At 48.6% G+C, this 43,328-nt stretch carries 41 protein-coding genes, 1 tRNA gene, 1 rRNA gene, 1 other RNA gene and 2 riboswitches; of the genes, 30 read left to right on the forward strand and 14 right to left on the reverse strand.

Annotated elements, in window-relative coordinates:
• From rrf to ACFORK_RS28585, 9 genes are all read left to right on the forward strand, one after another.
• Positions 1-95: ribosomal RNA gene (gene rrf, locus ACFORK_RS28545) — 5S ribosomal RNA — on the forward strand; the annotation flags it as partial.
• 434 nt (positions 96-529) lie between these two features.
• Entirely contained in the window at positions 530-1,987 is a 1,458-nt protein-coding gene (guaB, locus tag ACFORK_RS28550; RefSeq protein WP_379205497.1) for an IMP dehydrogenase, read from the forward strand.
• Positions 1,988-2,112: 125 nt separating this feature from the next.
• Positions 2,113-3,513 (forward strand): D-alanyl-D-alanine carboxypeptidase family protein, encoded by a 1,401-nt coding sequence (locus ACFORK_RS28555; protein ID WP_379205463.1) that lies wholly within the window; start codon positions 2,113-2,115, stop codon positions 3,511-3,513.
• 219 nt (positions 3,514-3,732) lie between these two features.
• On the forward strand, positions 3,733-4,317 hold the full coding sequence (gene pdxT, locus ACFORK_RS28560; protein ID WP_379205464.1) for a pyridoxal 5'-phosphate synthase glutaminase subunit PdxT: 585 nt from the start codon (positions 3,733-3,735) through the stop codon (positions 4,315-4,317).
• 84 nt (positions 4,318-4,401) lie between these two features.
• Positions 4,402-5,691: a serine--tRNA ligase gene (gene serS / locus ACFORK_RS28565; RefSeq protein WP_379205465.1), complete on the forward strand. Its 1,290-nt coding sequence runs from the start codon at positions 4,402-4,404 to the stop codon at positions 5,689-5,691.
• A gap of 66 nt (positions 5,692-5,757) precedes the next feature.
• A tRNA-Ser gene (locus ACFORK_RS28570) sits at positions 5,758-5,846 on the forward strand.
• 136 nt (positions 5,847-5,982) lie between these two features.
• Positions 5,983-6,324, forward strand: a complete 342-nt coding sequence (locus ACFORK_RS28575; protein ID WP_379205466.1) for a hypothetical protein — start codon at positions 5,983-5,985, stop codon at positions 6,322-6,324.
• 11 nt (positions 6,325-6,335) lie between these two features.
• The gene (locus tag ACFORK_RS28580; protein ID WP_379205467.1) at positions 6,336-6,488 is read left to right on the forward strand and encodes a small acid-soluble spore protein P; all 153 of its coding nucleotides are present in this window, start codon (positions 6,336-6,338) and stop codon (positions 6,486-6,488) included.
• A gap of 103 nt (positions 6,489-6,591) precedes the next feature.
• A complete protein-coding gene (locus ACFORK_RS28585) occupies positions 6,592-7,689 on the forward strand; it encodes a hypothetical protein (RefSeq protein WP_379205468.1) in 1,098 nt (365 codons plus the stop codon).
• A gap of 157 nt (positions 7,690-7,846) precedes the next feature.
• On the opposite strand, the gene ACFORK_RS28590 is transcribed toward ACFORK_RS28585, so the two are convergent.
• Both ACFORK_RS28590 and tadA read right to left on the reverse strand, forming a co-directional pair.
• Positions 7,847-8,401 (reverse strand): GNAT family N-acetyltransferase, encoded by a 555-nt coding sequence (locus tag ACFORK_RS28590; protein ID WP_379205469.1) that lies wholly within the window; start codon positions 8,399-8,401, stop codon positions 7,847-7,849.
• A 4-nt stretch (positions 8,402-8,405) separates the two neighbouring features.
• Positions 8,406-8,945 carry a tRNA adenosine(34) deaminase TadA gene (gene tadA / locus ACFORK_RS28595; RefSeq protein ID WP_379205498.1) on the reverse strand — a complete coding sequence of 180 codons (540 nt, stop codon included), beginning with the start codon at positions 8,943-8,945 and terminating at the stop codon, positions 8,406-8,408.
• Between the two features lie 319 nt (positions 8,946-9,264).
• On the opposite strand from tadA, the gene ACFORK_RS28600 reads away from it, so the two are divergent.
• Positions 9,265-11,577: an ATP-binding protein gene (locus tag ACFORK_RS28600; RefSeq protein WP_379205470.1), complete on the forward strand. Its 2,313-nt coding sequence runs from the start codon at positions 9,265-9,267 to the stop codon at positions 11,575-11,577.
• Positions 11,578-11,581: 4 nt separating this feature from the next.
• Complete coding sequence (rluF, locus tag ACFORK_RS28605) at positions 11,582-12,283, forward strand: 23S rRNA pseudouridine(2604) synthase RluF (RefSeq protein WP_379205499.1); 702 nt, start codon at positions 11,582-11,584, stop codon at positions 12,281-12,283.
• Between the two features lie 91 nt (positions 12,284-12,374).
• Here the strand turns inward: rluF and motB are convergent, their stop codons facing one another.
• Together motB and motA are read right to left on the reverse strand one after the other, a co-directional pair.
• Positions 12,375-13,190 carry a flagellar motor protein MotB gene (gene motB / locus ACFORK_RS28610; RefSeq protein ID WP_379205471.1) on the reverse strand — a complete coding sequence of 272 codons (816 nt, stop codon included), beginning with the start codon at positions 13,188-13,190 and terminating at the stop codon, positions 12,375-12,377.
• Positions 13,174-13,974, reverse strand: a complete 801-nt coding sequence (gene motA / locus ACFORK_RS28615) for a flagellar motor stator protein MotA (protein WP_379205472.1) — start codon at positions 13,972-13,974, stop codon at positions 13,174-13,176. Before motA ends, motB begins: the two co-directional genes overlap by 17 nt.
• A 204-nt stretch (positions 13,975-14,178) precedes the next feature.
• Between motA and ACFORK_RS28620 the strand changes: the two genes are divergently transcribed.
• On the forward strand, positions 14,179-14,472 hold the full coding sequence (locus ACFORK_RS28620) for a hypothetical protein (protein WP_379205473.1): 294 nt from the start codon (positions 14,179-14,181) through the stop codon (positions 14,470-14,472).
• 221 nt (positions 14,473-14,693) lie between these two features.
• Positions 14,694-14,981, forward strand: a complete 288-nt coding sequence (locus ACFORK_RS28625; RefSeq protein WP_379205474.1) for a 4a-hydroxytetrahydrobiopterin dehydratase — start codon at positions 14,694-14,696, stop codon at positions 14,979-14,981.
• Positions 14,982-15,100: 119 nt separating this feature from the next.
• Here the strand turns inward: ACFORK_RS28625 and ACFORK_RS28630 are convergent, their stop codons facing one another.
• The 6 genes from ACFORK_RS28630 to ACFORK_RS28655 form a co-directional block, all read right to left on the reverse strand.
• Entirely contained in the window at positions 15,101-15,457 is a 357-nt protein-coding gene (locus tag ACFORK_RS28630; RefSeq protein ID WP_066368099.1) for a c-type cytochrome, read from the reverse strand.
• 126 nt (positions 15,458-15,583) lie between these two features.
• A complete protein-coding gene (locus ACFORK_RS28635; protein ID WP_379205475.1) occupies positions 15,584-16,069 on the reverse strand; it encodes a GNAT family N-acetyltransferase in 486 nt (161 codons plus the stop codon).
• Between the two features lie 200 nt (positions 16,070-16,269).
• Entirely contained in the window at positions 16,270-16,764 is a 495-nt protein-coding gene (locus tag ACFORK_RS28640) for a C40 family peptidase (protein WP_379205476.1), read from the reverse strand.
• 4 nt (positions 16,765-16,768) lie between these two features.
• Positions 16,769-16,910, reverse strand: a riboswitch (cyclic di-AMP (ydaO/yuaA leader).
• A gap of 380 nt (positions 16,911-17,290) precedes the next feature.
• Positions 17,291-17,773: a C40 family peptidase gene (locus ACFORK_RS28645; protein ID WP_379205477.1), complete on the reverse strand. Its 483-nt coding sequence runs from the start codon at positions 17,771-17,773 to the stop codon at positions 17,291-17,293.
• 3 nt (positions 17,774-17,776) lie between these two features.
• Positions 17,777-17,914, reverse strand: a riboswitch (cyclic di-AMP (ydaO/yuaA leader).
• Positions 17,915-18,122: 208 nt separating this feature from the next.
• On the reverse strand, positions 18,123-18,950 hold the full coding sequence (locus ACFORK_RS28650) for a hypothetical protein (RefSeq protein WP_379205478.1): 828 nt from the start codon (positions 18,948-18,950) through the stop codon (positions 18,123-18,125).
• An 11-nt stretch (positions 18,951-18,961) separates the two neighbouring features.
• Positions 18,962-20,977: a M1 family metallopeptidase gene (locus tag ACFORK_RS28655; RefSeq protein WP_379205479.1), complete on the reverse strand. Its 2,016-nt coding sequence runs from the start codon at positions 20,975-20,977 to the stop codon at positions 18,962-18,964.
• 105 nt (positions 20,978-21,082) lie between these two features.
• Between ACFORK_RS28655 and ACFORK_RS28660 the strand changes: the two genes are divergently transcribed.
• Positions 21,083-21,586: a YwhD family protein gene (locus tag ACFORK_RS28660; protein WP_379205480.1), complete on the forward strand. Its 504-nt coding sequence runs from the start codon at positions 21,083-21,085 to the stop codon at positions 21,584-21,586.
• A 173-nt stretch (positions 21,587-21,759) separates the two neighbouring features.
• Here the strand turns inward: ACFORK_RS28660 and ACFORK_RS28665 are convergent, their stop codons facing one another.
• From ACFORK_RS28665 to ACFORK_RS28675, 3 genes are all read right to left on the reverse strand, one after another.
• Complete coding sequence (locus tag ACFORK_RS28665; protein ID WP_379205481.1) at positions 21,760-22,242, reverse strand: AbrB/MazE/SpoVT family DNA-binding domain-containing protein; 483 nt, start codon at positions 22,240-22,242, stop codon at positions 21,760-21,762.
• A 64-nt stretch (positions 22,243-22,306) separates the two neighbouring features.
• Complete coding sequence (locus ACFORK_RS28670; protein WP_379205482.1) at positions 22,307-23,485, reverse strand: copper amine oxidase N-terminal domain-containing protein; 1,179 nt, start codon at positions 23,483-23,485, stop codon at positions 22,307-22,309.
• Positions 23,486-23,735: 250 nt separating this feature from the next.
• On the reverse strand, positions 23,736-25,805 hold the full coding sequence (locus tag ACFORK_RS28675; protein ID WP_379205483.1) for a transglycosylase domain-containing protein: 2,070 nt from the start codon (positions 25,803-25,805) through the stop codon (positions 23,736-23,738).
• Positions 25,806-26,085: 280 nt separating this feature from the next.
• On the opposite strand from ACFORK_RS28675, the gene ACFORK_RS28680 reads away from it, so the two are divergent.
• Together ACFORK_RS28680 and argS are read left to right on the forward strand one after the other, a co-directional pair.
• A complete protein-coding gene (locus ACFORK_RS28680; RefSeq protein ID WP_379205484.1) occupies positions 26,086-26,550 on the forward strand; it encodes a YwiB family protein in 465 nt (154 codons plus the stop codon).
• Entirely contained in the window at positions 26,547-28,232 is a 1,686-nt protein-coding gene (argS, locus tag ACFORK_RS28685) for an arginine--tRNA ligase (RefSeq protein ID WP_379205485.1), read from the forward strand. The genes ACFORK_RS28680 and argS overlap by 4 nt, the downstream gene beginning before the upstream one ends.
• 171 nt (positions 28,233-28,403) lie before the next feature.
• Here argS and ACFORK_RS28690 read toward each other — a convergent pair whose 3' ends face one another.
• Positions 28,404-29,591: a S8 family peptidase gene (locus ACFORK_RS28690; protein WP_379205500.1), complete on the reverse strand. Its 1,188-nt coding sequence runs from the start codon at positions 29,589-29,591 to the stop codon at positions 28,404-28,406.
• A 467-nt stretch (positions 29,592-30,058) separates the two neighbouring features.
• Here ACFORK_RS28690 and rpoE point away from each other — a divergent pair, with 467 nt between their 5' ends.
• The 14 genes from rpoE (at position 30,059) to ACFORK_RS28760 (ending at position 43,011) form a co-directional block, all read left to right on the forward strand.
• Positions 30,059-30,622 carry a DNA-directed RNA polymerase subunit delta gene (gene rpoE, locus ACFORK_RS28695; RefSeq protein WP_379205486.1) on the forward strand — a complete coding sequence of 188 codons (564 nt, stop codon included), beginning with the start codon at positions 30,059-30,061 and terminating at the stop codon, positions 30,620-30,622.
• A gap of 278 nt (positions 30,623-30,900) precedes the next feature.
• Positions 30,901-32,508, forward strand: a complete 1,608-nt coding sequence (locus tag ACFORK_RS28700; protein WP_379205487.1) for a CTP synthase — start codon at positions 30,901-30,903, stop codon at positions 32,506-32,508.
• Positions 32,509-32,828: 320 nt separating this feature from the next.
• The gene (locus ACFORK_RS28705) at positions 32,829-33,215 is read left to right on the forward strand and encodes a response regulator (protein ID WP_066368165.1); all 387 of its coding nucleotides are present in this window, start codon (positions 32,829-32,831) and stop codon (positions 33,213-33,215) included.
• 209 nt (positions 33,216-33,424) lie between these two features.
• A complete protein-coding gene (fba, locus tag ACFORK_RS28710) occupies positions 33,425-34,279 on the forward strand; it encodes a class II fructose-1,6-bisphosphate aldolase (protein WP_379205488.1) in 855 nt (284 codons plus the stop codon).
• Between the two features lie 213 nt (positions 34,280-34,492).
• Positions 34,493-35,746: a UDP-N-acetylglucosamine 1-carboxyvinyltransferase gene (locus ACFORK_RS28715; protein WP_379205489.1), complete on the forward strand. Its 1,254-nt coding sequence runs from the start codon at positions 34,493-34,495 to the stop codon at positions 35,744-35,746.
• A gap of 189 nt (positions 35,747-35,935) precedes the next feature.
• Entirely contained in the window at positions 35,936-37,285 is a 1,350-nt protein-coding gene (gene rho / locus ACFORK_RS28720; RefSeq protein WP_175369902.1) for a transcription termination factor Rho, read from the forward strand.
• 23 nt (positions 37,286-37,308) lie between these two features.
• Entirely contained in the window at positions 37,309-38,586 is a 1,278-nt protein-coding gene (locus ACFORK_RS28725; protein ID WP_379205490.1) for a radical SAM family protein, read from the forward strand.
• A gap of 119 nt (positions 38,587-38,705) precedes the next feature.
• Positions 38,706-38,903, forward strand: coding sequence for a 50S ribosomal protein L31 (gene rpmE, locus ACFORK_RS28730; RefSeq protein WP_379205491.1), 198 nt, complete (start codon positions 38,706-38,708; stop codon positions 38,901-38,903).
• Positions 38,904-39,078: 175 nt separating this feature from the next.
• An RNA gene (ffs, locus tag ACFORK_RS28735) (signal recognition particle sRNA large type) lies at positions 39,079-39,346 on the forward strand.
• Between the two features lie 134 nt (positions 39,347-39,480).
• On the forward strand, positions 39,481-41,253 hold the full coding sequence (gene dnaX, locus ACFORK_RS28740; RefSeq protein ID WP_379205492.1) for a DNA polymerase III subunit gamma/tau: 1,773 nt from the start codon (positions 39,481-39,483) through the stop codon (positions 41,251-41,253).
• 51 nt (positions 41,254-41,304) lie between these two features.
• A complete protein-coding gene (locus tag ACFORK_RS28745) occupies positions 41,305-41,616 on the forward strand; it encodes a YbaB/EbfC family nucleoid-associated protein (RefSeq protein WP_379205493.1) in 312 nt (103 codons plus the stop codon).
• A gap of 37 nt (positions 41,617-41,653) precedes the next feature.
• Positions 41,654-42,253: a recombination mediator RecR gene (recR, locus tag ACFORK_RS28750; protein WP_379205494.1), complete on the forward strand. Its 600-nt coding sequence runs from the start codon at positions 41,654-41,656 to the stop codon at positions 42,251-42,253.
• Positions 42,254-42,463: 210 nt separating this feature from the next.
• On the forward strand, positions 42,464-42,709 hold the full coding sequence (locus tag ACFORK_RS28755) for a DUF2508 family protein (RefSeq protein ID WP_379205495.1): 246 nt from the start codon (positions 42,464-42,466) through the stop codon (positions 42,707-42,709).
• A 35-nt stretch (positions 42,710-42,744) separates the two neighbouring features.
• Positions 42,745-43,011, forward strand: a complete 267-nt coding sequence (locus ACFORK_RS28760; RefSeq protein WP_379205496.1) for a pro-sigmaK processing inhibitor BofA family protein — start codon at positions 42,745-42,747, stop codon at positions 43,009-43,011.
• Positions 43,012-43,328 lie beyond the last annotated feature (317 nt).

The raw sequence follows: 43,328 nt of genomic DNA on the forward strand, positions 1-43,328 counted from the left end.
TTCCACGCGTACCCATCCCGAACACGACCGTTAAGCCCTCCAGCGCCGATGGTACTTGGACCGAAGGGTCCTGGGAGAGTAGGACGCCGCCAAGCATACGAGTCCTTGTTGAGTTAATCAGCAAGGGCTTTTTTGTATTTTCTATGAGCATAATAAATGGAAATTAATTGGGTTATTTTTGTAAAATAAAGACTTAAATGCCTTATAAAATGTATCTAGATGGTGGATAGAAACAATATTTTTGTCCATGTACCATGGACCTTTGTCCAAGAATTCGCTTACCCGAGAAGGCAAATTTTAATCCAGTAATTGATGATGTAATATTCTTGACAGTGCAAATGCCCTTTGCTAAGATGGACAATAATATATTTTTGGACATGCATCTCAAACCTACACTGAAGATACGATTTCGTACAACTTTTGCCGCTGTACTTTTGTCTATCGTGAATGGACTTGATCGAGCCTTTCTTCATTTATAAAGTTTGTGGGCGGTTAGAATAAATACAACTATCGAGGAGGAATGACCCAGGTGTGGGAAGATAAGTTTGGTAAAGAGGGCTTGACGTTTGATGATGTGCTGCTGGTTCCGCGTAAATCCGAGGTGCTGCCGAAGGAAGTAGACTTGACGACTGTTCTGAGTAAGAATGTAAAGCTAAATATTCCGCTTATTAGTGCAGGAATGGATACAGTTACTGAAGCGGCTATGGCGATCGCTATCGCTCGTGAGGGCGGTATCGGTATCATTCACAAGAATATGTCTGTAGAGCAACAAGCGGAAGAAGTAGACCGTGTGAAGCGCTCTGAGAGTGGGGTTATTACTAACCCGTTCTCGCTTACTCCGGATCACTGGGTCTCTGATGCAGAGCATCTGATGGGTAAATACCGGATTTCCGGTGTACCTATCGTCGATGAGAACAAAAAACTGGTAGGTATCCTTACCAACCGGGATCTGCGCTTCATTCACGATTTTAACATTCAGATTAAAGAAGTAATGACTCGTGAGAATCTTGTGACCGCACCTGTGGGCACAACACTTCAGGAAGCTGAAGGCATTCTCCAGCGTCATAAGATCGAGAAGTTGCCGCTTGTCGATGAGAATAACATCCTTAAAGGTCTGATCACCATCAAGGACATTGAGAAAGCGATCCAGTTCCCTAACGGTGCGAAAGATGCACAAGGCCGGTTATTGGTAGGCGCGGCTATCGGAATCTCCAAAGATACTTTCGAGCGTGCAGAAGCACTGGTTAATGTAGGCGTCGATCTGATTACAGTCGATTCTGCGCATGGCCATCATATCAACATCATTGATGCAGTCCGTAAATTGCGTGAATTGTACCCTGATCTGACTATTGTTGCAGGCAACGTGGCTACAGGCGAAGCAACACGTGAGTTGATCGAAGCTGGGGCTTCTGTGGTTAAAGTTGGTATTGGTCCAGGCTCGATCTGTACAACGCGGGTTATCGCCGGTATCGGCGTTCCGCAAATTACAGCAATTTATGACTGTGCGACAGTTGCCCGTGAGTATGGCATTCCAATCATTGCTGATGGGGGTATCAAGTACTCCGGTGAGATTACCAAGGCTATTGCCTCTGGCGCCCACGCTGTTATGATGGGCAGTCTATTCGCAGGAACAGAAGAAAGTCCTGGTGAATCCGAGATTTACCAAGGACGTAAGTTCAAAGTATATCGTGGCATGGGTAGTATGAGCGCTATGAAGCAAGGCAGCAAGGATCGTTACTTCCAGGATGATGACAAGAAGCTCGTTCCTGAGGGTATCGAAGGCCGAGTAGCTTTCAAGGGACCTCTTTCTGACACCATTCACCAGTTGATCGGCGGTCTCCGCTCTGGTATGGGTTATTGCGGAACGAAGAATCTTAATGAACTTCGCAATGACACAGCATTTATCCGAATCACAGGTGCTGGTTTGCGGGAAAGTCATCCACATGATGTACAGATTACAAAAGAAGCGCCGAACTATTCCTTATAATGGAATGGAACGACTAAATAATGGACAGACCGGGCGATTTTCGCCGGGTCTGTCTTTTTTTGCAGATACCCCTGTGTTAGAATAGAACAAGCACTGAAATGAGTTTCAAAGGAGAGTAGTAATCATTGAAGTATAAGAAAAAACAATTCAGCGGTAAACAATTTGTGATTAAGACAGCAACGGTAGGTTTGCTTTTAAATATGCTTTTGTCACCATCAATTCCGGCTGCTTTGGCCGAAGCGGCGAAGACCCCAGCTACCACAGATGCGGGTAAAACACCGACCACGAAGGCTGCGACAGTTACAGTATCCAAAATCCCTTCTGTAGATTCACTGGGTCTCAATGTGCGGTCGGCTGTGCTGATGGAGCCTACTACAGGTCAAATCCTAATGTCTTTGAATGCGGATGTGCCGCTTCCTCCGGCAAGTATGACCAAGATGATGACTGAATATTTGGTAGCTGATGCCGTGAAGAACGGACAGCTGTCTTGGGATCAAAAGGTTATCATACAGGAGAACGCTTCCAAGCAAGTGGGTTCCCGTATATTCCTCGCTCCAGGTGACGAGCATACGGTTGAAGAGCTGTATATCGCGATGGCGGTAGGTTCGGCTAATGATGCTACTGTTGCTTTGGCTGAGCTGGTATCCGGTTCGGAGCAGCAATTTGTAGAGCTAATGAACCAGACGGCACAGAAGATGGGTATGAAGACGGCGTACTTTATCAACTCTACCGGTCTTAGCCGGGCCGATATGCCAGCTAAGTTCCGTCCAGAAAGTAATCGTGAGACCGTAATGTCTGCCATGGATGCTGCCATTCTTGCTAGATATATTGTTACCGATCACCCGGACTTTAATAAGTACACCACCATTCAATCTTATAAATTCCGTGAGCGTGATAAGAAGCCGATCGTTAACTACAACTGGATGCTAGAATCGAATAAGGATATCGCTAACTTCAAGGCTTATGCTTATCCTGGTCTTGATGGTCTAAAGACTGGTCATACCTCCAGTGCTGGGAACTGCTTTACAGGTACGGCTGTCCGTGATGGCATGCGTTTGATTAGTGTGGTTATGGGAGCCAATAGCGAGGCGCATCGTTTCACCGAAACGAAGAAGGTGCTTGATTATGGATTTAACAATTTTGAGATTAAGCAGGTTGTTGCACCAAAAACCGTGATTGAAGGTACTGAAACAGTGCCAGTGTTAAAAGGAAAAAATAAAGAAGTACCGGTAGTTACGGATCAAGGCGTAACATTTATCGTCCCTAAAGGCACGACTTCTCCGAAGATTGAATCTGCTGTTCAGACCAATGATCCAGCGACTCTGGTTGCACCTATAGCGACCTCCTCCAAAGTCGGCAAGGTGACGTATACTTACAAGGTAGACGGCATGGATCTCGTTCAACAAAAGACGGTCAATCTGATTACGGCAGAGGAAGCGGAAAAAGCAGGCTGGTTCAAGCTATTTCTTAGAGCAATAGGCGAATTTTTCGGTGATCTGTTTAAGGGGATCAAGAATTTGTTCTAACGAATTTTTTGTCTATTGAAGTAGATAATCCGAGTTAGCGGGTTGTATATTTGCGCTTCATGCAGTAAAATTACATGTTAGATTAATGGTAGTCAATCTGGTAATGAATTGCTGAAGTGTCCAAGAACCTTGGTGCACCGATGAAGGGTATCGATATTGCGACGCTGACACCGGCGAACGTGTGTCGGAGTGTGGCCGTTAATAGAGAGAGGGTTCAGGATGAAAATAGGAGTACTGGCGCTTCAGGGCGCAGTAACAGAACATATTGTCAGTATTGAGAAGACTGGTGCTGTAGGCTTGCCGATTAAGCGGGTAGAACAGCTGGAAGAGGTTCAGGGGCTTATCATTCCTGGCGGAGAGAGTACTACGATCGGTAAGCTGATGCGCAAGTACGGCTTCATCGAAGCGATACGTGACTTTTCCAGTCAAGGCAAACCGGTATTTGGAACCTGCGCCGGTCTGATCGTACTTGCAAAACGAATTGCCAGTGGTGAGCCCGGACATTTGGAGCTGATGGACATTACCGTAGCTCGGAATGCATTTGGACGCCAGCGGGAAAGCTTTGAATGTGATCTGGAGGTCAAAGGGATTGATGAAGCAGTTCGTGCTGTATTCATCCGTGCTCCGCTCATTACTGAGGTGGGACCTGAGGTGGAGGTTCTTTCTGTCTATAACAACGAGATTGTAACTGCACGCCAGGGTAATCTGCTGGTCTCCTCTTTTCACCCGGAATTAACTGACGATTATAGCCTGCATCAATACTTTGCAGATATGGTTCAGGTTGTCGGTGCAGCTATTGAATAGAACTATATATAAGAACATCCTCACTCTTTCAATGCTGTAACAGGCTATTGAAAGAGTTAAGGCTATTTTCAGGAGGGAAACTTTGTGTTGGATGTAAAAATATTGCGCAGTGATTATGCGCGCGTAGAGCAAGCGCTTGAGAAACGTGGCAAATCGCTGGATTTGATTGCAGAATTCCCGGCGCTTGATTTGCGTCGTCGCGAGGTGCTGCAAGAGACGGAAGGTCTTAAAAACCGTCGGAATACTGTATCTGCAGAGGTGGCCAAGAAGAAGAAGAATGGTGAGCCTGCGGAGGATCTGATTACTGAAATGCGTACGGTATCTGACCGTATTAAAGAACTGGATGATGAGGTTCGGGAGCTTGAAGTCAAAATCTCTGAGCTGACGATGAGTATTCCGAATATTCCCCATGAATCGGTTCCGGTTGGAACGTCTGAGGAAGAGAATGTTGAGATTCGCCGGTGGTCACAGCCGAGAGAATTCGGGTTCACGCCAAAATCCCACTGGGAGCTGGCACAGCAGCTGGATATTATTGATTTTGAAGCGGCTGCGAAGGTTACAGGCTCACGTTTTGTTTTCTACAAAGGCCTTGGGGCTCGCCTGGAGCGTGCTTTGATCAACTTTATGATGGATCTGCACAGCGGCGAGCATCAATATGAAGAAATGCTGCCACCGCACATTGTTAATAAGGACAGCCTTTATGGAACAGGACAACTGCCTAAGTTCGAGGAGGATCTCTTCAAACTGCGTGACACAGAGTACTACCTTATTCCGACAGCAGAGGTTCCAGTTACGAACTATTACCGCGAAGAAATCCTGACGGCTGCCGATCTCCCTAAATATCATGTGGCTTACAGCTCTTGCTTCCGTTCTGAAGCTGGTTCTGCTGGTCGTGATACGCGTGGCTTGATTCGTCAGCATCAATTCAATAAGGTAGAATTGGTCAAAATCACTTCTGCTGAGACCTCCTATGAGGAGCTTGAGAAAATGACGGCTGACGCTGAGCGTGTGCTGCAACTGCTGGGCCTCCCTTATCGTGTGCTGGGGCTCTGCACAGGCGATATGGGCTTCACTGCGGCCAAAACGTACGATTTGGAGGTATGGCTGCCTGAAAGCGGATTGTACCGCGAAATCTCTTCCTGTTCCAATACGGAAGACTTCCAGGCCCGCCGTGCTAATATTCGTTACCGTAAAGATCCTAAAGCTAAGCCGGAATTCGTACATACACTGAACGGATCGGCACTGGCTGTCGGTCGGACTGTAGCCGCTATTCTGGAGAACTATCAGCAGGAAGATGGCAGCGTACAAATTCCAGAATGCCTGCAGCCGTACATGCGGAATGTGAAATCCATCACCCCAAAATCGGCTCGATAATAATATAGTTGCGTAACCTTTGGGTTGTGTGATATAATTCTTATTGCATGTGACTTAAGATTTATTGGAGAGGTACCGAAGCGGTCATAACGGGGCGGTCTTGAAAACCGTTAGGGTGCAAGCCCACATGGGTTCGAATCCCATCCTCTCCGCCATTTATTTTCAAGAACATCATATATATAACGAATCGAAGCTGTCTCCTCTGGAGGCGGCTTTTTTTGTTCGTCTTCATTCGGGAATAAAAAGATGGATTTCTCGGCAATGTATTAGAGAAGGAGGGTGATTATAACAATGAACCGAGATATGCAATTGGATCAACAGCAGTTGGTCTCTGCTTGGCAGGAACGTTTGCCCGCGCTTATGGAGGATGGCGATAGCTTCACCGTGCAGGGAGACGCAGCAGACTGCAGCAGCCTGCTTATTCATTTTAATGCAGCAGGACATCAGCATTACTCACTCGATTTTCGCTGCACATATGTGGACAGCAGGGAGGTAGCTGTAAATTTGATTGATGTGGAACAAGCAGGACGGCATATAGATGAACATACGGATGCCGTACAGGGTCTGGCACAGCAGTATACGCGGCAGATACATGAATGTGCACAAGCCCTAAAAGACCTAACAAACCCCTAGGAGGAGAGCGTATGAGCAAACCTAAAACGATTCAGGTTCCAGGAACGCAGAGTTCCGGAAGAAGTCGCAAGGAGGAGCCTAAAGCTAATGGACAGGAGCCACTTTCCGGTTCGAAAAAGGTGAAGCAGGCCAATCATGTGGATCATCATAATCCACAAGGATAAAAAATAAACTACTTTAGTTCTTGAGTAATGTTTCTCAAAATTGTCAAATGGTTTATCATTAGGGGGAGGGAAACATTTCTTTGCATGGGAGAGGAGATATATAATGTTTAAAAAATGGGGGCTATCCGCGGCAGCGTTGTTGGTTGCAACAGCTGTAATTCTGCCAGGATGTGCAAGTAAACAAGAACCACCGAAAGAAGCACTAAAGAATGCCGCAGCTAAAGCGGTAACACTGAGCTCTTATGAGCTGAATACCAAATTTGTGGTCAATGATTTGACTATTGATGCACCTACGGATGATCCATCGAGTGCGATGGCTACGCAGGTACTCAGCATGCTGAAGAACGCAGAGATTTCCGTGGATAGTGTATATCAAGCAGATCCGATGCAAACTGAAGCCACGCTGGTTCTTAACCTGAAGGGCGATATGGCTATGAGCTTTACGATTCCTATCGTTGCCACTAAAGAAAAAGTGTATATTAAGGTTCCATCTATACCGTTCTTCCCGATTCCTGAGAACATTGTTGGCAAATTTGTAGAGCTGGATCTCAAAGAACTAGCTGAAAAATCAGGTCAAGAGTTCAACGCTGCAACACTGGATACTGAGAAAGCGCGCAAGCTTCAGAGCGAAGTTCTGGACGCTGTTCTGGCTCAGTACGATGAATCGAAATACTTCAAAGACATCAAACCTAAGGATGCTGGACTTCCTGAAGGCGTAGATGCGAAGCAGGTCATTCAGTTTGGGTTGAACAATGACAACATTAAAGAAGCGATCACAATCTTCATCAATAACGCACTTCCTAAACTCTTTGACGTAATCAGCAAGGATGAATATAAGGACTTGTTGCAAGTAGATCCTGCCGATCTTGCTAAAGCTAAGGAAGAGATACTGGCTGGAAAGAATAAAGCAGAGATTGACAAAGATCTGGCCGATCTCGAGAAATACTTAACCATCAACCAGTTCCAGTTCAATACCGCGATCAACAAGGATGATTTCCCGGTGTATCAGAATCTCCTGATGGACTTTAAAGTGAACATTCCAGAAGATAACACAAACATCGGATTGTCGGTCACTGGCAGCAATCAATATAGCAAAATCAATGAAAAAGCCGATTTCAAAATCGGAATTCCGCAAGGCGATGCTGTTGTGACTTTGGATGAGTTGCAGAAGCAGTTTGGTGGTAGCTCTGATACATTTTAATCGGTAAAAAATAAAAATCCCGCATGTGTCTCTTAGGCACGTGCGGGATTTTTTAAAATATAATGATTTATATGTTTTATGCTATAAAACATCCTTATATTTCTCGCTGAACTGGATACCGTCCCATAGAGGACGGCAAAGCCGTTTCTACTTGGCTCTACTTAAATTCATCGACCAGGATGGAGAAGGTCTGGTGATCCTGGTATTCTCCGTTGATCTTGAGGTATTTACGGGCTACGCCCTCAGCCTGAAAGCCGTTTTTCTCAAGTACCCGGCGGGAACCTTCATTGTGCAACAGGATCCCTGCTTGCACTCTGTGCAGACCCAGTGCGCGGAAGGCATATTCCAGCACAAGTCTGACTGCTGCAGTCATATATCCTTTACCCTCAGTCTCTTTATCAATGAAATAGCCGAGGTCAGCATATTGAGCTACACCGCGAACCACATTGGACAAAGTAATCTGGCCAATGAGCTTGCCATCCAGCGAATAAATTCCGAACATATAAGCCCGATCCTGATCTGCATCGGCAATCCGCTGACTGATATGCTGGCGCTGGGTTTCAAGTGTGAAGAAATCATCATCCCGCTTTGGCTCAACCGGTTGATGTGCGATTCGGTTCCGTAGGCGTAGATCAAGTAACTCTCCGGCATCTTTAAGCGTTAGAGGGGAGAGATAAATTCCTTTGGATGTATTAGACAAAGTCATTGTCATTGTTCTATTCCTTTCTCGTATCATGGCTGGCAAAAGGAATGCCTACTTTGTCAGCTGCGGCCGGCTTGCGGCGCAAACGACGGAAGAAGGAGGTCAATAGTTCGGCGCATTCCTCCTGCAGTATGCCTTGGATGACCTCTGTACGGTGATTAAATCGTGGTTCCTCCAGCAGATTCATCAGGGTCCCCGCACAGCCCGCCTTAGGGTCCGTTGTGCCATATACAGTCAGTGGTACTCTGGACTGTACCATCGCACCTGCACACATGGGACAGGGCTCGAGCGTAACGTAAAGCTTGCAATCCAGGAGTCGCCAGGAATTCAGGGCCTGACTCGCTTCCCGTATAGCTACCATTTCGGCGTGAGCAGTTGAATCCAGTGTCGTCTCGCGGAGATTGTAGCCACGTCCGATAATTTTATCATCATGCACAATAATTGCACCAATGGGGACTTCACCGAGCGCCTCGGCCTTGCGTGCTTCTTCAATCGCGTACCTCATCCAATACTCATGGGCGGCTTGTGCGTCGACAGGCGGTTCATATTCCATCTTACTCAAAAGTACATCTTCCCTTCGGATTTTGTTTCTATTGTTCAACGAACAAATATTCGTTCTGAACAAAATGTGTGTAACTCTGTGGATAACCGCCGACTTGTGCACAAATTTGTGCACAACGCTTTCTGATAATCTGTTTATATGTGCATAAGATGTGGATGGTTTCATACCCATTGTAGTGAAAGTGTATCTGTATTTCAATCCTAGTAAGGATTCCTACATTATAATGTCCTTTTCAAATGGAGGGGCAAAAGGTATGATAATGATGAACACTCCGCTAGGATTTACCAGCGGTAAGAGGTGAAAAGGGAGCTTGTCCATAAAAACGAAATTATCAGCCATTTTATTTGGCTCAGTGCTGCTTGTTCTGGTGCTGAACCTAACATTTAACCTCTATGATGTGCGAAATAATTTGCGAAATGAAACGGAAAGAAACATGAGAATGACCGCCATGCAGATTGCCGTTTCAGTAGAACAGAGCAGCTATAGCTCGGCTTATGTTGAAGGCCAGATTGCCAACAATTTGCGGATGGCTGCGATCCTGGCTTCACACGAGCTGGACCCTGACATTAAGAATGTGGACAATCGCCAGCTGAGAGAGTTATCCCTCAAACTGGGTGTGTCTAATATTTCGCTGCTTGTCAAAACTAATGATGATATAGTGATTGCCAAATCATCTGACCCCAAAGAGGTGGGTTTATCCACCAGGGGTTGGGGTTATTGGTATGTTGCTTTCCTGGAGCTGTTCCTCAGTCAGCAGGTTACCGTCGACCAAGGACAGGTGCTAGACCACTTCTGGTCGGGGCCCTTCGAATACTCTACTTCCAATCCCGAATCTATCGAGAAGTGGGGATACTACTATGATGGGACAAGCAATTATATCATTGATCCCTATGTTCGCAGTACTTCCGTCAATGATTATGTTAAGATTATGAGCCCGGACGAAATTGTGAAGCAGACACAAGCGGTCAATCCAGGGATCCTGGAGATCACAGGTATTAATCCGGAGACCTTCGCTCTGACAAGCATGTTATCAGACGGAAGCGATAAATTGAATCTGAAGCTGCGTAATCGTCCCATTAAGTATGGCAGCTATACTTATGGCAACGTACAGCAGGATAAGGCGGCAGTGGCTGCAGCCATAAGCCGACAACAGCCGGTGCTGCTGGATACGAAGGCTCTGGGCAAAAGAGTGCTGAAAAGCTTCATCCCTATTATGCAGCCGGGGAGAGGCTCCTATGTTGTAAGTGTGGTTATGGATTACTCGGTCATTTCCTCGGTGATCCATAAACAGCTTGTTAACAACAGCTTAACTAGTCTTCTATTGCTGGTAATTTTCTTTTTGGGCAGTTATATTCTGTCCGGCTATGTTACACGTCCAATCAAAGCGATTCTGGCCAAAGTGAATGACGTCGCCAGAGGGAAATTTGAGCCGACGCTCAAGGTCAGCAGCCGGGATGAACTGGGACAGCTGGCGCAGCGGATTAATGCAATGTCTGATCATCTCATGCAGCATACAAGTCGTCTCGGCCAGACACTGGAAGAGAATCGTGCGGTCAAGGAACACTTGGAGTCGGTAATTAACGGAACTTCCGATGCCATACACACGATGGATATGAATGGACAGATTCTTAGCACGAATCGTGCCTTTGAGGAGCTGTATGGGTGGAGCGTCCATGAGTCGACAGGGAATACTCCATATCTCGTTCCAGCAACCGCCCTTAAGCTGGAGGCGGAGCGGCTGGAGGAACTGAAGAAAGGGAAGGTACTTCCGCCTGTTGAGACCTTAAGATTGAAGAAGGACGGTTCTATCATTGAGGTCAGCGTCAGTACCTCGGTGATCCGGGATGAGGAAGGCAAGCCGTTGTCCTTCGTCCACGTCTCGCGTGATATGACTGAGCGGAACCGGATGGAAGAGCTACTGAGACGCTCAGAGAAGCTGACTACGGTTGGTCAGCTGGCGGCAGGGGTAGCGCATGAGATCCGCAACCCGTTGACCACGCTGAGAGGCTTTCTGCAGCTGCAGCAGGAGAAGCAGGTCCTAATTCCGCTGCATATTGAGCTGATGCTGTCCGAGCTGGAGCGGATCAATCTTATTGTCAGTGAGTTTCTAATTCTGGCCAAGCCGCAAGCCGTTCACTTCCAGCAGAAGGATATCCGTTTTATCCTCAGTGATGTTATTTCTCTGCTGGACAGCCAGGCCCATTTGTTCGATATTGAATTCGCAGCCAAATTCTCCGATGAGCCTGCAACGGTCCATTGTGAAGAGAATCAGTTGAAGCAGGTCTTTATCAATATTGTTAAAAATGCTATCGAGGCTATGCCGAACGGCGGTACAATCACATTGGAACAGTATACCACCGATCATTGTGTGGTCATTGTGATTGCCGACGAGGGTGAAGGAATTCCGGAAGAGATGCTGCCCAAGCTGGGCGAGCCATTTTTCACTAATAAAGAAACCGGTACAGGACTGGGGCTTATGGTTAGCCAGCGTATTATACAGGCACATAAGGGCAGTATGGAGATAACAAGTGAGGTAGGCAGAGGCGCGATGGTTACGATTACGATGCCTGCCGCGGAGGCTGTTGTCCCCCGTAAGAGCATGAATGAAGAACGGAGTGAATAGTAAGGTGAGAATCAATAAATTCATCAGTGAGACAGGCTACTGCTCACGCCGTGAAGCCGACAAGCTGGTTGAAAGCGGCAGAGTAACGATCAATGGAGAACAAGCAATGCTTGGCAGTCAGGCCGAGCAGGGCGATGAAGTAAGGATTGACGGGAATTTACTGGAGACAGGCAATACTATCGTTTACATCGCATTGAACAAGCCTGTAGGTATCACCTCTACTACAGAGGAACATATTAAAGGCAACATTGTTAATTTTGTAGGTCATTCAGAGCGAATCTTTCCGATCGGGCGACTCGACAAGGATTCAGAAGGTCTGATTCTATTGACCAATGACGGAGATATCGTCAACAAGATCTTGCGATCAGAGGGGCGTCATGAGAAGGAATATATAGTAACTGTTGATCGGCCGATCACCCCATCCTTTATTACAGGGATGTCCAGTGGGGTCAAGATTCTGGGCGAGAAGACGTTGCCTTGCACCGTTACACGCATCACAGAGCGGGTCTTCCGGATTATTCTAACTGAAGGCAAGAACAGGCAGATTCGCCGTATGTGCAGCGCCTTCGGTTATGAGGTCAGACGTCTTCAGCGCATCCGGATCATGAACATCAACCTAGGCAGCTTGCCGGTCGGACAATGGCGTGATCTGTCGCCTAATGAAAGAGCAGAGCTAGGGGCCATGTTGAATTATGAACTGCTGTAGGCTCATCAGCTCCGTATAAAAGGGTAATAAATAGAGCGGCTCCTAAGGTTAGACCTTTAGGAGCCGCTCTATGCTTGTCCACGACGGATAATTAATTATCGGATGGTGGAATCCCTGTGAATTTCTTGAACTCTTGATACTTTCGGATGATGGAGACTTCAACCCGGCGGTTCTTCGCACGTCCTGCAGCAGTAGAGTTATCCGCGATAGGATGGTATTCTCCGTAACCGATCGGACTGAATTTCTTCGGATCGAGATTAGGGTTAAGCAACAGAATCTTCATAAAGTGCAAGGCCCGATCCACACTGAGATCCCAGTTGGAGGAATAGCTGGTGTTGGAAATCGGGATATTGTCCGTGTGTCCCTGAACAACTACATCGTAGTCGGGGAATTGCTGCAGCATCGTTGAGATGGACTTGGCCAGCTGCCTCGATTCATCCTTGACTACGGCCTGTCCGGAAGCGAACAGGGCATTGTCACTGATGGTAATCATCAGCTGGGACTGGTTCAGCTTGGTGCTGAGCAGATCGGTCAGTCCATTGTTCTTGATATATTGATCGAACTGCTTCTTGAGCTTCTCGAGGTCTTCCTGTTCCTTCTGGCGCAGCTTGGCCATTTCTGCTTCTCCCGTGTTCTTGGAGACGACATTGTTCATCTTCTCGCTCTTTCCCTGGTCCAGATTACTCTCGGAAGGTGTTGCTGCCCGTTCTGTCAGCACGCCGGTTCCGCCGTTCAGAACGGAACTAAAGGCTTGGGCCATTTCTTCGAACTTTCTGGCATCGGTAGCGCTCATGGCATACATAACGAGGAACAAGGCGACAAGCAGGGTCATGAGGTCAGAATACGGCAGCAGCCAAGATTCGTCGGCATGCTCCTCATGTTCCTCGTGTCTAGTCTTTTTGCTCACTCGAACCTTCCTCCTTATCCAGCAGCTTGGCGCGTTCCGTAGGCGTCAGGAAGACTGCCAGTTTTTGATTTATCGCAATCGTGGAGACCCCGGATTGAATGGACAGTAGACCTTCTACCATCATTAGGCGGACATCCATCTCTTGCTTGGAGAGCCGCTTGAGCTTGTTGGCAATCGGGTGCCACAGCACGTATCCTGTGAAAATACCCAATACGGTAGCGATAAATGCTCCGCCGATAGCGTGGGCGAGCTTTTCCATCTCAGTCATGTCCGCAAGTGCAGCGATAAGTCCGATTACGGCTCCGAGTACCCCCAGCGTAGGCGCGTACATACCAGCCTGGGAGAAGATCAGTGCACCGGCTTTATGACGATCTTCAGTAGCACGGATATCCTCCATAAGTACATCGCGAACGAATTCCTGATCGTTACCATCGATAATCATCCGCATGCCGTTCCGGAGGAAACCATCCTCTATTTCATCAACCTTGGACTCCAGAGCCAGCAGGCCTTCACGGCGTGTGATGGATGCCCAGTCCATAAATGTAGTAATTAGTTCCGCTTTGCTGACCAGTTTCTTTTTAACAAAGATCATTTTAAACAAGCTTGGTACCTTTTTGATTTCTGAAAATGGAAAAGCCATAAAGATTGAAGCGGCGGTACCCAATAAAATAATTAAGTAAGCAGCGGGAGTGGCCAAACTCTGGATGGGAGCGCCCTTCAGCACCATCCCGAAAAGAACAGAGACCAGACCAAAGACTAGACCGATTATTGTTGAGATTTCCATTATGCACCTCGTCCATGAGATTTAAGAAGTGATCCGACGTAGCCGCGTTAATCATCCTTGAAGCGCGGCGGGGCATCTTAACCCAAACGGAATAACTTATATTCTTATTTATCGACATCATTCCCTTTTTTGTGAAGTCATTTTTTCGGCTATAATGGAGAAGGTAAGTTATTATTCATCAGTGAAGAAAACGGAGTGATACACATGGGCGTTAAACATGGCAGAGATTATGCAGAAATCCTGAACGATTTGACCGAAGCAGTCGGGCGTATTACCGACGGATTTTTATTTTTTGAAATGGACCCGGAGGAATGGCAGGAGCTGCCACAGGAGTCGAAGCTTGAGGTATGGGAAGCGCTTGCTGAGGATCTGTTCTATGCACTTGGCAATGAACCGGTCATTGAGGTGGGAAGCGGGGTTGTGATCTACGACAAGGATACACACCGGATCAACGTTTTGCTCGGCGAAGAGGACTTGGCTTCTGTTGTCCTCGTTTAATAGGAATCTAGCAGAGCGGAATTTGCCGCAGTCTGCCGCCCGTGGTAAAATTGACGGAGCGAAGTACTATTTACCGGGATTGAAGAATACAATTAAACCGAAAATTGTCTTTATCCTGGCACATCCCTTGGACCTCAGAAGCTAAGGGATGTTTTATTTAAACAAGCAAAGAGACAAGGCGATCGGAACTTTGCTACTAATTAAGTAAGGGAGGTAACAATGTGCTGCTTACAGAGGAAGAATTGATCGAGCAGATCGGCAAGCTGGAAGGCTGGAAGCTGGTGAAAAACACGATTACGCGCAAATATATGTTCAGCGATTATATGAAGGGCATAGCCTTTGTCGATGCGGTGGCTGCCATTGCTGAGGCTTTTGACCACCATCCACATATTACAATTGATTATAAAGCGGTCACGCTTCGCCTGACGACACATGATGAGGGCGGAATTACGCCACTGGACATTCGTGGTGCACAGGAGTTTAACGAGGCCTTTGAGAAGGCGCGCTAGCCTGTCGTGTAGTCTTTTGAGATAACATTGTATAAGAAGGCTCATAAATGCGAAAAAAGCCCGTGCAGCAGGATGTAAATCCCGGCACGGGCGTATTTGTGTAGTCTCTCAAGGGAGTTTTACTTCTTCTCAGCCAGCCATGTGGCCACGTTCGCAATCTCCTCCGGCGCCAGCTTTTCCTTGAAGGAAGGCATTTGGCCCCGTCCTTTGGTCACTATACTGTAAATCCCGGCAGCGTCATGCTGGCCACCTTCATTCTTCAAGCTGGGTCCTACCCCGCCTTGAAGCTGATCGCCATGGCAGGTGATACAATTGGCTTTCACAGTCGCTTCTGCCTTGGCGGCATCAAGCTGAATTTCAGGCATAGTAGGTTTGTTCTGTTCCGCGACCTCTTCTTTACCTGGAAGTGTGAACATTAGAACTACCGCAAAGGCACAGGCGGCAAAAAACAATCCGCTCATGATCCATTTTTGCATCCCCAATCGTCCCTTCTATGTAAGCTGCTTCCTACATTATAGCGGAAGGTGAAGCGTTATCATAGCATTTGTGGCAAAAAAATGAACGACTAAGCGATACTTGCCTAAAGTTCCTGTAACAGAGCATCATTTCTCATAGACCATACAATAAAATGGTTTACTTCCAGTAGGTGTCATTCGTTCATAAGTGTCTGTAATGGTAAAGCCGCTTTTTTGATAAGTACGAATGGCTCGCTGATTCCAGGTCAGCACCTCCAGATCAACCTCCCGCTCAGGATAGCGCCGAACTGCAGCCTGGACAATGGCCCGGACAAAGTATTGGCCCATTCCGTGACCACAGAGCTCTGGACGCATACCGACCCCCAGGCGTACCACACCTTCCATTGGGAACAGCTGTGCGAAGCCACAGAGATCGCCCTCATCGTTAAGTACAGACACATATTGCTGGCTTCGCAGCTGTGGATCGCCAAACTCAATACCAAGCTCCTCCATCTGCTTCCAAGGCATCCAGCCATATATATTGTAAGGAGGCTCATAGCTCCAGTGGCAGATGTCTTCGGCATGACTGGTCTCCATCGGTACCACATGGAATGTAACAGGTGAATGAATCATAGGGTCGTGAGACCTCCTTTCCATAGGGCAATGCTCTATAATTTAATTATATACAAAAGTCATAAGATCAGGCGCAGGAAGTCAGGAATTTGTTGTTTGATGAATTTCAGAAGGGGTAATGAAGAGTAACAGAGATGACAAAAAAGCCCTTCTCCAGATTTCAGTGAAATCGGGAAAAGGACTTACGTATGACTTATAAATTATTGTACATCGTCAAAATCTTGAGAGTCCGTGGCAAGCGCCTGATAAGCATCTGTGCTCATAATGCGTTTGGCACCCACATAACGACTAACATAATAGCTCTCACTCAGTGAGCTGATTGTTACACCGCGAGAGGATGAAGCATGGGCAAATTTGCCTTCGCCGACATAAACGCCAACGTGGGAAATGCCTTTACCACTAGTATTGAAGAATACCAGGTCGCCTGCTCTCAGTTCGTCACGGGACACCGTGGAGCCCATCTGATATTGGGAACCGGATTGGTGTGGCAGGTCAATGCCGATCTTGTTGAAGACATACATTGTAAAACCGGAGCAATCAAATCCGCTTGTAGATGTGCCACCAGATACGTACTTGGTACCAATAGCCTTGTCAATCACCTTATCCATCTTGGAATCGGCGAAAGCGCTTCCTGCTCCAACAGCTGTAAGCATCATAGAAAAGCCTAGTACTGCCGCTGCCAATTTCTTCTTCAAAAGTGTAAACCCCTTCCAATGCCTACGAGGTTAGCTTAAGGGTTCGGTTGAAGGTCCCCTATGACCCCTCTCTGAACAGGAGGTCAATTCACCCAAAGTGGTTCCCCCGTTTCCCTAATAGTTAGGGAACTCGGCATATACTGTTGATTAGAATTAGACTGCTATATGAATACATGACAAAACCTTATAAAAAGGTGACTCAATAATTACAAAAATGTTACTAAAAACTCACTGCGCTAATTGTAACAAACACAGCGTCGCTTGGCAATCATTTATAGCATATTTGTGCGCAAAAAATGTGATTTTAAGAGCGGATTCTCCCTAGTAACGCTAAAAATAGAGAACAAAACAAAATTTCCATAATTTATTGAGTTTTTTGGCGTAAAGATGATTCATCTGCTCTCTAAAGGTGTATACGTATACTATAAAATAGGAAAAACCCGGAAATCGATGATGATAACCATCAAGACTCCGGGCATAGCATAGATATGAAGTTAAATGGAATGTTCGTAGTACAGAGGTTAGTTTAGTCGTAGGCAACCGATTTATAAGCAGTTGTGCTCATGACTCGTTTGGCACCGATGTAGCGATCAGCCCAGTATTTCTGACTCAGTGAGCTAATAATGACACCGTGTGAAGACGATGATTGAGCAAATTTACCATTGCCGACGAAGATGCCTACATGAGATACACCGTTGCCAAGTGTGTTGAAGAATACGAGGTCTCCGGGCCGCATTTGACTGCGAGAGACGGAGGTACCTGCGTTATATTGCGATTGGGATGTGCGCGGCAACGAAATGCCGATGCTTTTGTATACATATGTAGTGAATCCAGAACAATCAAATCCGGCTGTGCTTGTCCCTCCAGTTTTATAGGAGGTTCCGAGGGTTTTTGTGATGACCGTGTCCATTTTGGAATCTGCTGAAGCACTGTTGGTTCCGATTCCGATGGCGAGGGCCAGGCCCAGTGTGGCTGTAACAATGATTTTCTTAAAATTCTGTCTGTTCAAAAGATGTACTCCTTCCAAGGCCTGCGAGGTTAGCTTAAGGGTTCGGTAGAAGGTCCCCTATGATCCCTCTCTTACGAGATCAATTCACCCAAAATATGGTTCCCCCACTTCCCGGTGCAAGGAATTCGGCGTTTTATGCACCCAAAGTGACGTATCGACATGATATAAACGAAGTTATTAAGAAATGCCTGCAAAAGATTACAAAGTTGTTACTAGTAGTACAGAAGCCATTGTATCAAACCCGTAACCATTTTGCAAATCGCGCTGCTGAGGATGACCAAAAAGAGTCGCCGCTCCTGTTTAACCAGGAACAGTGACTCTTCTAAATATGCCCTAAGGGGCGGAATTATTATGGAAATGCTTTACTTCTCCATAGGTCATATTGGGCCGCAATGCCCCACAATTTGAACAGTGTAGACGGGAGTGGAAGGAGTTGGCGGATTAGGAGTGCAGGTAGGCCTGGGAAGTAAATAATCCCTAAGACGTAGATCACCAAGAGCAGCAGACTGCCTGCTCCCAGCACGAGCGATACCCCAATTGCGGTGAGGAAGCACCGCAGGGCGATCAGCAGGGAGGAGAACATACCGGTCCCGGCCGTATAGCCGAATTGCATGTACAAGAGCAGCAAGCGGATAACGTATACGTAGGCGAACCAAGCCAGAACATAGGGAATGCCGTTCAGTAGCACCTTATAATCCATTAAAGACGAGAGCAGCAGTGTATATATCTTGGGTGCGAACCAGTAGACAGGCAGGAGGGAGAGTAACCACTCTACCAGGCTGAAGATCAGCACAGACAGACCATGCTTTTTCATGCCGGGAAAAAAGAACAGGCCGCGTTCTCCTGAGCGCTCCTGATGCAACTCATGCAGTAGACCCGCCCGGATCAACGGGGAAATGAGCAGTCGCAGCACGGTCAACCCCAATAACAGCCACAACCAGCGCTGTATAGCAGGGTCGGAGGTAAGGCTATGCTGGCCCTCGATGTAGAATAGCAGTCGGCCCATTCCGCTGCCTCCCGCGTTGTGGTCGGGGTAGCGCAGGAGGACTGATACTACGGCCTCCCGTACGAAACCATATATAAAATAGCCCCAGAGTAGCCGGTAGATGAATAGCAGGATCAGAATATAAGTTTGCTCCTTCATACTTTGCCAGCCGCGAATAATTGATGTTTTCAAGCCCATTCACCTCACCAGACCAGAGTTCCAAGCACAGTTTCAAGCAGTTTCGACAATGTTAGCGTCCAGCGGGAGAGGGTATCCGGCTTGATCTCCGCCAGCCTGAAATTGTTGATATGTTTGTTCTCCAGCAGCAGGGTGTGCTGGGGATCGATCTCTGCCGACAGTAGCGGGGAGCTGGAGAATAACTGGAACGATGTATTCTTTTTGCTCCCATTCCAGACTCGCTCCACGGTGTGGCCATCAGAGAAGGTAAATCTAATGGGGACATTAGCGTAGTGACTGCCCCTGTTGCTTACCTTTACGATGGATTCGTAGCCTTGGCCGGTGCCAGTATTTTCTTTGGTGTGCATCTGGATGTCGTCTATCGAGAAGTCAGGGGCTCCACCGTCGTAGATGTAAAGATCGAAATAGCTTTGCCATGATTTCTTGGTCACGTTCTCTACAACCTTTTGAAAGTCACGGGTAGAGGGATGACGGAACCGGTACTTATTCGCATAGGTGGACAGGATGGTATCCATAGTTTTAGTACCGACCTGCCGTTCGATGTCTTTCAGTACCAATTTGCCGCGGATGTACACATTTTGTGTGTAAGAGTCTGCTCCGCTGTATCTCCAGGTTTCCAGTGTGAGGGCCTCCGGAGAGGTTACCAGGCTGGCCTGAATGGGCAGATTGGCCATTACACCATACTCTTGCTCCATAAGGCGGTCTTCAGCATAGGAGGTGAAGCTCTCGTCCAGCCAGGCTTCCTCAAACTCGTTGCTGGCCATCATGCCATAGAAATATTGATGACCTATCTCGTGAACGACTGTTCGTTCCAATGAGGTGTCTGGAGAGGCCTCGGAAGCGCCGAAGGCCGTAATCAGTGTCGGATATTCCATTCCCCCAGCCCCGTTGGCGCCCTTGGGCGGAACTACTATTGAAAGAGTGGAATAAGGATATGGCCCGTACCATTTACTGAAGGCGCTTAGAGCAGCCTTAGCAGCTTGGAAATAACGCTCCTTAAGATCTTTATGCAGTGGATCCAGATATAGCTTGATTCGCACGCCGGGAACCTCTGGTGTGGAGAAGGCCTCTTCGGCAACCACAAAATCAGGGGAGGCAGCCCAGGCAAAATCATGAACGTCGTCAGCGTAGAATTGGTAAATTTTCTGATTCTGCTTCAATTTAGCGGTCTTCACCGGGAATCCGGTGGCAGCGACGGTATATTCGGGAGGCACAGTTATCGTCACATTGTATATGCCAAAATCACTGTAGAATTCCGATGTCCCGTGGTATTGGTGCAGATTCCAGCCTTCCTGGCCCACTCCGCGGGTTCCGGCGGGCTCATAGGCACTAATCTTGGGAAACCATTGCCCGGCCATAACGAAGTCCCCTGAGATCCCCATCCGGGCGAATACTTTGGGCAGCTTGACCTCAAATTGCAGTCGGAGGGTCACACTTTCCCCTCCGTTCACAGGTTCAGGCAGATGTACTTTCATCAATGTGCGATCATTAATATTACCGTCATCGGGCTGAACATACTGCACTCTTTGGATGAGAGATGTACCCTCTGTGGTTCGTAGATCCGTTAGGGTCATGCTGCCGAATCCGTTATCGGGCATCTTGTCGCCTCGCAGCTCACCACCGGATTCTTTCATAAAAGTCGTATTGCGGGATTCAAAGGCATTGGGGTAGAGATGAAAATACAGATCGCTCACCGGCTTGCGGCCGGGATGGTTCCAGGTTACTGTCTCCGCGCCTTTTAATGTGCCTGTCGCCGGATCAAGCTTCACGTCGATATGGTACTCGGCGACTCTTTGGCTCAGCGGCTCTGACACAGGAACGGGTGCGGGTGCGTTCTCCGGGAATGTCTGCTGTGCGGTGCCATTGCCGGGCGAGGCTGCCAGGGACTTGGCCGCTTTTTGGGCAGACATGTCTGCCAAGGCAGGGCTTGCACCCGGGTAGCCCCACAAGCTCCCGCCCAGCAGCGTTAGGGCGGCCAGGGCCAGAATGCTGATTTTGGTTCGAAATGTCGGTGGCTTCATACTGTGATTCCCTCCCGTTGACAAGCATCTACGGGATGTATATGTTTGCAATCGCCGGATTATTAGCTAAAATTAAATTATTCGTAAGAGGAAGGACGTGCATCTGTGGATAACACGAAACCGGAAGGCAAGAAACAGATTGCCTTGAATATTGTCAACGCGAAGAGTAAACATAAAGGGTTTGGTGCGGGTTCAATTGATCTGAACAATGTGTCTCCCGTCATTATTGATAACGGCGAAGCAATCATTGATATCGGGGCTATGCACGCCAAGAGCAAGGTGGAGAAGGGCATTAAGTTCTCCATGAACCGTGAGGATGTCCCGAACGGCAGACAGGTATGGGTAGTATGGGTGGCTGTAGATCGGACACCTGAGGGTCAGCACTATGCCGGAATTACAGCTTGTGAGATGTGGATTGATACCGAAGCCCGCCGCGGGTGGAAGATTTTAGCGGATCATGTGAACAAACTCGATTCTGCGCTAAAACGGAAAGTTATCGTGGAAGGGCTTGGCGATTCGGAAAAGACGGCGCTGAAATCACTGCTTATTTCGCATAATGAAGAGTGGTGGGAAGCTTCGAGGGAAGAGTTAAAGGTGGCACTGTCGTAATAACCTTCAGAGTGTTGCTGGATCGATCCTCTACCAAGCGGACATCGCAGCAAAAGGCTGCATCTCCTGTACTATCGGGGATGCAGCCTTTTTAGTATTACATAAATGTTAATAGAGAGAAGTGCAGCGAATCAGGCACATCTAATGACGTGGATTCCTTTCGATACAGCCGATCAGCCGATCTTGGATTGCCGCGGAGTATTAAGCTTGCGCTTGAGTTGGCTCACCCGCGCTTGGCTGATCCCCAAAATCTCGGCAAGCTCCTTCTGATTGGCGAATGGATGCTCTTCGATGGCCCGCTCCAGTCGCTGTGTCATCTCTTCCGTCTTCTTCCGTTTCACACTGCTGCCAGGATCGACGGTAGCCTGAGGAAGGAGCGGAGAAGGTTCTGGCTCCTGCGGAAGACGCTCCGGGTCACCGAGTTCTTTCAGGCAACTGTTGCAGATGAATTGATCTTTATAATAGCTCACTTGGTCCAAACTTCTGCAAAAGGTGCATTCTGTGGAGGTGTACTTTCTAAGTACAATAACATCCTCATTCATAATAAAAAATTCGATAGGATCCCCAATGTCGATATTGCGTGTCATGCGGATTTCCACGGGGACCACAATTCTCCCCAGACTGTCCAAATTCCGAATCATACCCGTATCTTTCATACCATGTCCCTCATTCACATGTTTAGATTTGGCGTTTCTTTTATTATAACAGAAATGTAAATTATTAGAATAGGGGGAGCGTATACGTGAAGTGAACCTGCCGGTTGTCGTCGTAAGACATCCAAGCAAAGGACAACGTATTGCCGGAACGTCCGGTGTACTCGAGCCGGTCACCGGGGTAGTCAAAATCCCATTCCGGGTATTGCTCCAACCAGGCTTGGTCCTCTGCTCCTAGAAACTGAGTATAGAGTGCCGTACTTTCCCCGCTCTTGCGATCAATCAGGAACAGTGTTCCTTTCAGATATGGACGCACAAGCAGGAACTCCTCTTCGATCGCTTCGAGGGCAAAGGCATCGTCAATACCGGTGAGCTCTGCCAAATTGTATGTCTTGAAAATATGACCGTCCGGATTGACCAAGTACAGGATACTTCCATTCATCATGACCAAATTTCCTTGATAGGCAGAGACACTCTCCTTCATCCCGAGATTACGCATGCCCCCGTAACTGCTCACGGCCTGGCCAACCAGACGCCCCTCGTGGAGCAGAATACGATAGTTGCTGACATGAATATGTGGCTCGCCAAAGGCATTATTAAGATCGAGCACATAGCTTGTGCTGTTCACCGTACGCGCGTTGAGAGAGGTCCAATCCAGTTGACGAACATTAGCGATTCCTGCCCGAACAGGCCGCCTCCCGCTTGATCCGCTGTAGATAACCCCCTTCTCCTTATGTAGCCAGAACACTTCCCGCCCAGATACCGCTTTGAGATAACGCTCAGTGTATGGAACAATAACATCAAGCTTGCCGTCCCAGCCCACCGGAAGACTAAAGGCTTTGGAGAACAGGGTGGCCGGTACGTAGGTCACGCCATCTCTGATGAGTGTAGGTGCACCTAGACTGATCACCTTATTGTCCACCGTGTAGGCCTTTGCTTGTCCAATCTTTAAGCTAAGTGCCTGATAAAGACCGGTGACCTCAATGCTGGATTTGTCTGCGTTCCACAGCACGTGGAGATCGAGCAACGGGGCGACTTCTTTTAAAGGCAGATAGATGGCGCCTTGCTGATGGAAGCCGGCATGTTCCAGTGAGCGCCTGGTTTGTTCTGTTGGTGTAGCCGGAGAGACAGTAGCCGATCTTGTGTCAGCCGGAGCTGCTAGAGCAGAGCCTGAAACCAACGAGCAATCCACGCTTGCGATAAAGATGATTGCGGCCCCATAGACTGCCAGCTTCGAGGGGACCATGGACAGACCTCCTTTATAAGGATAAGGAATATTAAGAAGACATCTTCTGTCTGTACGCAGAGGTTGTTTAAATAAAAACCTCTCCGATTCAAAGGTCCAAAGGGAGAGGTGGTTTGGGGTTCTATTCTTTTATACCCAATTTTGGGCTGACGAAACGCTAAAATCCAATTCTTTATACCCAATTTATGGGCTTGAATTTTTTTAACTCCGCTAAACTTGGCTAGTATACTCTGGATGGGGTCGGGCAGACCTAATTCATCCACCAGCGCTTGATATCCTGCCATAAGGAGCGCCCTTCACCGGGATCACCCTTTCCGGGAGTCGTTTCTTCCGCTTGGTGGGCCTTTTCTCCTGCCCCGTGCTGATCGCAATATGCTGTGGGCTCTGTGCCGCTGATGAAGGTTTCCAGTACCTTATCTGGACATTCAGCTGTAGCCAACTTGCCGGATTGCTTATCAATATAGACACTAACTATACCGTCGGGAATTGGAAAAATCTTGGGCGGGACGTTCTCCAGCGCTTTCTCTGTGTACTGGGCGAAAATCGGGGCAGCGCGCCTGCCATCGGTCGTTGCGATATCCCGGCCTTTGTCGTACCCGACCCAGACAGCCGTCGACAATTCGGGGGTGAAGCCGACCATCCAGCCATCAGTATCGGTTGTGCCGGTCTTTCCGGCAACAGGGCGTTTGATGATGGAGGCCACACGGTTCCCGGTGCCCCCTGTCTCGAACACGCCCTCCATCAGCCGGGTCAACACGTAAGCTGCTGCCGGCTCGACTACCACTTCTCCCTGAGACTGAGGTGCTTCGTACAGAACGCTCCCCTTGGCGTCTGTGATCTTCAGGATAGCTGTCGCGGGCATCCGGACCCCGCCGCCGCCGATCACAGCGAAGGCAGAGGCCATTTCCAGGGGGCTGACTGGTGAGGTGCCCAGCGCCAGGGAAGGCACGTGCTGCAGCGGGCTTTTGATCCCCATATCCGCAGCCATCTCGGCGACTTTGTCCGCTCCGATCTTAATGATCGTATTCACGGCATAAATATTGTCCGAGGCAGCAATCGCCTGGCGCATATTGATTTCACCCAGATACTTGTCACCAAAATTACGGGGCTGGTAGGTCTTGCGGTTATTGTCATAATGGAACAGAGTTGGCTGGCTGTTGAACACTGAGAGCCCATTCATCGTTTTGGAGGACAGGGCAGCAAGATACATTATCGGTTTGAAAGAAGATCCCGGCTGCCGGGTGGTTGCCAATGCGTGGTTGAACTGGTTGGTCCGGTAGTTCTTGCCCCCCACCATCGCTTTAATGTAACCGGTACGTGGATCAATGGATACCAAGGCTGTCTCCAGTTCACTGGCCGGATCCATTCCTATGCCGACGGCATCCTCCGCTGCCTGCTGCATAACCGGATCGAGGGTGGTGTAGACGTTCAGTCCGCCCTGCTCGAATTCGTCGCTATCGATATGCAGCAAGTCTATTGCCAAGCCGCGCACATAATCGCGAAAGTAGGGTGCGGCTACGGTGGTGTCTTTTTCTCCTTGTGGTTTGAAATTCAACTTCTCCTGCGCCGCCTGCTTGGCCTCGGTCTCTGTAATGTCGCCAAGCTCGGCCATAACGGACAGGATCAGCTGCTGGCGATTCTTGGCGTTATTTATGTGGTTGTAAGGCGAATAGTAAGTCGGGCCCTTTGGTACCCCAGCCAGCATCGCACTCTCCGCAAGGTCGAGATCGGCTGCAGACTTGCCGAAGTACATTTTGGCCGCTGCTTCAATGCCGTAGGCTCCGTGACCGTAGTAGATTTCATTCAAGTACATGTTCAGGATTTCATCTTTGCTATATTTCATCTCGAGTTGCATCGTATAGAGGGCTTCTTTAATTTTGCGGGTCCAGGTCTTCTCATGGGACAGATAGAGATTGCGTGCAAGCTGTTGAGTCAACGTACTGGCGCCTTGCGAGCGGCCCCCTTCCTCCAGATTGACGAGGATGGCCCGGGCCATTCCTTTGAGGTCAAAGCCGGTATGCTTGTAGAATTTGCGGTCCTCCACCGCCAGCGTAGCCTGAACAAGCAGCGGTGAGATATGGCTCAGTTCTACGGGATCACGACTGCGTCCGTCTGATGTGAAGGTGGCCAGCACATTTCCACGCACATCAAGCAGCCTGGAGCGGACATCGTCCAGAGTAGGGGGCAGGTCTTTCTGATATAGATATCCCAGCAGAGCGCCGGCAGCTAGCAGGCCCAAGATAGTCAAGGCCGACAGCAGCCGAAATGCCCGGCGGAGAGGACTTTTGCGTTTAGGTGGGTTGGCGGAATCGCTCGACATTTCACCAGGCTCCTTTCTTGCTCTTATCCCCATTATGGGAAAGGAAGTGACAGGATATTCACTGGCGCTGCCGAGGTTCTGATAGCGTAACGATTGCAGCACATGGTGTACGCTGGTTTATGGTTAATTTTGAAGAATATCTATAGAAGAAAAAAATTCGTAGTATTTATGGTAAAATTAGATTCCTTGGAATCTTCCTTGAATAAGGAATTGAATTGCACCCTTGAACTGGATATAGTAGTACAATGGGAAAGCGAATTCGCCTTTGGTCTGCAGAGGCTTGCAGAATGGAGAAATACAGGTGCCGGAGATTGAGAGTCACAAATACGGCGTTTCAGTCACACTCGTAAGCGAGCATGAAGGTGAGCGCACTGTGCTGAATACCGCCGGAGAAGTCATAGCCAAGGGCCAGCAGCTGTTCATCCGATATGTGGAGCCCGGGCAGGGCCCTCAGGGTGAGGAGACAGCTATTCGTACAACGATAAAGATTGCAGGTAGCGAACTGAAGCTGATCCGCCATGGCGCGGTCGAGTCCGAGCAGAGTTTCCGACAGGGAAAACGTCTTCCGGGCTTTTACCGTTCTCCCTATACGCAGTTTAATCTGTCCACGGAGACCCGGGAACTGGAAATTTCCCGAGACGGGCGCTCCCTAAACGTGACGTGGGAGTATGATTTATACGTATACGAGGAGCTATCCGGTCAGTTCACACTCAGTTTGCATATACAGGAGGAACCAAAATCATGACACAGAGTCAAAATCCGCTCGAACTTATCAATGAACGGGTAAAAGAAGCCATTGCCGATGCAGTTGTTGCTGCGGGGCTAGTTGCACGTGAAGACCTTCCGGCCATCGTGCTGGAAGTGCCAAGAGACAAGGAGCACGGTGATTTGGCGACCAATGCGGCCATGCAGCTCACCAAGATCGCTAAGCGTAACCCGCGTCAGATTGCTGAGGCAATTCTAGAACACTTGGACAAGAGCAGCGCTTCCATTGAGAAGGCTGAGATTGCCGGACCAGGCTTTATTAACTTTACATTGTCCAAACACTATCTGTATGGCGTCATCACCCAGGTTGCCGCACAAGGGGACAACTACGGCCGTATTGACGCAGGACAGGGTCAAAAGGTAGAGGTTGAGTTCGTCAGCGCCAACCCTACAGGCAGTCTGCACCTTGGACATGCCCGTGGAGCGGCTGTCGGCGACGCACTCTGTAACGTGCTGGATTATGCCGGTTATCAGGTTACTCGTGAATACTATATTAATGATGCTGGGAATCAGGTTGCCAATCTGTGCAAGTCCATCGAGACCCGCTACCTGCAGGAACTGGGACAGCCAGCGGAAATGCCGGAAGACGGTTATCATGGCGAGGATATCAAAGGATTTGCCAAGGAGCTTGTGGCTGAAAAAGGAGATTCCCTGCTGGAAATGACTCCTGGTGACCGTGCGGCTTTCTTCCGTACCTATGGTTTGAATAAGGAATTGGATAAAATCAAACGCGATCTGGAACGTTTCCGTGTTCCGTTTGATATCTGGTTTAGCGAGACCTCGCTCTATGAGAATGGAGCAGTGTTGCGTTCGCTGGACGATCTCCGTGAGCGTGGTGAGGTCTATGAAGAGGAAGGCGCAACCTGGCTGCAGACAACCAAGTATGGCGACGACAAGGACCGTGTGTTGATCAAGAACGACGGTACCTATACTTACCTAACGCCGGATATTGCTTATCATAACGATAAATACGGCCGCGGCTATGACAAAATGATCAATATCTGGGGTGCCGATCACCACGGCTATATTCCGCGGATGAAGGCAGCGATGTCTGCGCTCGGTAATGACCCGGGAAAATTGGTTGTCCTGATTGCACAGATGGTCAGCTTGTTCCAGAATGGCGAGAAGGTCAAGATGTCCAAACGTACCGGTAAAGCGGTAACGATGGAGGACCTCATGGAAGAGGTTGGCATCGACGCCATCCGTTATTTCTTCACCATGCGGAGCATGGACTCCCATCTGGACTTCGATATGGATCTGGCGATCTCCACATCCAACGAGAACCCGGTATTCTATGTACAATATGCGCATGCGCGGATTTGCAGCATCTTCCGTCAAGCTGAGGAACAAGGAATCGCATTGCCTGATTATGCTGAGCTTGATTTCAGCAAACTCACAGCTCCTCACGAATATGACTTGCTGCGCAAAATTGGTGAGCTGCCAGCGGAAATTGCTTCCGCAGCGGACGCTTATGCACCGCATCGCTTGGTGCGTTATGTTTATGATCTGGCGGCACTTTTCCACAGCTATTACAAGGCTGAGCGTGTTATTACCGAAGATTCGGCCCAAACATTGGCTCGTCTTGCCCTGCTGGGAGCAACGCGTACCACCATTGCCAATGTATTGCGTCTTCTGGCGGTATCCGCTCCAGAACGCATGTAAATTCATACATCCCTTAGGCCCTTGTCTGACCGGGGCAGAGGGATGATTAGCACACCGCCTCCAGCGACTTGGGAGGCGGTGTGCTTGTGTCTAGCAGGACGGCCGCCATCCTTGGATTTTGGGATGGCGGCCGTCTGGTTCAGGCCAGTGGCGCAGCGCCACTGGCCTTTGTCAATCCGCGCGCCGGCTGGCGGCCTTCGCGGATGGGCCCCGCTTGGCCCTGATGCCTGCGCGTAGCAGGCGAAGGGCATCGGCAGCGCCGCCGCCGAGGGAGGCTCTGCGCTGCCCTTTGCGCAGCCGCACCGGGCCAGCGGTGCGGCGCAGCAGGAGCTTCAGCTCCCGGGGGGTGAGCCCTGGCCGAAGTGCGAGCAGCAGGGCAGCGGATCCCGTCACATGCGACGTTGCCATGGATGTGCCGCTCATTTCTTTGTAGCCCTCCTTCAACCAGCAGGAGGGCACGCTTTCGCCGGGTCCATATACATCGATGTACGAACCACGGTTGCTGAAGCTGGCGACCCGGCGCTTCTTATCTATGGCGCCCACAGCGATGGTCTCCGGGTAGCGTGCTGGATAATCCCCGCCGCGTTTGCCATCATTGCCGGAGGAGGCAACAATAGCAATGCCGGCGCGGTAGGCTTTCATTACGACATTATGAAGTGCTTTGCTTCTCGTCCTCATACCGAAGCTCATATTGATGATGTCGATCCGGTTCTGGACGCACCAGTCAATCCCCAGCACAATGTCAGACACATAAGCAGAGCCGTTGTGGTCAAAAGCTTTGATGGGATAGAGGGTGGCTCTTGGTGCAACTCCCATCATGCCGCGCGTGCCGCCAGCGGCAGCCAGTGTGCCGGCGATATGGGTGCCGTGGCCATTGTCATCCAGCGGCAGCATTCCCCGCCGCAGCAGGTTCACACCTGTAGCCAGCGAATGGCGCAGATCAGGGTGACGATAGTCGGCGCCTGTATCAATGACGCCAATCTTGACTTGCACACCGGTTGACTTGGACCAGGCCTGGGGGGCATGAATCGCTTTCACTCCCCATGGCATCACGGCGGTCCCGGTGTTCTCACTGGGCAGAGCATGGAGCTGTATGCGGTAGTCCTCTTCCACGCTCAGTGTGTCTGCAAATCTATGCACCAGCTTTGCCGCGCCTGCGGCAGGCACAAAAAAAGCGCGAATCAGCGGAGAGACCTGTACCTGCCGCAGTCTCGCTTTTTTCGAACGTAGGGTCTTCCACTGGGATAAAGCTCCGGCGTAATGGCGGGCATCATAAAAGGTAACAATACGCCGTTCGTCATCCTTGGGGGCAGCCGATATCTCATCAAGCAGCATCTGCCAAAATCCGTAATAGTCCATGTGTTTTGCCGTCCCCTCCTCGGTGCCGTACTGAAATATTGTATGAGCGGAGGAGGATAGCCGAATGGGAACTTGCCCTTTTTTAAGGAAATGGGCTGCCCATCGTGTCAAAAGACGGCGCTTCACATAAAATAAACAGAAGAGATTTAACACTCTCTTTGCAACATCCCGTAAGGAGCCATTCCTTGGCGTGGATACAGTCATGCGCGGAGGAGTTTCCTCCGCCTTTTTTGAAGAGGCCTTTTACCTATATGTACCGACTTAGCCATTCATAAAAGTACATATTGATCGTTACCTGGGAAAAAAACGTTAACCTGTCGGAAAATGCCGACGGTTTTTTTGCGTCTGAAGCTTGTCCCTTTTGACTTGCATTTTGCTGCTAAATAGGTTTTACTTAGGTTTGTTAATGGATATTATTGAATTAGAGCCGTGAATAGTGAACAATGCGTGAGAGGAAGTGTCCTTTAATGAGTACGCCACTCAATTTAAAGCTGGACCCCGAGAAAGTGAAAGAAATGCCGATGGTGGACCTGGCTTTCCTGGTGCTGAAGGCGGCGAATACGCCGTTTTATTACCGTGACCTGATGGTCGAAGTAGCCAAGCTGCGCGGAATGACCGAAGAACAAACCAACGATACCATTGCCCAGTTATATACTGAGATTAACATCGACGGACGTTTTGCCTGTGTAGGGACGAACCTGTGGGGGCTGAAACGCTGGTATCCGCTGGAGCGCTCCGATGACCCAATCGGTAATTCCAAACGTCCGCGTATCATCAACGACGAGGATGACGATTTGGAAGACGATGATTTCACCGAGGAAGATGATAACTACGCATCCGAAGAAGAGGATTTCGACGCTATCGATGAAGATCGCGACGACCTCTATTCCGACGACGACAGCGAAGAAGAAGTTGACGACGATGTAGTTATTGACGAGGAAGACATCGACGAAGATGACGTGGACGATGAAGATTCCGACTCGGAAAGAGATGAAGATTCGGACGATGAGGACGAGGACGATCATTATTAATCCCGTTCTTTGAGGTAGCATAATTCTGCCCTTGACAGTGGAGAACCGTCAGAGTAAACTATTGCATGGGCTTATGATGAAAGTTAATATGTGTTTTCTAAAATAAAAAGTGCCCCGGTGCTACGGGTGTCACTTTTTTGTTTTTTTAGATGCCAAAAAGCCGGGATTTCCGCGATTTTAATAACTTTTGATTTCCCCCGTTTGACGATAGAAAAACGGGTTACGATAAACATCATGCGTCGCCTGAATTTCTGGACTTTATTTAGGAGGGTTTTACAGTGACAAAGTATATTTTTGTAACGGGTGGGGTTGTGTCTTCCCTTGGCAAAGGCATTACCGCCGCTTCGCTGGGCAGGCTGCTTAAGAACAGAGGTCTAAAGGTGACGATTCAGAAATTTGATCCGTATCTTAATGTGGACCCTGGAACAATGAGTCCTTATCAGCACGGGGAAGTATTCGTGACAGATGATGGCGCGGAAACGGACCTTGACCTTGGACACTATGAACGATTTATTGACATTAACCTGTCCAAGAACAGCAATGTAACGACAGGTAAAGTGTATTCTTCAGTAATCAGCAAGGAACGCCGCGGTGAGTATCTGGGTGGAACCGTTCAGGTCATTCCGCATATTACGAACGAAATCAAAGAGCGTGTCTTCCGTGCAGGCCGTGAAGCTGGTTCGGATGTCGTGATCACAGAGATCGGTGGTACAGTAGGCGATATCGAGAGCCTTCCGTTCCTGGAAGCGATTCGTCAGATCAAGAGCGATATCGGCCGGGAGAATGTAATGTACATTCACGTAACCCTGATTCCGTATATCAAGGCAGCTGGTGAAGTGAAGACCAAGCCGACTCAGCATAGTGTAAAAGAGCTGCGCAGCATTGGTATTCAGCCGAATGTGATCGTATGCCGTACGGAGCATGAGCTGTCTTCGGACATGAAGGCGAAGATTGCCCTGTTCTGTGATATCGATGCTAATGCCGTAGTGGAATGCCGCGATGCCTCCACACTGTATGAAGTTCCGCTTAATCTGCGTGACGAGGGATTGGATGAGATCGTAGTTAACCATCTGAAGCTGACTACACCTGCTCCGGATATGCGGGAATGGGAAGGCATGCTAGATCGAATCAACAAACTGCAGCACACCGTTGAAATTGCCATTGTCGGCAAATACGTTGCTCTGCACGATGCTTATTTGAGCGTAGTTGAATCCCTTTCGCATGCAGGCTTTGCATCCAATGCTGAAGTGAAAGTACGTTGGGTGGATGCTGAGCAATTGACTGATGAGAATGTGGACGAGCTGCTTCGTGGCATCGGCGGTATCCTCGTTCCGGGTGGCTTCGGCGACCGTGGTATTGAAGGTAAAATCTCTGCTATCCGCTATGCACGTGAGAAACAAATTCCGTTCTTCGGTATTTGCCTTGGCATGCAGGTTTCCGTTATTGAATACGGCCGTTCCGTATTGGGACTGGAAGGGGCGAACAGCTCGGAGATTGATCCGACTACAGCACATCCGCTTATCGACCTGCTTCCAGAGCAGAAGGATATTGAAGATATGGGTGGCACAATGCGTCTGGGGCTATACCCTTGTAAGCTTCTGCCTGATTCCCTGGCTATGTCCTGCTACGATGATGAACTGGTGTACGAGCGTCACCGTCACCGGTATGAGTTCAACAATGCTTACCGTGATGAGATCGAAAAAGCTGGTCTCGTGATCTCTGGAACATCCCCAGATGGCCGTCTGGTGGAGATAGTGGAACTTCCAGGACACCCATGGTTCTTGGCGGTACAGTTCCATCCGGAATTCATTTCCCGTCCGAACCGTCCACAGCCGCTGTTCCGTGAGTTTGTTAAAGCATCTCTTACTCACTATAGTGCACAATAATATTATATATAGCACCTAACAGGTGTCCGAAAGAGCCTCCATTTGGAGGCTCTTTTGCTTATACCCGAGTCCGACTAATGCTCGGAATGACTTTACATATAATGTATGTTTTCCTTGTCTTTGTTGCATTTTTTTATAACAAAAAAGTCAATGAGAGTGACCCATTTAATGGTATACATTTACGCATTTTATCTAATTAGCAGGATTTTGAATCTACACCACGAATTATAGGTTTCGTATGGACTAAGTTATAAAGGGGCCGTTAGCTGTGGAGAGCGCGGTATGGTCAATCTGCCTTAAATTGTGGGAGGGTATTGATAATGGAGAAAAATAAAGTGTTGATTGTCGACGATCAGAATGGGATCAGGATTCTTCTCATGGAAGTGTTCAATAGCGAGGGTTACACTACATTTCAGGCGGCTAACGGTAAACTTGCACTGGAAATTGTTCGTACCGAATCCCCAGACTTGGTCTTGCTCGATATGAAAATCCCGGGAATGGATGGGCTTGAGATTCTCAAGCATCTGAAGGAGATCAATCCGGAGATCAAGGTGATCATGATGACAGCGTATGGGGAGCTGGACATGATTAAGGAAGCAACAAAATTGGGCGCGCTGATGCACTTTACCAAACCTTTCGACATTGACGAGATGCGTGTGGCGGTAAATATGCATCTTCGCAATAAATCGGTCGATCAGTGCAGTTAAGGTAAGGATTCTGCTAAATGGCAGAATCCTTTTTTCGGAGGGGAAAAGTTGGAAAAGGGCAGATAACAACAGGGGTGGATAAATATCGTCCCACCGGGACATTTTTTTGTTAGTGCTATTTAGTATTTGACACTGGATGTGCTATAATAAGCCTGTATGTGATGTCGGTTCTATAATTATAGCGAAAAACATCTTTAGGAGGATGAACCATGCCATTAGTATCAATGACAGACATGTTGAACAAAGCACTTGAAGGAAAGTACGCAGTAGGTCAGTACAACATCAATAACCTTGAATGGACCCAAGCAATTTTGGGTGCAGCCGAAGAAGAGAAATCTCCGGTAATTCTTGGTGTATCCGAAGGCGCAGCCCGTCACATGGGCGGTTTCACCACTGTTGTTAAAATGGTGGAAGGACTTATCCACGACCTGAAAATCACTGTTCCTGTAGCGATCCACCTGGACCACGGTTCCAGCTTTGATAAATGTAAAGAAGCCATCGATGCTGGCTTTACTTCCGTAATGATCGACGGATCTCACCACCCAATCGACGAGAACATTGAAATGACTAAGAAAGTCGTTGACTATGCTCACGCTAAAGGTGTTTCTGTAGAAGCAGAAGTAGGTACTGTAGGCGGACAAGAAGATGACGTTATCGGCGGCATCCAATATGCTGACCTTAACGAGTGCGTACGCATCGTTAAAGAAACCGGCATTGACACTTTGGCTCCAGCACTTGGTTCCGTTCACGGTCCTTACCATGGCGAGCCTAACCTTGGATTCAAAGAAATGGAAGAAATTCGTGACGCTGTTAAATTGCCACTGGTTCTTCATGGCGGTACTGGTATCCCTGTGCATGACATCGACAAAGCGATCTCCCTGGGTACTTCCAAGATCAACGTGAACACTGAGAACCAAATCGCATTTGCAAAAGTAGTTCGCGAAGTTTTGGCTGCTAAACCTGATGCTTACGACCCACGTACATTCATCGTACCAGGCCGCGAAGCTATCAAACAAACCGTTATCGGTAAAATCCGTGAGTTCGGTTCCAACAACAAAGCGTAAGATCTTTTTCTTAGAGTTTTGAAGGACAACAGTCCATAAAGTTTTGAATTAGCGTATTGGACAGGTTATACTGTCCTTTTCAGTTGAATATGATGATGTGGAGAGTACACCGCATAGCCGGTGTCTTTCCATTTTCATCACCTTTATCACCAGAAAAGCCACAGCACGTATTGTCGACCAACCGCAATACACGTAGGGGGAACCTGTTAATTTATGGAAAAATTAATGATTGGCGGTGGACGTCCGCTGCAAGGTGTTGTCACGATCAGCGGAGCCAAGAACAGCGCGATTGCGCTTATTCCTGCGGCGATTTTAGCCGAATCTGAAGTTGTGCTGGATAATCTACCGTCCCTTAGCGATGTTGCAGTTTACTCCGAAATACTGGAAGAGCTTGGCGCGAGTGTATCCTGGTCAGGCAACCAAATGAGAATTGACCCCTCCCGTATTGTGTCCATTCCTATGCCTAATGGGCCTGTCAAGAAATTGCGGGCTTCTTACTATATGATGGGAGCGCTCCTTGGAAGATTCAAGGAAGCGACAATAGGGCTTCCCGGTGGCTGCAATTTTGAGCCCCGTCCGATTGACCAGCACATCAAGGGATTTGAAGCGCTGGGCGCAACAGTAACTAATGAACACGGCTCCATCCACCTGCATGCCAAAGAATTGCGCGGGGCTAAGATTTATCTGGACGTATCCAGTGTCGGGGCCACGATTAATATCATGCTGGCGGCTTCAAGAGCCAAAGGCTCTACTATTATTGAAAATGCGGCTAAAGAGCCTGAGATTATAGATGTAGCTACACTGCTTAATTCAATGGGTGCCATCATTAAAGGTGCCGGCACGGAAACCATCCGGATCGAAGGGGTTACGGAAATGCACGGCTGCCGTCACTCTATTATTCCTGACCGGATTCAAGCTGGAACATATATGATTGCTGCTGCAGCGACGCGCGGCAACGTCCTTATAGATAACGTCATTCCTAAGCATCTGGAGGCTTTAACCGCCAAGTTGCTAGAGATGGGCGTAGATATTGAAGAGCTTGATGAGAGCATTCGCGTAATTGGCAGAGCCAAGTACCAGCATGCTGATGTCAAAGCGCTGATTTACCCAGGCTTTCCCACCGATCTGCAATCCCCGATGACCAGCATGTTGACCCAAGCTGAAGGTGTTAGTGTACTCAGTGACTTTGTATACAGCAATCGTTTCAAGCATGTGCCGGAACTGGTTCGTATGGGGGCCAAGATTCGTGTCGAGGGCCGTTCAGCAATCGTGGAAGGCAGCAAGCTTAATGCAGCCAAGGTCAAGGCGGCCGATCTGCGGGCTGGTGCGGCGCTTGTAATCGCCGGTCTTACAGTAGAGGAAGGCATCACCGAAGTAACGGGTGTGGAGTATATTGATCGTGGGTACGATCATTTGGTGACCAATCTCCGTAATCTGGGGGCTGACGTTTGGCGCGAGAACGAATAGAATAAATTTATTAGGTTCCCGGTGAATGGAGGGAGTTTTTTTGCAGGTTGACTGCATATCTCCTTCCAATTCGGGTAATCCTATCCTAATGAGGATTTTGCCGGACTCTTTTTATTTGCTGATATAGTTCAGTAGTACATAGAACTATGTTCACGAACTCATTATAAAAATTGAATAGGTGGTTATTACATGGATCTTCAAATTTCCGATCTGGAAGAAATGAAGCTGACCGACTTGTACAAGCTGGCCAAGAAATACCAGATCCCTTACTACGGGCAGATGAAGAAACGGGAGCTGATCTTTGCTATCCTTCGGGCGCAGGCGGAGCAAAGTGGGCTCATGTTTATGGAAGGCGTACTGGAGATTCTGCCGGAAGGCTACGGATTCCTAAGGCCGATCAACTACTTGCCTAGTGCGGAGGATATTTATATCTCAGCCTCCCAAATCCGCAAGTTCGATCTTCGAAGCGGAGACCTAGTATCGGGGAAATGTCGAACCCCCAAAGAGAATGAACGTTATTTTGGATTGCTTCAGGTTAATGCCGTCAATGGCGAGAACCCTGCCAGCGCAGCGGAACGCCTGCATTTCCCGGCGTTAACACCTCTTTATCCGCAAGACAAGCTGCCGCTTGAAACATCCCCTACTCATTTATCTACCCGAATTATGGATTTGCTCGCTCCTGTAGGTCTGGGGCAACGCGGTTTGATTGTGGCGCCTCCCAAAGCAGGGAAGACGCTCCTCCTAAAAGAAATTGCCAACAGCATCTCCACTAATAATCCTGAGATAGAACTGTTTGTGCTTCTGATTGATGAACGTCCCGAGGAAGTAACCGATATGCAGCGCTCTGTGAAGGGTGAAGTTGTGGCATCAACCTTTGACGAATTGCCGGAGAATCATATCAAGGTAGCTGAGCTTGTGCTTCAACGTGCACTTCGTTTGGTGGAGCATAAGAAAGATGTTGTTATTCTGCTGGATAGTATTACGCGTCTGGCGCGTGCATATAACCTTGTCGTGCCCCCATCCGGACGGACGCTAAGCGGAGGTATTGATCCTGCTGCTTTCCATCGTCCTAAACGGTTCTTCGGGTCGGCGCGTAATGTGGAAGAAGGCGGCAGCCTGACGATTCTGGCCACAGCATTGATCGATACAGGTTCACGTATGGATGATATCATTTATGAAGAGTTTAAAGGTACGGGTAATATGGAACTACATCTGGACCGGAAGCTTGCGGAGCGCCGTATTTTCCCTGCGATCGATATTCGTCGTTCAGGAACGCGTCGTGAAGAGGTATTGCTGAGTAAGGAAGAACTGGATACCATTTGGGCTATCCGTAAAAATATGAATGAATCCTATGATTTTGTGGAAGGATTCCTCAAAAAGCTGCGTGACAGTAAGACGAATGCCGAGTTCCTGGCGTCATTTGATGTTGCAGGTAAAGAATCTGCCAGTGGCACGGCCAGTAGTGGTGGTACATCAAACAGCGGAGCATCTGCACGCCGTACGACCCGCTCGAAGGCCCCCACAGTATCCACAACCTAGAACGAGAATAAGAGGAGACTAATATGTATTTGGTATATGCCGATGAGAAAGGTAACGTATATGATCATCCTGAGCTGTACGGGCTGGCCCGCAGCGGGGATTTGATTGTCGAAATGCTGGAAGAAGAGCTGATTCCGTTGCCTGAGGGTGCTACGCTGGTCGGCCTGCCTAACACGCGGGCGGTGGGTATGAATCCGGCAACCGGTGAAATGCTGCCGCTGCCCGAAGGTTCTCAAGCGGTTGGGGCATTGATGCCGCAAGGTTATACACGGTTATGCCTTCCCGGCTATGTCAAGACAGATAAGTCCTACAAGCTGCCGCTATTCGGTTATTCGGCAGTGGTATGGAAGGATGGACGTTTCTATGTAGGCGCAGAGCTTACAGATGATCCTGAACAGTGGAATCCGCTCAATTGTGACCGTGATCTTGTGAAGAAGGGTGTAGGCGATCTGACAGCTAAGTATCCGGAGAACCGTCTCTTCGGGCACTTGTCGAACTGTGCGCTCGGCTATGAATGCCTTACATCCTCCAACACCTTCCTGGGACGTTGGGAGGGTGCTGTGCCTGTTTCCTATTCTTGCAATGCCGGTTGCTTCGGCTGTATTTCCGAGCAGCCTGACGACAGCGGTTTTGTCTCTCCGCAGACACGGATGAACTTCCGTCCGCGTGTAGATGAACTGGTAGAGGTTATGCTGGAGCACCTGAAGACGCCGCAGTCCATTGTTAGCTTTGGACAAGGCTGTGAAGGGGAGCCGTCGACGCAAGCCAAGATTATCATCGAGGCAATGCGGGAAGTTCGCGCTACTACTGACATGGGCTACATCAATATCAATACAAATGCGGGCTTAAGCGACCATATTCGTGGAATCGTTGATGCTGGTCTTGATTTGATGCGTGTCAGCACCATCAGTGCGTTGGATGATCACTACAATGCCTACTACAAGCCACGGGGCTATACCTTGGCCAATGTTGAGAAATCTCTCAAATACGCAGCATCGCAGGGCGTGTACACGTCGATTAACTATCTGATCTTCCCGGGTGTGACCGATCGTGAAGAAGAGATTGAGGCCATGGTGGAATTTGTGAGACGTACCGATCTCAAGTTGATTCAGATGCGGAATCTGAATATTGACCCGGAGAGCTATCTGGAATTGATCCCTCCAGCTAAAGGGGAAATACTTGGTATGAAGACGATGCTGGACATTTTCCGGGAAGAGCTTCCTGATGTGGTTATTGGATCATTTACCCATGTGCCGCCTGCTGATTTGGCCCGTGCCAAGTCTAGTCGTATACACGTCTAGCATTAGAAATGTAAATTTGAAACATATTGCCCATTTGCATGTTTCGTGCTAAACTATGCTCATGTGTCTATATAACTCTGAGTCCGCATGAGGCTTAGGGCAAGAGAGGTGAAATTCAAATGCAAGAAGCAATTCAACCAAAGTACAACATTACTAAGGTAACCTGCGCATGTGGCAACACTTTCGAATCCGGTTCTGTTAAACAAGAGCTGCGCGTCGAAATTTGCTCCAGCTGCCACCCGTTCTTCACTGGCAAGCAGAAATTCCTGGATGCCGGCGGTCGCGTTGATAGATTTAAGAAGAAATACGGTATCTAATTCAATTAGCCCGTTTGCGGCATAATTATTAGATCTAGCCCCCGGCTTCGTGCCGGGGGTTTTTTCAATGTTCCCACTTGATTGAGGTGCATTATTACTGCAAGGAAAGTAATGGGGGAGCTGTTAATTCTCTTGAGGTTGATTTTTGTCCGAGCGTAGGATATACTTATCTTCGCCGTGCTAGACGGGGAGGTAGCGGTGCCCTGTAACTCGCAATCCGCTGTAGCGAGGTTGAATTCCTGTTAGAGGTGCTGTCGATGTGAGGCCTTGGTCCCTATGGACTGTGTTGACGGTTGGGTCCTCCGCAATGAGTGCTTGTGAACCTGGTCAGGTCCGGAAGGAAGCAGCCATAAGCAAGTTTGCTCTTGTGCCGGAGGGTGGCCTAGCCCGAGCAGTCAGTAGGGTTGCCGCTTGGATCGCAGTCATCAATAACAGGTGCACGGTTTATATGAATAAATGATAGCATCTTTGCGATAAGCGGGGATGCTTTTTGTTTTTGGTCAAAGTCTGGAGAATATAGTATAATGAGTTAGCGACAAATGCCAAGAAAGTGGCACTTGAGAGAGGGTAATGCATAGTGGAACATATCGCGCTGTACCGTGCTTGGCGGCCGCAGTCGTTTCAGGACATGGTAGGACAACAGCACATTATCCAAACGCTGCAGAATGCTATACGGGAAGACAGGGTCTCACATGCCTATCTGTTCAGCGGTCCTCGGGGGACTGGTAAGACCAGTGCTGCCAAAGTGCTGGCCAAGGCGGTCAACTGCGAACGCGGACAGGGGCCGGAACCTTGCAACGAGTGTCCATCCTGCCTGCGGATTACTGCTGGTAATGTCATGGATGTGCAGGAGATTGATGCTGCGTCTAACCGGGGTGTGGAAGAGATTCGTGACCTGCGGGATAAGGTGAAGTACGCGCCTACCGAAGTGCGTCGTAAAGTGTATATTATCGATGAAGTGCATATGCTGACAACAGAAGCGTTCAATGCGCTGCTGAAGACGCTGGAAGAGCCACCGCCCCATGTAATGTTCATACTGGCGACAACAGAGCCTCATAAGCTGCCAGCGACGATTATTTCCCGCTGCCAGCGGTTTGATTTTCGCCGGGTATCATTGGAGGAGCAGACGGGTCACCTGAAGCAGATCTGTGAGAAGGAAGGCATCACCGCAGATAATGACGCTCTGCAGTACATTGCACGTCTCTCCGATGGGGGGATGCGGGATGCGCTCAGCATTCTCGATCAGATATCTTCCTTCACAGAGGGCCAGGTTACCTATCAGCAAGTGCTGGGTATGACGGGAGGAATCCCTTCGGAACAATTTGCCCGTCTGGCTAGAGCGATTCTGGAAGGTGATATGGGACTTCTTCTGGAGCTTGTCGAACAGCTTATGCATGAGGGCAAAAGTGCCGATAAATGTCTCGAAAATTTATTGTATTACTTCCGGGACTTGCTTATGATCAAAATGGTCCCGAACGCCGATCACTTGACCGACCGTGTTCTGAATCCGGCGGATTTCAAGGATATGGCTACCGCCTTCAGCCGTGAACAGCTATTCGGAATTGTGGAGACGCTTAACCGTTATCTGGGTGAGATGAAGTATGCCACCCATCCGCAGACGCTGTTTGAAGTAGCGCTTATGAAGCTCTGCAGCTTGCAGGAAAGCGCCGCAGTTTCGGCTGATACGGCTATTTCGCCTGGTGCCTTCCAAGGAGCTGTGGCAGGCGGAAGTGCCGCTACTGACCCTGGTGAGCTAGGTGTGCTTAAGAAACAGATCGCTGCATTGGAGAAGAAGCTGGAGCAGGCGCTGAAGTCGGGAGGCATTTCCGGAGGGCGCGAGGGTACCCAGGGTAAGTCTGCCTCTGCGCCGAGCGCTGCTCCACGAATCACCACGGCTTCCAAGATGCCGCCACAGGTGGATAAATTTATTGCTGGTAAGGATAGCGCCGACTTTACGACTATCTATAAGCAATGGAGTCTAGTGCTGCAAGGTGTGAAGGAAGAGAAGATCACTGTTCACGCCTGGTTCGTTGACGGGGAGCCTGTATCGGTTATGGAAGACGCAGTGCTGGTTGCTTTTAAGAACACTATACATCGGGACACTACTGAGAAGCCGGCTAATCGGCAGGTGATTGAGGGCGTTCTGGCTGCCCGTTTGGGTAAGCCGTATCGTCTTGTGACCATTATGCTTCGCGACTGGAACGAGGCTGCTATGAAGTCTGCAGAACAGCCTGGTAAGGAAGAGCTGCGTCTTGAGCATGAACACGAGACAGGAGAAGCAAAACAGGAACCTTGGATTGATGAGGCGATCCAGCTTTTTGGAGAAGACCTTGTTGTCATAAAAGAGTAATGCTTTCAGCAGATTAGTGCCAAACGGCACATTCCAAAGGAGAGATCGATTATGAACAATATGAACCAAATGATGAAACAAGTTAAGAAAATGCAGGAGCAAATGCTCAAAGCTCAAGAAGAGCTTGGCGGCAAAACTGTTGAAGGTTCATCTGGTGGCGGTGTAGTTACCGTGCAAGTGAACGGACATAAGAAATTGCTGTCCATTTCGATTAAACCGGAAGCAGTAGATCCGGATGATGTAGAAATGCTGCAAGATCTTGTGATCACTGCTGTGAATGATGCGTTGACACAAGCCGAAGATCTTGCCAACAACGACATGGGCAAATTCACTGGCGGTATGAAGATTCCTGGTTTGTTCTAGACCATTACTCCATTTATCCTAAAGGAGAAACATTACTTTGCATTATCCCGAACCGCTAGCTAAGCTGATCGATGCTTTTACGCGTTTGCCGGGGATCGGTCCGAAAACGGCCGCCCGTCTTGCGTTTCATGTGCTGAATATGAAAGAGGATGAAGTCATTGATTTTGCCAAAGCGCTGGTAAGCGTCAAACGCAATCTTCACTATTGCTCCGTGTGCTGTAATATTACCGATACTGATCCGTGCCGGATCTGTCAGGATAAGACACGCGATGCGTCCGTAATCTGCGTGGTTCAGGACGCCAAGGATTTGGTTGCCATTGAGCGAACTAAGGAATTCGATGGTTATTATCATGTTCTCCAGGGGGCGATCTCGCCAATGGAGGGCATTGGACCAGATGATATCCGTCTGAAGGAACTGTTGGTACGGCTCAGCGACGAGCGAGTGAAGGAATTGATTATGGCGACAAATCCCAATATTGAAGGGGAGGCGACGGCTATGTATATATCCCGGTTAACGCGCCCTTTTGATATCAAAATCACGAGAATAGCCCACGGCTTGCCAGTAGGCGGCGATCTGGAGTACGCAGACGAAGTCACGCTGTCTAAGGCCTTGGAAGGCCGTCGTGAGCTGTTTTAGGACATAAGATGCTTTAGAGTATGTGGAGAAGTCCCAGGTAAGTTGAGGGGCTTCTTTTTTTTGCGTTCAGAGCTAATCAAAGGATATTCATGAAGAGAGTACAGATTTGTGATGGTTTTAAGTTCTAAGTTTGTCCCGATCTTTATATGAATGAGAATGAAGATGAGAGGGTGCTCTTGTGTTCACACTTATTCGAAAGGGGAGCTGAGTATGGGCTGGTGGGGGGCATGGAGAGGCAACGCCGATAAGGAACGGGAACGTGACGAGAGATGGAATACGTTCATGGAAGTGCGCAAGGCACAAATGGAATGGGAGCGGGCTTATCTGATGTTCGATGAGGCGCTGGGACAGGATCAGATAGATTATGCCATTTATATCTTAGAGGCGGCAGAACGCAAATATCAGATTCATCTTAAGCATGCCAAAAGCTTGGGGCTTAACCGGACGCGGCTATAACGGAATGGAACAGATTTGATAAAGGAGGAGAGACATTGTTAAGATTAGCGGCGATTGGAGTATTGAGTATATCCGTTCTTTTATTGTTTTTAATTGTATTCCGCAAAAAATTAGGCTTTGGCTGGTTAAGTTTATTCGGCACCCATCTTATTCTGGCGGCGGTGGGTATTTACTTAGTGAATTTTTCGGGTTTTATAACAGATGCACACATTCCCCTTAATCCGGCAACTATAGGCGCAGTAACGGTTTTGGGGCTTCCGGGAGTAATAATGTTGTTGGGTTTGAAAATAACTTTGTTTTAAGGGTTGACGTAGTAGCGAGTAAAATGGTATATTAATTCTCGGCCCTTGAAACAAGAGTTTTTCGAAAAACTTGTTGAGAAGGAAGCGGAAAAAAGAAATTAAAAAAACGCTTGACAGAAACAAGGTCGCCATGATATATTATAAAGGTCGCTGCTGAGACATTGAGCGGCGGACAAGCAAGACATTGATCTTTGAAAACTGAACAACGAGTGAGTATCGGATTCACGCAAGTGAATTCACAAATGAGAATTTAATTCTCGTCAGATGTTTCAAAATGAGCAATCGCTCTTTCTAAATACCAATTTGGAGAGTTTGAT

It is taken from the genome of Paenibacillus sp. GCM10012306, assembly GCF_042649265.1.
GTDB lineage: Bacteria > Bacillota > Bacilli > Paenibacillales > Paenibacillaceae > Paenibacillus_AQ.

Bases quoted from the DNA above. Each gene is read 5' to 3' on its own strand.
- ACFORK_RS28705 (WP_066368165.1), top strand. From the start codon at position 32,829: ATGGAGAAAAATAAAGTGTTGATTGTCGACGATCAGAATGGGATCAGG.
- fba (WP_379205488.1), top strand. From the start codon at position 33,425: ATGCCATTAGTATCAATGACAGACATGTTGAACAAAGCACTTGAAGGA.
- ACFORK_RS28745 (WP_379205493.1), top strand. From the start codon at position 41,305: ATGAACAATATGAACCAAATGATGAAACAAGTTAAGAAAATGCAGGAG.
- ACFORK_RS28665 (WP_379205481.1), bottom strand. From the start codon at position 22,242: ATGAAAGATACGGGTATGATTCGGAATTTGGACAGTCTGGGGAGAATT.
- ACFORK_RS28590 (WP_379205469.1), bottom strand. From the start codon at position 8,401: ATGACAATGACTTTGTCTAATACATCCAAAGGAATTTATCTCTCCCCT.
- ACFORK_RS28620 (WP_379205473.1), top strand. From the start codon at position 14,179: ATGGGCGTTAAACATGGCAGAGATTATGCAGAAATCCTGAACGATTTG.
- rho (WP_175369902.1), top strand. From the start codon at position 35,936: ATGGATCTTCAAATTTCCGATCTGGAAGAAATGAAGCTGACCGACTTG.
- argS (WP_379205485.1), top strand. From the start codon at position 26,547: ATGACACAGAGTCAAAATCCGCTCGAACTTATCAATGAACGGGTAAAA.
- rpoE (WP_379205486.1), top strand. From the start codon at position 30,059: ATGAGTACGCCACTCAATTTAAAGCTGGACCCCGAGAAAGTGAAAGAA.
- ACFORK_RS28655 (WP_379205479.1), bottom strand. From the start codon at position 20,977: ATGAAGCCACCGACATTTCGAACCAAAATCAGCATTCTGGCCCTGGCC.
- rpmE (WP_379205491.1), top strand. From the start codon at position 38,706: ATGCAAGAAGCAATTCAACCAAAGTACAACATTACTAAGGTAACCTGC.
- tadA (WP_379205498.1), bottom strand. From the start codon at position 8,945: ATGGAATATGAACCGCCTGTCGACGCACAAGCCGCCCATGAGTATTGG.
- ACFORK_RS28725 (WP_379205490.1), top strand. From the start codon at position 37,309: ATGTATTTGGTATATGCCGATGAGAAAGGTAACGTATATGATCATCCT.
- ACFORK_RS28690 (WP_379205500.1), bottom strand. From the start codon at position 29,591: ATGGACTATTACGGATTTTGGCAGATGCTGCTTGATGAGATATCGGCT.
- ACFORK_RS28630 (WP_066368099.1), bottom strand. From the start codon at position 15,457: ATGCAAAAATGGATCATGAGCGGATTGTTTTTTGCCGCCTGTGCCTTT.
- ACFORK_RS28635 (WP_379205475.1), bottom strand. From the start codon at position 16,069: ATGATTCATTCACCTGTTACATTCCATGTGGTACCGATGGAGACCAGT.
- ACFORK_RS28675 (WP_379205483.1), bottom strand. From the start codon at position 25,805: ATGTCGAGCGATTCCGCCAACCCACCTAAACGCAAAAGTCCTCTCCGC.
- ACFORK_RS28755 (WP_379205495.1), top strand. From the start codon at position 42,464: ATGGGCTGGTGGGGGGCATGGAGAGGCAACGCCGATAAGGAACGGGAA.
- ACFORK_RS28575 (WP_379205466.1), top strand. From the start codon at position 5,983: ATGAACCGAGATATGCAATTGGATCAACAGCAGTTGGTCTCTGCTTGG.
- motA (WP_379205472.1), bottom strand. From the start codon at position 13,974: ATGGAAATCTCAACAATAATCGGTCTAGTCTTTGGTCTGGTCTCTGTT.
- ACFORK_RS28715 (WP_379205489.1), top strand. From the start codon at position 34,493: ATGGAAAAATTAATGATTGGCGGTGGACGTCCGCTGCAAGGTGTTGTC.
- pdxT (WP_379205464.1), top strand. From the start codon at position 3,733: ATGAAAATAGGAGTACTGGCGCTTCAGGGCGCAGTAACAGAACATATT.
- ACFORK_RS28580 (WP_379205467.1), top strand. From the start codon at position 6,336: ATGAGCAAACCTAAAACGATTCAGGTTCCAGGAACGCAGAGTTCCGGA.
- ACFORK_RS28585 (WP_379205468.1), top strand. From the start codon at position 6,592: ATGTTTAAAAAATGGGGGCTATCCGCGGCAGCGTTGTTGGTTGCAACA.
- ACFORK_RS28670 (WP_379205482.1), bottom strand. From the start codon at position 23,485: ATGGTCCCCTCGAAGCTGGCAGTCTATGGGGCCGCAATCATCTTTATC.